The organism is Rugamonas fusca (genome assembly GCF_014042365.1).
GTDB classification, from domain to species: Bacteria; Pseudomonadota; Gammaproteobacteria; order Burkholderiales; family Burkholderiaceae_D; genus Rugamonas; species Rugamonas fusca.
In genome coordinates this window covers 169,152-223,112 of sequence record NZ_JACEZS010000008.1, presented here as the reverse complement: position 1 = coordinate 223,112, position 53,961 = coordinate 169,152, and the positions used below count along the sequence as shown (strand labels likewise).

The following is a 53,961-nucleotide window of genomic DNA, read 5'->3' as shown; positions in this document are numbered from 1 at the left end:
GGGCGGCATTTCAATGTCGAGCGGATGGCCAAAGCCACCGCTGACCCCGTGAGCCACACCCCCGTCATCGGCTAGATTACACCTCCAACGTCAGGGATGTCGCCCCCTTACAAATCCGATGATAGACCCCGTTCTTTCTTGCTTACTTGATGACCGATTCCAGTGCGTACAGCTCGGCCGGGGTTTCGCGGCGGCGCACCAGGTGGCACACGTCGCCGTCCACGATCACTTCGGCCGCGCGGCCGCGGGTGTTGTAGTTGGACGCCATCGTCAGGCCGTAGGCACCGGCCTGCATCATGGCCAGCAGGTCGCCCGGCTGCACGGCCAGCTTGCGGTCGCGCGCCAGCCAGTCGCCCGATTCGCAGATCGGGCCCACCACGTCATAGGTCTGGGCCGGCGCCTGGCCGGGGGCCACCGGCTGCATGTCCATCCACGCCTCGTACAGGGCCGGGCGCATCATGTCGTTCATGGCCGCATCCACCACGCAGAAATTCTTTTCCTCGCCGTGCTTGAGGAATTCCACGCGCGTGAGCAGCACGCCCGTGTTGCCCACGATGGAGCGGCCCGGCTCGAAGATGACCTTGATCGGCGCGCCGTGGTGGCGCGCGGCGCGCCACGCATCCACTTTCGCGAACACGCGGCCCAGGTAGTCGGCCACGGCCACCGGCGATGCTTCGCCGGCCTCGCCGTAGTTGATGCCGATGCCGCCGCCGATGTCGAGGTGGTGCAGCACGATGCCTTCCTTGCCCAGCGTGTCGATCAGCTCGATCAGGCGGTCCAGCGCTTCCAGCAGCGGCGCGTCGTCCAGCAGCTGCGAGCCGATGTGGCAATCGATGCCCGTCACTTCCAGGTGCGGCAACTGGGCCGCCGTGCGGTAGGTGGCCAGCGCGTCGTCGAAGGCCACGCCGAACTTGTTGGCCTTCAGGCCGGTGGCGATGTAGGGGTGGGTCTTGGGATCGACGTTGGGGTTCACGCGCAGCGAGATGCGGGCCCGCTTGCCCATGCTGCCGGCCACGTCGTTCAGGCGGTGCAGCTCGGGGATCGATTCGACGTTGAAGCACAGGATGTCGTGCTCGAGCGCCAAACGCATTTCGTCCACGGTCTTGCCCACGCCCGAGAAGATCACCTTGCGCGGGTCGCCGCCGGCCGCGATCACGCGCAGCAGTTCGCCACCGGACACGATGTCGAAACCGGCGCCCTGGCGCGCCAGCAAGTCCAGGATGGCCAGGTTGGAATTGGCTTTCATGGCGTAGCACACCAGCGCGTCGCGGCCACGGCAGGCGTCGGCATAGGCGGCGAAGTTGCCCAGCAGGGCGGCCTTGGAATAGATATAGGTCGGGGTGCCGAACTGTTCGGCGATGGCGCTCAGGGGAACGCCTTCGGCGTGCAGCACGCCGTTATGGTAAGCAAATTGCGACATGGATTAATGGTCGATAGCAGGGGTGGTGGGGGCCGGTGCGGCGGGGGCCTGGCCGTTGCTCGTGGCGGGCTTGGCGGGTGCCTTGGGCAGGTACAGCGGGCCGGGTTGGCCGCAGGCGCTCAGCAAGGCGGACAGGCACAGGATGGTGCCGAAAACACGGGGAATGCGCGCGACGGAGGACTTCACGATTAAAATCATGGTTTGACTAGAGAAGATGGGAGTGTAGCATGGGCGAATCGGAATTCCTGGCGCAGGCGGAAAGCGCGCTGAATGCGATCGAGGCGGCGCTGGACCGCTTGAACGATGAGGACATGCTCGATGTCGAGTGCAGCCGCAGCGGCAATGTGCTTGAAATCGAGTTCATCAACAACGGTTCCAAGATCATCGTCAACAGCCAGGCCGCCATGCAGGAACTGTGGGTGGCCGCCCGCGCCGGCGGTTTCCACTACCGGCAGCGCGACGGCCAGTGGCGCAACACGCGCGATGACTCGGAACTGTACGCATCGCTGTCGGAACTGGTGACCGCCCAGTCCGGCTCGCCCGTCGTGATCTCGCCGGACGCGGACTGATCTGGCCCCCGCGCCGGGGCGTCCGTCAGAACAGCTCGTTCTTGACGGTGTCCCTGGCTTTTTCCTCGGCCGGCGTGCCGTGGCCCGGACCGTCCAGGTTGTGCACGCCGGTGCCGGGCGGATTTTCCGCGTAATAGTACTCGTCGCCCACCAGCATCATGCCGTCCGGCACGGCCCGTTCCTCGATCGGGATGCTCTTCAAGGCCTTCTGCATGTAGCCGATCCAGATCGGCAGCGCCAGGCCGCCCCCCGTTTCCTTGTTACCCAGGTTCTTGGGCTGGTCGTAGCCGATCCAGGCGATGCCCACCAGCTTGGGCTGGTAGCCGGCGAACCAGGCGTCGATGGAATCGTTGGTGGTGCCGGTCTTGCCCGCGATGTCGGGGCGCTTGAGCACCAGCGCCTTGGTGGCCGTGCCGTAGCGCACCACGTCCTTGAGCATGGAATCCATCAGGAAGGCGTTGCGCTCATCGATCACGCGGTTCTTCTCGTCGCCAGCCAGGTCGGGCGCGGCCTGCGACAGCACCTTGCCGTCCGCGTCCGTCACCTTGGCGATCAGGTAAGGGCTGACCTTGTAGCCGCCGTTGGCGAACACGGCGTAGGCGCCGGCCATCTGCAGCGGCGTCACGTTGCCCGCGCCCAAGGCCAGCGTCAGGTAGGGCGGGTTCTTGTCGGCGTCGAAGCCGAAGCGGGTGCTGTATTCCTGGCCGTACTTGGCGCCGATCTTGTGCAGGATGCGGATCGAGATCATGTTCTTGGACTTGGTCAGGCCGCGGCGCATGGTCATCGGCCCCTCGTACTTGTTGTCGTAGTTCTTCGGTTCCCACGCCTGGCCGCCCGTCTGGCCCGCGTCGAACGAGATCGGCGCGTCGTTGATGATGGTGGCCGGCGACAGGCCACGCTCGAGCGACGCTGAATAAATGAACGGCTTGAACGAGGAACCGGGCTGGCGCCAGGCCTGGGTCACGTGGTTGAACTTGTTGCGGTTGTAATCGAAGCCGCCCACCATGGACTTGATGGCGCCGTCCTGGGTGCTGGCCGAGATGAAGGCCGATTCGATTTCCGGCATCTGCGTCACTTGCCAGTCCTTGCCTTCCTGCATCACGCGGATCACGGCGCCGCGGCGGATGCGCTTGTTGGGCGCGGCCTTGTCCGACAGCCACGAACGGCCCATTTCCAGGCCCGCGCCCGTGATCGAGATTTCCTCGCCCGAGGCGGTGACAGCCGTGATCTTCTGCGGCGACGCTTGCAGCACCATGGCGGCCACGATGTCGTCGCTGTCGGGGTGGTCGGCCAGTTCCGTCTCGATGGCGTCGTCGGCCTCCTCCTTGTTGTTGGGGATGTCGATGTAGGCTTCCGGACCACGGTAGGCGTGGCGCTTCTCGTAATCCATCACGCCGCGGCGCAGGGCCAGGTAGGCCGCGTCCTGGTCGGCCTTGGTGATGGTGGTAAATACGTTCAGGCCGCGCGTGTAGGTGTCTTCCTTGAACTGTTCATAGACCAGCTGGCGCGCCATCTCGGCCACGTACTCGGCGTGCACGCCGAACTCGCTGCTGTCGGTCTTGACCTTGAGCTGCTCGGCCTTGGCTTGCTCGAACTGCTGGTTCGTGATGTAACCGAGCTCGTGCATGCGCTGCAGGATGTACTGCTGGCGTGCCCGCGCCCGCTTGGGATTGACGACGGGGTTGTAGGCCGACGGCGCCTTGGGCAGGCCGGCCAGCATGGCCGCTTCGGCCACGGAGATATCCTTGAGGTTCTTGCCGAAATAAATCTGGGCCGCCGACGAGAAGCCGTACGCGCGCTGGCCCAGGTAGATCTGGTTCATGTACACCTCGAGGATCTGGTCCTTGCTGAGGTTCTGTTCGATCTTCCAGGCCAAGAGCGCCTCGTAGGCCTTGCGCTTGAGGGTCTGCTCGCTCGACAGGAAGAAGTTGCGCGCCACCTGCTGGGTGATGGTGGAGGCGCCCTGGCGCGCCCCGCCCGTCAGGTTGTGCACGGCCGCGCGCACGATGCCCATGTAGTCGATGCCGCCGTGCTCGTAGAAGCGGTCATCCTCGATGGCCAGCACGGCCTTCTTCATCACGTCGGGGATGTCCTTGAAGCGCACCAGGTTGCGGCGCTCCTCGCCGAATTCGCCGATCAGCACATTGTCGGCGGAAAAGATGCGCAGCGGCATCTTGGGCCGGTAGTCGGTCAGCGTGTCCAGTTCGGGCAGGTTGGGGTAGGCCAGCGCCAGGCCCAGCACCACCAGCAGCACGGCGCCCACCCCCAGGCCCACCATGGTGAGGCCGGCCATCAGCAGGAAACGTCGGGGTTGGCCGCCTTTGCCGGCGGGCGGGGTGGTGGCGGGGGGCGTCGTAGGGGTGGAAGTCATGCGTGCGATCGCTTTCGGTGTCAAGTGCGGGCCATTATAAGCGAGCGGCGGAGGCGGCGGCGCGATGCTGGCGCGGCACGGGAAATTTCCACGTGAACAACAAAACAACTTAGTTATTCAGGGTGCCACAGAGCGGCGCGCGAGTGTGGCGCAAGGGGCACACTCGTCCAATTGTGCGCAATAGAAATACCTTTACACATATATTGCCAGCATTTAATGTACCAACTTATGTTCGCAGTCTAAACGCTGGTTTTACAACGAGTTCCCTATGCAAACAGTTCCAGTGCACGTCAGGCAGCGCAGCGGCGGCGGCGGTGGCCGTCGCCATGCAGCCATCCATGACCGCGGGGGGCGGCGATGATCGATCTGCAAAATCTGCTGGGCCAGAGCAATCCACCGCTGGTCGGCATCGATATCAGCACGGCCAGCGTGCGCCTGGTGGAACTGGCGCCGGCCGGCAAGGATGGCATCCGGCTGGAACGCTACGCGGCCGAGCCGCTGCCGCGCGGCGCCGTGGTGGACGGCAATATCGAGAACATGGACCAGGTGGTCGACGCCGTGCGCCGCGTGTGGAAAAAGAGCGGCTCGCGCGCCAGGCATGTGGCGCTGGGCATGCCGCCGGCGTCCGTGATCACCAAGAAAATCATCCTGCCGGCCGGCCTGTCGGAAGACCAGCTCGAAGTGCAGGTGGAATCGGAGGCGAGCCAGTACATCCCGTTCGCGCTCGATGAAGTGAGCCTGGACTTCGACGTGATCGGCCCGGCCGCCGGCTCGCCCGAAGACATCGAAGTCATGCTGGCCGCCTCGCGCCGCGAGAAGGTGGAGGACCGGGTGGCCATCGCCGAGGCCTCCGGCCTGAAGGCGCTGGTGATGGACATCGAATCGTACGCGGCGCGCGCGGCGCTGGACCGGGTGATGGCCTTGCAGCCCGACGCCGGCGCCGGCCAGGTGGTGGCGCTGTTCCAGATCGGCGCCCAGGCCACCCACATCTCCGTGCTGCTCGACGGCGCCACCATCTACGAGCGCGAACAGGCCTTCGGTGGCAACACCCTGACCCAGGACATCGTGCGCGCCTACGGCATGGCGTGGGACGAGGCCGAGGCGCGCAAGAAGTCCGGCGACTTGCCCGACAACTACCGCGATGAACTGCTGACCCCGTTCCTGGAAAGCGCCGCGCTGGAAGTGACGCGCGCCATCCAGTTCTTCTTCACGTCCACGCCCTACACCAAGGTCGACCAGTTGTACCTGGCCGGCGGCTGCGCCCTGATCCCCGGCTTGCTGGACCTGGTGGCCAGCCGCACCAAGATTTCCAGCGCCGTCGTGTCGCCGTTCAAGGGCATGACGCTGGCGCCATCCGTGCGTGAATCGCAGCTGCGCACTGACGCGCCTGCCTACCTGGTCGCCTGCGGCCTGGCCTTGCGGAGGTTTGGCTGATGATACGGATTAACCTGCTGCCTCACCGCGAGGAAAAGCGCAAACAGAAAAAAGCGGCCTTCTTCGCCTTGCTGGGCCTGGGCGCCATCGCCGGCGCCGCCATCGTGCTGCTGGTGGGCGCCTACAACGCGCGCCGCATCTCGATCCAGAACGAACGCAACCAGGTGATCAAGGCGGCCATCGTCTCGCTCGACAAGAAGATCGCCGAGATCGCCACCCTCAAGCAGGAGATCGAGGCGCTCAAGGCGCGCCAGCAAGCCGTGGAGGACTTGCAGGGCGACCGCAACCAGCCGGTCTACCTGATGGACGAACTGGTCAAGCAGACCCCGGCCGGGGTCTACCTGAAGGCCTTCAAGCAAGATGGCCAGAAAGTGTCCGTCAACGGGTATGCGCAATCGCAGGAGCGGGTGTCCGAACTGCTGCGCAACCTGGCCGGCGCTTCGCCGTGGCTGGAGCGTCCCGACCTGATCGAAGTGCGCTCGACCGGCCTGGGCCAGGGCAAGACGGCCAAGAAGGTGGTCGAATTCAACCTCACCGTCAACATCAAGCGTCCGCGCGACAAGGACCAGCCTGAGGCGGGTGCCAAGCCGGGGGCCAAGCCGGGCGCCAGGCCGGGCTTGCATCCCGCTCTGAATCCGGCCGCCGCGGCCAGCGCACCGGCGACCGGCCTGCCGCCGGCCAAGCCTTGAACACAGGAACCGACATGGCCGATCTGAAATTAATGGGAGAGTCGCTGGCGGCGCAGTTTCGCGGCCTGAACGACCGGCATCCGGGCCAGTGGCCGCTGGCGCCGCGCCTCTTGTGCGCGCTGGGCGTGCTGGTGGGCGTGGTGGCGCTGGGCTATTTCGCCTACTGGGACAGCCAGTTCGAGGAACAGGACGCGGGCGCCCAGCAGGAACTCAAGCTGCGCGACGAATACCGTTTCAAGGCCGGGCAGGCCGTCAACCTGGACGCCTTGCGCGCGCAGAAAGTGCAGGTCGACCAGTATGTGGAGCGGCTGCAAAAGCAGCTGCCGAGCAAGGCGGAGATGGCGGCCCTGCTGTCGGACATCAACCAGGCCGGCCTCGGGCGCGGCCTGCAGTTCGAGCTGTTCAAGCCGGGCCAGGTGGTGGTCAAGGATTATTACGCCGAGCTGCCGATCGACATCAAGGTCACGGGTAACTACCACGACATCGGCGCCTTCTCGGGCGATATGGCCAACCTGCCGCGCATCGTCACGCTCAACAACATGGCCATCACGGCCGGCAAGGATGGCGGCCTGACGCTGGACGCCGTGGCCAAGACCTTCCGCTACCTCGATCCGGAGGAAGTGGCGGCCCAGCGCAAGGCCATGGCCGACAAGAAGAAGGCGGCGAAGAAATGATGACTCATCTCTCCAGATCACGCGCCGTGCTGGCGGCGCTGGGCGTCACCGTGGCGCTGGCCGGCTGCGGCAACAGCGACGAGCAGGAAGTGCGGCAGTGGATGAAGGAAGTCGATGCGCAGGCGCGCGTGGCCGTGCCGCCCTTGACGCCACCGAAGACTTTCATCCCCTTCGCCTACGCCTCCAACGACGCCATCGACCCGTTCAATCCCAACAAGCTGCTGGTGGAGCTGGCCAAGGCCGCCAACCGCGGCGGCGGCGTGCGGCCCGACATGGAGCGCCGCAAGGAGCTGCTCGAGAGCTTCCCGCTCGACACCGTGAAAATGGTGGGGACGCTGCAAAAGGGCGGCGTGATCTACGCCTTGCTGCAGATCGACCGCTCGGTGTACCAGGTCAAACCCGGCCAGCACGTGGGCCAGAACTTCGGCCTGATCACCAGCGTCACCGAGGGCGCCGTCAATATCAAGGAAATCGTACAGGATGCGACCGGCGACTGGGTCGAACGCATGTCGAAGTTGGAGCTGCAGGAAAGCAAGGAGACCACCAAATGAGCCCATTCCTCCCCACCTTGGCCGCCCGCGCGCGCCAGGCTGGCCTGATGCTGGCGCTGGCCTGCGGCGCAGTCTGGCCCGGTGCAGTGCAGGCCCAGCCGGCCGCCGCCGCCACGGCCGCCGCCGCCAACGCCATCGAGTCGGTCACCGCCAACCAGCAGGGCGCCAACGTGATCGTCAAGATCGCGCTGCGCAACGCGCCCGACAAGCTGCCGATCGGTTTTGCCATCACCAACCCGCCCCGCATCGCGCTCGACTTCGGCGCCACCGTCAACGCCACCGGCAAGACCACCCAGGAACTGAACCTCGGTGACTTGCACAGCGTGAACGTGGTGCAGGCCGGCGAGCGCTCGCGCCTGGTGTTCAACCTCAAGCGCAGCCTGAACTACGCCACCGCCATCGACGGCAACGCCATCATCCTCACCATCGACGGTTCCGGCGGCGTGGCCACGGCCGTGGACGCGAGCGGCCTGCCGGTGGCGCCCAAGGCGGCCGCGCCCGCCGGCCGGCAAATGCTGCGCGACCTCGATTTCCGCCGCGGCGCCAACGGCGAAGGCCGGGTCGTGGTCGACCTGCCCAACAGCCAGGTGGCCGTCGACGTGCGCCAGGTGGCGACCGGCGTGGTGGTCGACTTCCTCAAGACGGGCTTGCCCGAAACGCTGCGCCGCCGGCTCGACGTGGGCGACTTCGGCACCCCCGTGCACCTGATCACCACCGTGCCCCAGGGCGAGAACACGCGCATGACGATCGAGGCGCGCGGCCTGTGGGAGCAGACCGTGTACCAGAGCGAGACCCAGCTGGTGATCGACGTCAAGCCGATCAAGGAAGACCCCAACAAGCTGACCCAGGGCACCCAGGGCTACCGTGGCGAGAAGCTGTCGTTCAACTTCCAGAACGTGGAAGTGCGGGCCGCGCTGCAGGCCATCGCCGACATTTCGGGCCTGAACATCATCACCAGCGACAGCGTGTCGGGCAACCTGACCTTGCGCCTGAAGGAAGTGCCATGGGACCAGGCGCTCGACGTGGTGCTGCAGGCCAAGGGCCTGGACATGCGCAAGAATGGCAGCGTGCTGTGGATCGCGCCCAAGGATGAGCTGCTGACCAAGGAAAAGCTGGAACTGGAGCAGAAGGCCCAGATCGCCGACCTGGAGCCGCTCAAGTCCGAGATCTTCCAGCTCAACTACCAGAAGGCCGAAGCGTTCAAGACCGTGTTCGGCCTGGACGGCGGTGGCGCCGGCGACAAGAACCGCATGCTGTCCAAGCGCGGCAGCGCCATCATCGAACCGCGCACCAACCAGCTGTTCGTGACCGACATCGCCTCCAAGCTCGACGATATCCGCAAGCTGATCGCCAAGACCGACATCGCCACCAAGCAGGTGCTGATCGAGGCCCGCATCGTCGAGGCCAGCGACACCTTCACCCGCAACCTGGGCGCCAAGCTCGGCTTCGCCGACCTGCGCACGCTGCGCGGCGGCGATTCGGGCTACCAGATCGGCAACAGCAACACCCGCGTGGCCATCGGCGGCAACATCACGGGCGTGGGCCAGGTGACGGGCCAGACCCCGGACAAGGGCGATGGCTATACCAACAGCCAGATGATCAACCTGCCGGCCGCCAACATCAACGGCGTCTCGGCCGGCAACCTGGCCGTCAGCCTGTTCTCGTCGGCCGCCAACCGCTTCCTGAACCTGGAACTGTCGGCGCTGGAAGCCGATGGCACGGGCAAGATCATTTCCAGCCCGCGCGTGATCACGGCCGACAAGGCGGTGGCCCTGATCGAGCAGGGCATCGAGTTGCCCTACCAGGTGGCCACCAGCAGCGGCGCCACCTCGATCGTGTTCCGCAAGGCCAACCTGCGGCTGGAAGTGACGCCGCAGATCACGCCCGACGGCAACGTGGTGGTGGACGTGGACGTCAACAAGGACAGCGTGGGCCAGGAGACCCGGGCCGGCTTCGCCATCGACACCAAGCACGTCAAGACCCAGGTCATGGTGGAGAACGGCGGCACGGTGGTGCTGGGCGGTATCTACCAGCAAGTGGAGCGCAAGGAAGTGAGCAAGGTGCCGTTGCTGGGCGACGTGCCGGTGCTGGGCTACCTGTTCCGCACCACGGGGCGCACCAATGACAAGACGGAATTGTTGGTATTTATTACGCCGAAGATTGTCGCCGAGCGGCTCTCGACGCGATAATGGCAATGTTGCGCGGTAAACAAGGGTAATGCGATGATCACTACGGAAAAGAGCGTCATGAAAAAATTCACCGGATGGCTGGCGCTGCTCGCCTGCTCGACCTTACTGGCCGCCTGCGGCGGCGGCGGCGGCTCGCCCGGCACCAACAGCAATGGCGTGGCGCCGTCCAAGGCCGCCAGCGTGGTGCTGATCGCCAGTGCCAACACCATCGATTCATCCGGCATCGATGGCACGGAAGTGACGCTGACGGCCATCGTCAAGGATGCCAACGGCAATGCGCTGTCCGGCGAGACGGTCAATTTCTCCGCCGATTCTGGCACCGTCAGCAACACCGTGCGCCAGACCAATTCCAGCGGCGCCGTGGTCGAGAAGCTCAACACCAAGGGGAATCCCACGCCGCGCGTGATCACCATCACGGCCAGCGCCGGTAACGCCACCTCCGCCCCGATCAAGGTGACCGTCGTGTCCGCCACCCCGACCCTGGTGCTGACGGCCGATTCGGGCGTGCTGCAATCGGCTGGCGCCTCCGGTAACGAAGTGAACCTGACGGCCCTGGTCAAGGACGCCAACAATTCCGTCATGGCCGGCGTCAAGGTCGACCTGTCGGCCGACTCGGGCAGCCTGACGCTGACCAACCGCATCACGGATGCCAACGGCAAGGTCACGGAGAAACTGAGCACGGGCGGCGACCCGACCTCGCGCACCATCACCGTCACGGCCCGCACGCCGGGCGCGAAAGACGCCACGGCCGTCGTCAACGTGGTGGGCAACAAGCTGGTCATCAACAACAGCAGCACGGTCAAGGTGGGCGCCAGCACCGACGTCACCGTCAAGCTGGTCGATTCGGCGGGCAACGCACTGGCCGGCCGCGCCGTCACGTTCAGCTCGGGCGCCAACGCGCTGACCGTCAAGGGCGGCGGCGCGGCCGTCACCAACACGGCCGGCCAGCTGGTGCTGAGCTACTCGGCCATGAAGGCCGGTCCCGACACCATCGTCGTCAAGGCCATGGGCGAGACGGCCAGCTCCAGCATCAACGTCAGCTCGTCCAACTTCAACGTGGCGGCCGTGGACAGCTCGGGCAACGCCATTACCAGCGCCAATATCAACAGCTGCCAGATCGTGGCCATCCATTACGACGTGAATGGCGTGCCGCAGACCGGCTCGGTGGCGCTGAGCGCTTCGCGCGGCACCGTCTACAGCGACCCGGCCTGCGGCAGCGCCCTGAACGCGCCGCTGACCCTGGTCAACGGCAACGCCACCGGCTATGTGTCCGCGACCAGCCCCGGCGTGGCCACGCTGACGGCCAATGCGGGCGGCGTGACGGTGCAGAGCACGCTCGAGTTCCTGGCCCCGCTGACGGCCAGCGCCGTGATCAGCGTGCAGGCCGACCCGGCCGTGGTGGGAGCCAACCTGCCGGGCAGCACCGTGCAGCAGACCACGCTGCGCGCCATCGTGCGCGATGGCACCGCCGCCAACAACCTGGTCAAGAACGCCCAGGTGGCGTTCTCCATCGTGACCGACCCCAGCGGCGGCAGCCTGACCCAGCCGTCCGTGGTCACCACGGCCAGCGACGGTTCCGCCTCGGTCAGCTATATCGCCGGCACCGCCGACACCAAGCTCGACGGCGTGACCATCAAGGCCCAGCTGCAAGGCGCCTCCACGGCCAGCGCCCTGGTCAATCTGACGGTGGCCAAGAAGTCGCTGTTCATTGGCGCCGGCACTGGCGCCACGATCGGCACGCCGAACTCGGCCACCTACCAGCTGGACTACGCCGTGTTCGTGACCGACGCGGCCGGCAACGCCGTGCCCGGCGTGAACATCACCGGCTCCGTGCGTCCCCGCAACTATTACAAGGGCCAGCTGTACTTCCTGGGGATCCAGGGCCCTTGGGGCATCAGCACCGACGTTGACAAGATTCCCACCAGTTGCCTGAATGAGGACACCAACAGCGACGGTATCCTGGAGACGGGCGAGGACATCAACGGCAATGGCCGGCTTGATCCCGGCATCACCATCACCGTGACCTCCAGCGGCACCACGGACGCCAACGGCCAGGCCATCGTGTCGCTGATCTACCCGCGTGACCGTGCCAACTGGCTGGACGTGGACCTGACCATCCGCGGCCAGGTGTCGGGCACCGAGGCCAGCTATGTGGGCTACGTCAAGCTGCCGGGCCTGAGCACGGACTACAGTTCCGTCACCACCACGCCGCCGGGCCGCTACAGCCCGTATGGCACCGTGCGCACCGGCGACACCTACAACGGAGCGTTCGTGGCCAATGGCTGCACGATCCCCAACTAAGTCCGGAAGTCCATGCAAAATGTGTTTTTAGTGGGGCTGATGGGTGCGGGCAAGACAACGATAGGCCGCATCCTCGCCCGCAAGCTGGGCTTGAAGTTCATCGATTCCGACCACGAGATCGAAGCCCGTACGGGCGCCTCCATACCCTGGATCTTCGAGATCGAGGGCGAGCAGAGTTTCCGCCGCCGCGAGGCGGACGTGATCCGCGAGCTCACGGCCCAGCAAGGCATCGTGCTGGCCACGGGCGGCGGCGCCATCCTCAATCCCGACAGCCGCGCCTACCTGAAGGCGCGCGGCACCGTGATCTACCTGCGCGCCAGCGTCAACAGCATCCTGGCCCGCACCGCCCATGACAAGAACCGGCCCTTGCTGCAAACGGCCGATCCGCGCAAGAAGCTGGAAGAATTGATGGCCTTGCGCGACCCGCTGTACCAGCAAGTGGCCCACATGGTGATCGATACGGGCCGACCTAACGTACAATCGATGGTTCAGACCATTTTGACCGAGCTGGAGCGCCTGGCATGCCAGGCCGCGCCGGATTGCGTCACACAAGCCGAGCCATCGATGAGCGAACAAACCACCATCCTGTTAAACGTAGACCTGGGCGAGCGCAGCTACCCCATAGCGATCGGTCCCCAATTGCTGCACGACGGCGCGCTGCTGGCGCGCCACGTGGGCGGCCGCAAAGTGGCCATCGTCACCAACACCACCATCGCGCCGCTGTACCTGGCGCGGCTGGAGGAGCAATTGCGCGCGGCCGGCAAGGACGTCAGTTCCATCGTGCTGCCGGACGGCGAGGAGCACAAGTACTGGTCCAGCCTGATGCACATCTTCGACACGCTGCTGGCCAACAAGGCCGACCGCAAGACCACGCTGGTGGCCTTGGGCGGCGGCGTGATCGGCGACCTGACCGGCTACGCGGCGGCCAGCTACATGCGCGGCATCGACTTCATCCAGGTGCCCACCACCTTGCTGTCGCAGGTCGATTCGTCCGTGGGTGGCAAGACCGGCATCAACCACCCGCTGGGCAAGAACATGATCGGCGCGTTCTACCAGCCGCGCGCCGTGATCGCCGACACGGCCACGCTGGAAACGCTGCCCGACCGCGAACTGTCGGCCGGCCTGGCTGAAGTGATCAAGTACGGCGCCATCATCGACGCCCCGTTCTTCGACTGGATCGAAGCGAACATCGGCAAGCTGGTGGCGCGCGACAAGGCCGCGCTGGCCTACGCCATCGCCCGCTCGTGCGAAATCAAGGCCGACGTGGTGCGCCAGGATGAACGCGAGGGCGGCCTGCGCGCCATCCTCAATTTCGGCCACACGTTTGGCCACGCGATCGAGGCTGGCATGGGCTATGGCCAGTGGCTGCACGGCGAGGCCGTCGGCTGCGGCATGGTGATGGCGGCCGACCTGTCGCACCGCATGGGGCTGGTGGACGCGGCCACCGTGGCGCGCGTGCGCGCGCTGGTGACGGCGGCCGGCCTGCCCGTCAAGGCGCCCGACCTGGGCGTGGCGCGCTGGCTGGAGCTGATGGAAGTGGACAAGAAGAACGAAGGCGGCGCCATCAAGTTCATCCTGCTCAAGCCGCTGGGCGCGCCCAGCATCACCAACGCGCCGCAAGAGTTGCTGCTGGCCACGCTGGCGGCCTGCGTGCAGTGATGCATCCGGAAGCGCACCTGGCCCCATACGCCGCCCACAGCGAGGGCGGGGTGGGGCGGCGCTATCCGGAAACGGCGCACGCCTCGCGCAGCCAGTTCCAGCGCGACCGCGACCGCATCATCCACAGCTCGGCCTTCCGCCGGCTCGAATACAAGACCCAGGTCTTCCTCAACCACGAGGGCGACCTGTTCCGCACCCGCCTCACCCACAGCCTGGAGGTGGCCCAGATCGGCCGTTCGCTGGCGCGCAACCTGCGCCTGAACGAGGATCTGGTGGAAGCGATCTCGCTGGCCCATGACCTGGGCCACACGCCGTTCGGCCACGTGGGCCAGGACGTGCTCAACGAATGCATGAAGGACCACGGCGGCTTCGAGCACAACCTGCAAAGTTTGCGCGTGGTCGATGAGCTCGAGGAGCATTACGGCGCCTTCGACGGCCTGAACCTGATGTTCGAGACGCGCGAGGGCATCCTCAAGCACTGCTCGCTGGCCAATGCCCGCTTGCTGGGGCCGGTGGCCGAACGCTTCATCAAGCGCAGCCAGCCTTCGCTGGAAGCGCAGCTGACCAATCTGGCCGATGAAATCGCCTACAACAGCCACGACATCGACGATGGCCTGCGTTCGGGCCTGATCACCATCGCGCAGCTTGAACAAGTTGAGTTCTTCGCCCGCCTGTGGCGCGATGTGCAGGCCACGTATCCGGGCCTGTCCGGCCGGCGCGCCATCTACGAAACCTTGCGCCGCCTGATCACGGCGCTGGCCGACGATTTGATCGCCACCTCCGGCCAGTTGCTGGCCGACGCGGCGCCGGCCGATATCGAAGCCGTGCGCGCCAGCGCGCCGCTGATCCGCTTTTCCGATGGCATGCGCAAGGATGCCACCGAGCTCAAGCGCTTCCTGCGCGCCAATCTGTACCAGCATTACCAGGTCAACCGCATGCGCGTGAAGGCCAGCCGCATTGTGCGCGAGCTGTTCCAGGCCTTCATGGCCGAACCGGTGCTGCTGCCGCCCGATTACCAGGACAAGTCGGGCGAAGCCGACAAGCGGGCCCGCAAGATCGCCGACTACATCGCCGGCATGACGGACCGCTACGCCATCCGCGAACACCGCCGTTTGTTCTCGCTCGAGGAATTGTAGGTTCGCCTGACGCCGCGCAAACGCCTCCGGTGCGCCGCTTGATCTTTGTCGCGTTGTGGATAAAGATGAAAGTCTCAGGCGGAGGAGTGGCCATGGACGAGCAGACCAGCGAGCGTATCAATGCGGTGGAGGAGCGGATCGGTACGGTGGAAACCGAGGTGGCCGTGATCCAGTCCACTTACGTTAAACGGGATGAGTTCGCCACCTTGCGCGTCGAAATGGCGGAAAATTTCCGTGGGGTGGAGCGCCAATTCGGCGAGGTGCAGCGGCAGTTTGGTGAAGTGCGTGCCGAAATCGCCCAACAGGGCGCCACCATATTGAAGTGGATGGTGGCTACCCACTTAGCCTTTTTCGTCGCTATCGTCACCACCGTCCATTACATCCGCTAGAACATGCGCCGCTGCGCCGCAGCCTCATCTCCCAGCAACTCCACCAGCAGTTTCTTGACCGGCGCCGGCAGCGCCGCCCCGGCCAGCGTGGCGCCGTCGTGCCACTGGTGGCCGTCGCCGGCGGCCAGCGCGTGCCGGCGCGCCAGCGTCACGCGATACGGCGCGATGTGCAGCTTGTAGTGCGTGAACACATGCGTGATGGTCGACAGCCGTTCGTGCGACTCCATGTCGCCGAACGGCGCCACGGCCCGCATCAAGGCCGCGTCGGCGGCCGGCGCAACGTTGTCGTCCTCGGCCGGCGTGTGGCCATCGAGTTCCGGCAGCGACAGCAAACCGCCCCAGATGCCGCTGGCGGGCCGCTGCTGCAACAGCACCTGCCCCTGGTCGACGATGGCCAGCATGGTCGCGTGCTTTTCCGGACTGGCCTTCTTCGGTTTGCGCACCGGCAGTTCGGCCGTGCGGCCCGTGGCGTGGGCCACGCAGCGCGCCTGCAGCGGGCAGCGTTCGCACGACGGGCTGCTGCGCGTGCACAGCGTGGCGCCCATGTCCATCAACCCTTGCGTGTACGCTTCGATGCCCTGTTCCGGCAGCAGCGCCTCGGCGCGCCGCCACATGGCTTCCTCCACTTTCTTCTCGCCCGGATAGGCGGCGATACCGAACGCGCGGGCGAACACGCGCTTGACGTTGCCGTCCATGATGGCGGCCCGTGCGCCGCTGGAAAACGCGGCGATGGCGGCCGCCGTCGAACGGCCGATGCCGGGCAGTTCGGCCAGCAGGCGCGGGTCGGATGGGAACACGCCATCGTATTCGGCCACCACGCGCTGCGCGCACTTGTGCAGGTTGCGGGCGCGCGTGTAGTAACCGAGGCCGCTCCACTGCGCCATCACATCCTCGACGGGCGCGGCGGCCAGCTCGCGCAGGGTAGGGAAGCGTTCCAGGAAGCGCGCGTAGTAACCGAGTACGGCGCTTACCTGGGTCTGCTGCAGCATGATCTCGGACAGCCAGATCAGATAAGCGTCGCGCGTGTTCTGCCACGGCAGCGCGTGGCGCCCGTGCTGGCGCTGCCAGGCGATGATGGCGTCGGAGAAGGAGGGATCGGAAAGTGCTTCCAGGTCCGCCGCGCCGGCCGGCGCGCGCGGGTGTGTCATACGTGTCATGCTGTTCCTCAGGCGGCCGCGTCGAGCGCGACGAATTCCGCGTTGATCGCGATGCTGATGTTGCCCGCCAATTCGTTGAGACGCGCCTTGCGTTCTTCCAGCTCGCGCTGGCCCGCTTCGAACGCGTCGATTTTCTGTTCCAGGCTGTCGGTCGCATCGTGGATGCGCTGGATCGACGCGAGCCTGTGCTTGAGCTGATCCTTGTGCTGCCGGATCTGCGCCTCCAGCGGCGCCATGATGACCTTGAGCCAAGCGTCCGCATCGGCGTTGGCGGCCTTGAAGCAGGCCCGCACGCGCGAGGCGATGGTGTCGAAGAATTTCTCCATCAGCACCACGCGGCTGGTGGTGATCAGGGTGGCCGTGCCGAACTGGCGCGCGTAGATCGCTTCGATGGCGGCGATTTCCTCGCGATAGCGCTGCAGCGAGAACGGCATCGGCATGGACAGCGTGAGCCCGTGCTCGTTGGAGAAGCGGCGGTACATCACGCCCATCATGTCGGCGATTTCCACGGTCTTGGCGTCGGCCGCGTCCAGGCTGGCGCGGATGCGCTCGAAGTACTGGCGCACGGCTTCGCGCACGCCGGTGAAGAAGCGGCTGCGCTGCATCTGCTGGCGCACCTGCTCGATATCGTCGCGCACCAGGTCCATGCCCATGCAGGTGTAGAGCTCCGTGGACAGGCGCGTGAACACGGCGCGCGTGGCCTGCAGCTTGAACAGGCTGGCGTCGAATTCCTTCTTCTCCACGTCGATGCGGCGCATCATGTGCGAGATCACGCTCTGGTTCTTGCCGCGCAGGCTTTTGAGTTCGTGCAGCTGTTCGACGATGTCGCGGATGCGGGTGGTGATCATCGACAGCTGGGCCGCGCTCAGCGATTGCAACTCCGCGCTCAATTGCTTGCGCACGATGTCCTTCTTGACCGGAATCAGCTCGTTGAACAGGGCCTGTTCCAGCGCCGGCAAACGGCTCTTGCCCAGCAGCGCCTGGTCGCCGTTGATCTTGGCCACCAGCGCCTTCTGGGCCGAGACGGGGAACACCTGGCGCGCTTCCAGGCCCAGCATGTGGGCCGCGTGGGTCTGCTGGCGCTCGATCTCGGCGTTCACCTCGGCGTCGCTGCGCAGCTCGTCCCACATGCTGTCGATCTTGTTGAGCACCACCAGCCGGCCCGCGCCGGCGCCGATGTGCTGGCGCCACACTTCGATATCGCTCTTGGTCACGCCCGTGTCGGCGGCCAGGATGAACAGCACGGCGTGCGCGTTGGGGATCAGGTTTAGCGTCAGTTCCGGCTCGGTGCCGATAGCGTTCAGGCCGGGCGTGTCGAGGATCACCAGGCCCTGCTTGAGCAGCGGGTGGGGGAAGTTGATGATGGCGTGGCGCCACAGCGAAATCTCGACCAGGCCCTCGTTGTCGAGCGTGACGGCCATGTCCGGATCTTCATCGTCGTACAGGCCATAGCGCTTGGCCTCGGCCACGGGCACGTGGCGCGTCAGGCTCACCTGCTTGAAGGCCTCGTACATGTCCTGGCCGGCCTCCAGGTTCAGCGGGATGACGGTCCAGGCGCCGGGCTGGTCGCGGTAGTCGCTGGTGGAGAGGTTCTCGGCCCGGGTCTCGATCGGCAGCAAGCGGATCGACGGCGGGAAGGCCGGGTCGTACATCAGCTCCGTGGGGCACATGGTGGTGCGGCCGGCGGCCGAGGGCAGGATGCGCTGGCCGTAGTCGGCGAAGAAGATGGCGTTGATCAGTTCCGATTTACCGCGCGAAAATTCGGCCACGAAGGCCACTGACAGCTTGTCGTCGGCCAGCCGCGCCAGCGTGCGCGCGATGCGCTGCTCGGCGGCCTGGTCGGCCAGTTCGGCGCTGTTGACCCAGGCCTGGTAATGCTTCAGGGCCGTCACCACGCCTTCGCGCCACGCGCTGTATTGTTGGAAATCGCGCACCATGATGCTCCCTTTGCCCGGCTGGTCCGTTGTTGTTTTCACTATTTCTGGCATACGACGCAATAGAAGGTGGAACGTTGGCCCTGCTTGATCTGGCGTACCGGCGTGCCGCACACCCGGCATGGCACGCCAGCACGATCATAGACGAAATACGACTGCTGGAAATAACCGGACTGGCCGTTCACGCTAATAAAGTCGCGCAGCGTGCTGCCGCCCTGGACGATGGCCTCGGCCAGCACGGCGCGCACGGCCCCGGCCAGCTTCTCGTAGCGGGCCAGGCTGATGCGGCGGGCCGGCGTTTTCGGGTTGATGCCGGCCCGGAACAGGCTCTCGGACGCGTAGATGTTGCCCACGCCGACCACGATGTCGCCCGCCAGCAGCACCTGCTTGACGGCCGCGCCGCGCCCGCGCGTGTGGGCGTACAGCAGCTGGCCGGAAAAGCCATCCTCCAGCGGTTCCACGCCCAGGCCGCGCAGCAGCACGTGCTGGGCCAGTTCGCCGTCCCCGGCGCCATGCCACAGCACGGCGCCGAAGCGGCGCGGGTCCGTCAGGCGCAGCACCTGGCGCCCATCCGGCCCCTCGACGACGAGGTCGAAATGGTCATGCTTGCCCGGCGCTATGCCTTCGGGGAGCACCCGCAAGTGGCCCGACATGCCCAGGTGGATGATCAAGGTGCCGTGGTCGAAATGCAGCAGCAGATACTTGCCGCGCCGGCCGGTGGCGCGCACGGCGTGGCCGGGCAGCGTGGCGGGCAGCTGGGGCGGGAACGGCCAGCGCAAACCGTCGCGGCGCTGCACCACGGCCCGCACGGTGCGGCCTTCCAGGTGGGGGGCGACGCCGCGGCGGGTGACTTCGACTTCTGGCAATTCTGGCATCGGGGAACAGGTCTCGCTGGTAAAAGGGGCGCAACAGGGAAGTTGGTCCTGCCTGGGTGGAATATTTCGTTACACTGGGAGCAGACGCGGGCGCCGCGTTGAGCGTAAAATCTGTCACTAGCGCCACCCCAGTGCCTTCCGTCCGACCTGCCAGGATTTCCCTTTGAAAAACGCTTTCGCCATTGTAACCCTGTCCGTCCTCATGTCGGCGTGCGCCGTCGCGCCGCGCGGTTCGCGCGAGGCGGCCGCGCCGCCGTCGCCGGCAACGGCGGAAGACGGTGCGGCCACGCCGGCGTCCGCAGCCACGCCGGCGTCGGCGCCGGCCGAGGATGCGCTGCCCGGCGTCGAGCTGACCAGCGACATGCTGTACAAGCTGACCAAGGCGGAACTGGAATTCAAGCGCGGCCAGTGGCAGGGCCCGTACATGACGATGATGACGCTGGCCCAGCAAACGCGCGACCCGCGCCTGGCCAAGCGCGCGGCGGAAATGGCGCTCACGGCCAAGCAGGGCCCGGAAGCGCTGGCAGCGATCCGCCTGTGGCGTGGCCTGGCGCCCAATTCGGAAGAGGCGGTGCAGTATTTCCTCGGCTTCGCCGTCGTCAACGACGACCTGTCGGAAGCGGAGCAGATCTTCGCCGACCGGCTGAAGGCGGCGCCGCCGGCAGGGCGCGGCCTGGCCATGTTCCAGATGCAGCAATTCCTGCTGCGCGCCAAGGACAAGGCGGCCGCCTACGCACTGACGGAGCGCGTGCTGGCGCCCTATGGCGACATGCTGGAAGCCCATCTGATCCTGGCCCAGAGCGCCTTCGCCAACAACGACCACGAGCGCGCCCGCGCCGAGGCGGACGCCGCATTGCGGCTGCGCCCGGACTCCGAGCTGGCCGTGCTGACCCAGGCCCAGGTGGCGCCCGATGTGGAAGGCGCCGTCAAGGTGCTGACTGATTTCCTGGCGCGCCACGCGGGCGCGCGCGAAGTGCGCGCAGCCTACGCCCGCATCCTGGTCGACAACAAGCAGTACGACGAGGCCCGCAAGCAGTTCCTGCTGCTGCTCAAGGACCAGCCCGACAACCTGGCCACGCTGTATGCACTGGGCGTGACGGCCATGCAAAGCCAGGACCTGGCCAGCGCCGAGGATTACTTCAAGCGCTTCGTCGCCGTGCTGGGCGACCATCCGTCCGATGAGCGCGACCCGTCCAAGGTGTTGATGATCCTGTCCCAGCTGGCCGAGGAACGGGGCGACTTCGACGCGGCCGCCCAGTGGCTGGAGAAGGTGGAAGCGAACGACAGCCGCGTGTACCTGACGGCACGCCTGAAACGGGCCCAGCTCACGGCCCGCAAGGGCGAGGTGGACGAGGCGCGCAAGCAGCTCGACGCGCTGCAAACGTCGGACCCCGTGGAGCAGGCCCAGATCATCCAGACCGACGCCCAGATCCTGCGCGACGCCGGTGACACCCGCACCGCGTTCACGGTGCTGCAGAACGGCCTCAAGCGCTTCCCCGATAACGCCGACCTGCTGTACGACTTTGCGCTGGCGGCGGAAAAACTGGGCGAACTCGACGTGATGGAAAAGAGCTTGCGCCAGGTGATAGAGACGGTGCCCGACAACCATCACGCCCTGAACGCGCTCGGCTATTCGCTGGCCGAGCGCAATGTACGCCTGACAGAAGCGTTCGCGCTGATCGACAAGGCGCTCAAGATGGCGCCCGGCGACCCCTTCATCATGGACAGCATGGGCTGGGTGCAGTTCCGCCTGGGCCACCTGACCGAGGCCGAGGACATGCTGCGCCGCGCCTACGCCCTGCGCAGCGATCCCGAGATCGCCGTCCACCTCGGCGAAGTGCTGTGGGTCAAGGGCGACCAGGCGGGCGCGCGCAAGATGTGGTCCGAAGCGAAAGCCAAGGACCCCAAGAACGATGCGCTCAAGAGCACGCTGGCGCGCCTGAACCAGAGCCTGTAAGGACCGATGATCAAATTTCACTCCCCGCTGGCCGCGCTGGCCGCCTCGTTCGTTTCCTTCGCTGTGCTGGCTGGCTGCGCCACGCCATCCGCGCCCCTGTCCACGGCCGTCGTCGCGCCTTACCAGGCCGCCATCGAACTCAATGGCCATCTGTCGGTCAACTACCTCAAGGATGGCCGGCGCCAGGCGGCGTCGGTCGGATTCAACTGGCTGCAGACGGCCAACCGCACCGACGTCACCTTGGCCTCGCCGCTCGGTTCGACCATCGCCATCATCACCGTCGCGCCCGGCTACGCCAGCCTGACGGAAGCGGGCAAGCCGCCCCGTGTGGCCGACGACATCGACAGCCTGAGCGCGCAGACGCTGGGCTGGACCTTGCCCGTGTCGGGCCTGCGCGACTGGCTGCAAGGCCATGCCATGGCGGCCGACGGCGGCCCGTTCGCGGCCAGTCCCGCGCACAGCAGCGTGACCACGCGCGATGGCTGGCAGCTTGATTACGTGTCGTGGCAGGACGACGGCGCCGCCGTGCCCCGGCCACGCCGCATCGACGTGGCGCGCGCCGCCGTGGGGGGGCTGGAAGACATGCAGATCCGCATCGTCATCGATGCCCCGGCAGCACCCTGAATTTCACCATTTGATTGCGATATGCCTAGTTTGAACCATTGCCCGGCCCCGGCCAAACTGAATCTGTTCCTGCACGTGAATGGCCGCCGCGCCGATGGCTACCATTTGCTGCAAACCGTGTTCCAGCTGATCGACCGCGGCGACACGCTGCACTACACGCTGCGCGACGACCATGAAATCCATCGCGTGACGGAGGTGGCCGGCGTGCCTGAGCAGCAGGACCTGATCATCCGCGCCGCCCACCTGCTGCAAGCGGAAGTGCTGCGCCGCACGGGCGCCTTGCCGCCCGGCGTCGACATCGCCATCGACAAGATCCTGCCCATGGGCGGCGGCCTCGGTGGCGGCTCATCCGATGCGGCCACCACGCTGATGGCGCTCAATCATTTGTGGCGCGCCGGCCTGACGCGCGAGGAGCTGATGGCGCTGGGCCTGCCGCTGGGCGCCGACATCCCATTCTTCATCTTCGGCCAGACCGCGTTCGCTGAAGGCGTGGGCGAGGCCATGCAGCCGGTGCGCGCGCCTGATTGCTGGTACGTGGTGATCGAGCCGGGCGTGGCAGTGCCGACCGCGAAAATTTTTTGCTCGGAACATTTGACAAGGAATACTCCGCCCGTCATAATATCGGACTTTTCCAGCTACCTCGAAAAACAAACGAGTTTGAAAGGGTACGGAAAGAACGATTTACAGCAAGTGGCAACGCAGTTATTCCCGCCGGTAGCCGAGGCGATCGAATGGCTCGCTGCTTACGGTGACGCCAGGATGACTGGCTCCGGAGCTTGTGTGTTTTGTGCGGTTGGCAGTGAAGTCGAAGCGGACGCGGTGCTCAGAAATGTGCCTGCCAAGTGGGTTGCCTGGAAAGCCAAAGCACTGGACAAGCATCCCATCGCCAGCTTGTTGTGAGTAGGAAAAAAGATTTGGCTTAGCGTGAAGTTTCCGGTAGAATGCCGGGCATGTAACGACAAGCAGTCAGTTGCGTAGGGGAATCGCCAAGCTGGTTAAGGCACCGGATTTTGATTCCGGCATACCAAGGTTCGAATCCTTGTTCCCCTGCCATTCATTTTCTCTGCGATTCTGTCGAGGCGAAGTTGGCCTCCAGCCAGAGGGAAGGCAGATGATGCCGCCCACGCGGGTCATTCATAGTACAGCGCCACGCGGGCTTACCGCTGGCGACTTTTCAGAAATTTTCACACTCTATCTCTGGGACTCCCAATGGCTTACGAAAACCTGATGGTTTTTACCGGCAACGCTAATCCTGCGTTGGCAGAAGGAGTCGCAAAAAACCTCGGCATTCCACTCGGCAAGGCAAACGTCTCGAAGTTCTCGGACGGCGAAGTGATGGTTGAAATCAACGAGAACGTCCGTGGTAAGGACGTGTTCGTGCTGCAATCGACCTGCGCTCCGACCAACGACAACCTGATGGAACTGATCCTGATGGTTGACGCTCTGAAACGCGCATCGGCAGGCCGCATCACGGCCGCCATTCCTTACTTCGGTTATGCCCGCCAGGACCGCCGCCCACGTTCGGCGCGCGTGGCCATCTCGGCCAAGGTGGTGGCCAACATGCTGGAAGAAGCGGGCGTCGAACGCGTCCTGATCATGGACCTGCACGCGGACCAGATCCAGGGCTTCTTCGACATCCCGGTCGACAATATCTACGCTTCGCCGATCCTGCTGGGCGACCTGCAGAAGAAAAATTACCAGGACCTGCTGGTGGTGTCGCCCGACGTGGGCGGCGTGGTCCGTGCCCGTGCGCTGGCCAAGCGCCTGGGCTGCGACCTGGCCATCATCGACAAGCGCCGTCCCAAGGCCAACGTGTCCGAAGTGATGAACATCATCGGTGAAGTGGAAGGCCGCAACTGCGTGATCATGGACGACATGGTCGATACGGCCGGCACCCTGGTCAAGGCCGCTGAAGTGCTGAAAGAGCGCGGCGCCCAGAAAGTGATCGCCTATTGCACCCACGCCGTGCTGTCCGGTCCCGCCATCGACCGCATCACCAGCTCGTCGCTCGATGAACTGGTGGTGACGGACACGATTCCGCTGTCGGACGCGGCCAAGGCTTGCGGCAAGATCCGCCAGCTGACCTGCGCACCGCTGCTGGCCGAGACGTTCAAACGCATCATCAAGGGCGATTCCGTGATCTCCCTGTTTATCGACTAAGATAGACAACAGTATCAGCAACACCGGCGGCGCCTGGCTTTGTTAGCCGAGCGCCGTTGTGTTTTTCCGGATTCATGAGCGTTGCTTGCTCATTCTTGAAGTGCCCTGGTCGCGGGGCGCTTCCTAACACGGGGCGCGAGCCCTGTATTTTTTGGAGTATCACATGAAAGTTGTCGCATTCAAACGCGAATTGCAAGGTTCCGGAGCGAGCCGCCGCCTGCGTAATTCCGGCCAGACCCCTGGCATCGTCTACGGTGGCACCGAAGCCCCAGTGACCATCGCCCTGGACCACAACGCCCTGTACCACGCGCTGAAAAAAGAAGCGTTCCACTCGTCGATCCTGGATCTGGAAATCGACGGCCAAGTCCAGCAAGTGCTGCTGCGCGACTTCCAAGTCCACGCATACAAGCAACTGGTACTGCACGCTGACTTCCAGCGCGTTGACCCGAACGCCAAAGTGCACATGAAAGTTGCCCTGCACTTCGTGAACGCCGACGTGTCGCCAGCCGTCAAGCTGCACGGCGCCAACATCAGCCACGTGCTGAACGAAATCGAAGTGTCGTGCCTGCCAAAAGACCTGCCAGAGTTCATCACCGTTGACCTGGCAAACGTGGACGTGGGCCACTCGGTGCACATCGCCGACCTGACCCTGCCAGCCGGCGTGACCGCCGTGACCCACGGTTCGAACCTGACCGTTGCTACCGCTTCCGTGCCAGCCGGCCACGTTGCTGCTGAAGCAGCCGCCGCGCCTGCCGCTGAAGAAAAGCCAGCCGCCAAAGGCAAGAAGTAATCTTCACGCCGCAGCGATGCGGAAGTGAATGAAAAACCCGCCGGCGCGAGCCTGGCGGGTTTTTTTACGGCGCGCCGTTTTGCGCGCAATGAGAATTCTTAACGATAGAAACGCCATGCCCATCCGCCTGATCGTCGGCCTCGGCAACCCCGGCCCCGAATACGAACAAACCCGCCACAACGCCGGCTTCTGGCTGGTCGACAACCTGGCCAACAGCCTGCCCGGCGCGCGCCTGCAGCGCGAGACGCGCTTTAACGCGCTGGTGGCCAAGACCGCCATCGCCGGCCATGAAGTATGGCTGCTGGAACCGCAAACCTATATGAACCGTTCCGGCCAGTCGGTCGGCGCGCTGGCGCGCTTCTACAAGATCGCGCCGGAGGAAGTGCTGGTGGTGCACGATGAGCTGGACCTGATGCCAGGCGTGGCGCGGCTCAAGCGGGGCGGCTCGGCCGGCGGCCACAACGGCCTGAAGGACATCACGGCCGCGCTGGGCACGCAGGATTACTGGCGGCTGCGGCTGGGTATCGGCCATCCCCGTTCCCTGAGCTTGCAGCAGCAGGTGGCCGACTTCGTGCTGCACCGCCCGCGCCGCGAAGACCAGGAACTGATCGAGCAAGCCATCGATAAAAGCTTGCTGGTGATGCCGCAGATTTGCGAAGGTAAATTCGAGGCGGCTACCATGAAATTGCATACGGCCTGATAGTACGGGCAGTCCGGGCCGCGGCCCGGACTTGTGCGCCCCCGGGGCGCGGCCCGGACCTTCACTGGCGGATCTTCACTTCACCTTTTGCGCGCCTACTTCGTCGCCGCAATCCAGCGGTCCACCCGCGCCTCCAGGATAGGCAGCGGCAGCGTGCCGTCGCCGATCACCACGGCGTGGAAGGCCGGATAGCTGAACTTGTCGCCCAGCGCCTGCTGCGCCCGCTCGCGCAGTTCCAGGATTTTCAGCGCGCCGATCTTGTAGCTCAGCGCCTGGGCCGGCGTGGCCATGTAGCGTTCGATCTGGTTGCGCGCGCGCGCTTCGCTGAAGCCCAGCGTGTCCATCGTGTACTGGATCGCCTGCTCGCGCGTCCAGCCCTTGGCGTGCATGCCCGTATCCACCACCAGCCGCACGGCGCGCAGCATTTCCGCGTTCAGGTGGCCGTAGTAGAACTCCGGCTGCGCGTACAGGCCGAACTGGCGCCCCAGCGTTTCGCTGTACAGCGCCCAGCCTTCCGTGAACGCCGCACTGTTGGGGTTCTCCGTGTTGAACTTGCGGAAGTCCGGCAGCGGCAATTCCTTCAGCAGCGCCGCGTGCAGGTGGTGGCCGGGCAAGCCCTCGTGCAGGAACAGGCTGACCATGCCGAACGTGCTGTACTTGTGCGCATCGTTCACCACGGGCCAGAACACGCCGGGATGGGAGCCATCGGCCGCCACCGGCGTGTAGTGGTCCGACGCCGTGGCGCGGGTCAGCTCCGGCTCCAGTTGCAGATCCAGCTTGGCCTTGGGCAGCAGGCTGAAATAGGCAGGCAGCTTTTCCAGCACCGTGTCGTTGATCTTGCGATAGGCGTCCAGCACCTGCGCGTCGCTGGTGTATGGCTTGTATTTCGCCTGCGCGCTGACCCACTGCGGCAGGTCTTTGGCGGGGCCGTCGTAGCCCAGCTTGGGACCGAGTTCCACCAGTTGCTGCTGGATGCGCGCCACTTCCTTCAGGCCCAGCGCGTGGATCGCGTCCGGCGTCAGCGGCAGGTTGGTGGCGTCCTTGATGCGGGCCTGGTACCAGGCCGCGCCGTTCGGCAGGGCGCTCCAGCCGGTGCTGGTGCGGCTGGCGGGCAGGTATTCTTTTTCCAGGAAGGTGCTCAGGCGTTCGAGCGCCGGCTCCAGTTTTGTCGCGATCAACTGGCGGTAGGCCGTCGTCAGGCGCTGCTTGTCGGCGGCGGAAAAATCGGCCGGCAGGTTCTTGATCGGGGTGTAGAAGATGTTCGTTTCCGGCGTGGCGCTGCGCAGTTGCTGGAACTGGGGCAGCATGGCCAGCGTGATCGCTTTCGGCTGCACGACGCCGGTGCGCATGCCCTCGCGCATGTTGGCGATGGCCTGGTCTATCCACCCGGGCAGCTGGGTCAGGCGGCTCAGGTAGGCGTCGTATTGCCTGGGCGTGGACAGCGGCTGCGAACCGGTGCCGCCCGCGTAGTTGGCCAGCGTGCTGGGCACGTTATCCATCTGGTCCAGCGGCAGCAGGTGTTCGGGGAAGGGCGCCAGGTCCAGCGCGCATTGCAGTTCGTAGGCCAGCAGGTCGTAGTTCAGTTGATCCTGGTCGGCCAGCGCGGTGCGCGGGATGGCGCGCAGTTGCTGCTGCATGCGGCGGTACAGCGCGAACTGCCGGGCGCGCGCCTTGGGCACGATGTTCATGCCGATCTGGTCGTCGTAGCGGCTGTCGCCGTTGGCGGTGGCGTACAGCAGCGGATCGAAGCGGGCGCGGGCCTGGTAGAACGCGTCGGCCAGCTGGTTCAGCTTCTGTTGCGCGGGCGACTGGGCCATGGCCGTGGCGGGCGCGGCGGCCAGTGCGGGAGCGCTGCACAGTGCGCAGCCGATCAGGCTGGCGAGCAGGGCGGTGGTAGCCAGCCTGGCGCGGGTAGGGGAAAGCGGCATCGAGGGTCTCCTGTTTTTGGGTGGCGACAGGATACCCCAGATCGCGCCTTTACAGCTTCGCCAGCACGGCCCGCACGTTGTCGGGAATGGTGACGGGCTTGTTGGTGGCGCGGTCCACGTACACGTGCACGAAGTGGCCGGCGGCGGCCGGCACCGGCTCGTCGTTGCGGTAGATGCCGATTTCATAACGCACGCTGGAGTTGCCCAGTTTGCTCACGCGCAGTCCCACGTGCAGCAGGTCGGGGAAGGAGAGCTGGCTGAAGTAGGCGCAGGCGCTGTCGACCACGTAACCGACCAGCTGGTCGTTGTGGATGTCGAGCACGCCCTCCTCGATCAGGAACTGGTTCACGGCCGTGTCGAAATAGCTGTAGTACACGACATTGTTGACGTGGCCATATTGGTCGTTGTCTATCCACCGCGTGGGGATAGTCATGAAGTGGCGGAATTGCTCCCGTCCGGCATTGCGCAAGATCATGCGATTTCCTGTTTGGTGAATAAAACTTTCATTTTAGCGCCCATTGTCGGGTATTTTTTTGAATAGCGGTGGCGAGAGAGTTACAATTGTTCCTTGAACGCTGCAAAACAGCACAATTTCCAGCAAACGCCGCCTCGCCGGCCGTTTTTCAGTGCCGCTCGCCGGCATGATTGATTAATTAAAGGTTTTTCATGAGTCTCCAATGCGGCATCGTCGGCCTGCCCAACGTCGGCAAGTCCACCCTGTTCAACGCCCTGACCAAGGCCGGTATCCCGGCCGAAAACTATCCGTTCTGCACCATCGAACCCAACGTGGGCGTGGTGGAAGTGCCTGATCCGCGCATGGCCGCGCTGGCCGAGATCGTCAAGCCCGAGCGCATGGTCAACGCCATCGTCGAATTCGTAGACATCGCCGGCCTGGTGGCGGGCGCCTCCAAGGGCGAGGGCCTGGGCAACCAGTTCCTGTCCCACATCCGCGAGACCGATGCCATCGTTAACGTCGTGCGTTGCTTCGAGGATGACAACGTGATCCACGTGGCCGGCAAGATCAGCCCGCTCGACGACATCGAAGTGATCCAGACCGAGCTGGCCCTGGCCGACATGGGCACGGTGGAAAAAGCCATCCACCGCGAAAACAAGAAAGCCCGCTCCGGCGACAAGGACGCGGCCAAGCTGGTGGCCCTGTGCGAACGGCTGATGCCGCACCTGAACGAAGGCAAGCCGGTGCGCACCATGGGCCTGGACGCCGACGAGATGGCGCTGATCAAGCCGCTGTGCCTGATTACGGCCAAGCCGGCCATGTACGTGGCCAACGTGTCCGATACCGGCTTCACCAACAACCCGCTGCTGGACCAGCTGACCAAGTTCGCCGCTGCGCAGAACGCGCCCATCGTGGCCATCTGCGCCGCCATCGAGTCGGAAATCGCCGACCTGGACGACGCTGACAAGACCGCCTTCCTGGCCGACATGGGCATGGAAGAGCCGGGCCTGGACCGCCTGATCCGCGCCGCCTACAAGCTGCTGGGCCTGCAGACCTACTTCACGGCCGGCGTGAAGGAAGTGCGCGCCTGGACCATCCACACGGGCGACACGGCGCCACAGGCGGCCGGCGTGATCCACACCGACTTCGAGCGCGGCTTCATCCGCGCCCAGACCATCTCCTACGACGACTTCATCGCCTACAAGGGCGAGGCCGGCGCCAAGGAAGCGGGCAAGATGCGCGCCGAAGGCAAGGAATACGTGGTCAAGGATGGCGATGTGCTGAACTTCCTGTTCAACGTCTAAACGTGTCAGCATCCGTTCGCATCCCGGCGGATGCGAACGAATGATCAAGCCCCGGTTCCTGCCAAGGTGCCGGGGCTTTTTCTTTGCGCGCCTGATCCGCGGCCGATAGCGGATTGAAAGGTTGGGCCGATATAGTCGTCACTGACCCTGGGGCCATGCCCAAGGTGAACAGAAGATTTTAATTTCCAGAGACGACAGTAAGCCCATGAATACTTCCCACGCCCGCCATGCCGACGGCGGTACACCCGCCCAACTCCCCCCATCGCGCACCCCGCTCGAGGACAGCGCCGGCAAGCCGCATGGCAAGACGCCATGGCATATTTACGCGTGGCGGGTGATGGATACGCGGGTCGGCCTGATTCCATTGCCGATCTATTTGCTGCTGCTGGCGCTGCTCGGCGGCTTTATCGCGCTGGGCAAGCTGCCGACCGACATCTCGGTGTCGATCGCCGTGCTGGCCGTCGGCGGCTTCACCTGCGCCGAGTTCGGCAAACGGATGCCGCTGTTGCGCAACATCGGCGCGGCCGCCATCTTCGCCACCTTCGTGCCTTCGTTGCTGGTCTACCTGCACGCGATACCGCCCGTGCTGCTGAAGAACGTGGTGGAATTTACCAAGGTGAGCAATTTCCTGTACCTGTTCATCGCCTCGATCATCGTCGGCAGCATTTTCAGCATGGACCGCACGGTGCTGGTGCAGGGTTTCCTGAAGATTTTCGCGCCGCTGGCGGCCGGCACCGTGGTGGCCGCGCTGGTGGGCACGCTGGTCGGCGCCATGCTCGGCCTGGGCTGGCAGCACACGCTGTTCTTCATCGTCGTCCCCATCATGGCCGGCGGCGTGGGCGAGGGCGCCATCCCGCTGTCGATCGGTTACGCGGCCATCCTCGGCCAGGCGCAAGGCGATATGTTCGCGCAGGTGCTGCCGCCGGTGATGCTGGGCAGCCTGTGCGCCATCCTCATGGCGGGCACGCTCAATTTCGTTGGCAAGCGCTACCCGCAGCTGACCGGCGAAGGGCGCTTGCAACCGGGCGTCGAGAACGAGGCGCGCGTCGTCGAGCTGCCCGCCGGTACGGTCGATGTGGCCCAGGTGGCCGCCGCCGGCGTGACCGCGATCTCCCTGTACATGGTGGGCCTGATGTCGGCCAAGCTGTTCGACTTCCCGGCGCCGGTGGTGATGCTGTTTGTCGCCGTCCTGTTCAAGCTGGGGCGGCTGGTGTCCCCGCAGTTGCAGCAGGGTTCGCTGGTGGTCTACAAATTCTTTTCCACCGCGGTGACCTATCCGCTGCTGTTCGCCATTGGCGCCGCCATGACGCCGTGGGAAAAGTTGATCGCCGCCTTCACGCTGGCCAACCTGGCCACCATCGTGGCGACGGTCGCGGCCCTGATGGCGACGGGCTTTCTGGTGGCCCGCCGCATGAACATGTATCCGATCGAGGCGGCCATCGTCAACGCCTGCCATAGCGGACAAGGCGGAACGGGCGACGTGGCCATCCTCACGGCCGCCAATCGCATGCAACTGATGCCGTTCGCGCAGATCGCCACCCGCATCGGCGGCGCCATCGTCGTGACCCTGGCGCTGTTCGCGCTGGCGCGGCTGGCGGGATAAATCAGTCGCGCATGGCCGGATTTCCGTTGGGGCGCAAAAGAAATTAAGCCGCGCATCGACGCGGTTTGCTATTCTTGTCGCGTTTCTTTGTCGTGCCGAAAAACCTGGACGGATTACCTGATGAAGCTATCGCAAGCGGACACTATCGCCCGCGCCTGCATGGACGCCGCCGAGCTGATCTCGCAGGCCGATGGCCTGCTGATCACGGCCGGCGCCGGCATCTCCATCGATTCCGGCATGCCCGACTTTCGTGGCGACCGTGGCTTCTGGCACGCCTATCCCGGCCTGGGCACGCTCGGCATGCGATTCCACGAGATCGCCAATCCGCGCGCGTTCCGCGACCGGCCGGAAGTGGCGTGGGGCTTCTACGGCCACCGGCTGGCGCTGTACCGCGCCACCGCGCCCCATGCCGGCTTTGGGATGTTGAAGGAACTGGCCAGCGCGATGCCCAAGGGCGCGTTCGTCTTCAACAGCAACGTCGATGGCCATTTCCAGAAGGCGGGTTTCGATCCGGAGCGCGTGGCCGAATGCCACGGTTCTATCCACCACATGCAATGCCTGGCCGGCTGTGGCCAGCCGCGCTGGCCGGCCGGCGATTTTGTGCCCGTCGTCGACAACGCCACCTGCACGCTGCGATCAGCCTTGCCGCGCTGCCCCGCGTGCCACGGCGTGGCCCGTCCCAACATCCTGATGTTCAACGACGATGGCTGGATCGCGGACCATGCGGACCGCACCATCAGCCGCCTCGAGACCTGGCTGGCGCGCCTGCAGCGTCCCGTGGTGCTGGAGATCGGCGCCGGCACCGCCATTCCTACCGTGCGCAGGTTCGGTGAGTCCATCGGTTGCCCGCTGATCCGCGTGAACACGGGCGAGTCACAAGTGGGCCTACGCCGCGACATCGCCATTCCGCTGGGCGCGCTCGATGGCCTGAGCCGGATACACGCCGCGTTCAAGAAACTGGCGGCGTAGGCCAATTACGCGTCCTTTTCCGTGGCCGGCAGCGCCGGCTTGACGGTATTGCGCGACAGCGTGCCATCTTCCGTGCGTTCATCCTCGCGGAACGTGCCGCTCCAGCTGTCGCCGTTCTTCCAGGTCAGCGTGCCTTTGCCGTGGCGCAGGTTGGAGCGCCACTGGCCTTCGTAGCGGTCGCCGTTGGCCCACTCCATGCGGCCCGTGCCGGTACGGTAGCCGGCCGCCAGGTCGCCCACGTACACGTCACCGTTGGCCCACGTCACCTTGCCGTTGCCGGTGTAGGTGGCCTGGTTGGCATCGAGCACGAACGCGCCTTCGATCACGGCGTCGCCCGCCTGCACGCGGATAGTGGGTGCGGTGGCGGCGGCGGCCACGGCGGCGGCCGCCGTGCCGGGCAGGGGCGCGTCCGACACATACGTCTCCAGCACGTTCGGATCGACCGTGTTGGTGACGGCGTAGGTGATGGGGCCATTCGGATCCTCGCCGTTCAAGGCCAGTTGCACGCGTTCGGCATTGCCGCTCTTGTCCGCGTAGCCCATCATCCATTTCAGGCGTTCCTCGTCGAACACGAAGGCGTTCTGCGCCATCGATTGCGAGGCCAGCTTGTAGTGCAGCGTGTAGGCGGCGATCGGGTCGCGCCCCAGCTTGGCCATGCGGGCTATGGCCCACTGGTCGGCCATGTAGAAGCCGGTGCCGGCCACCCAGGACACGCCGCTCAGGCTGTCCCTGAACACGCTGGCGGCCTTGAGCGAATCGATCGCCACTGATTGCGCCTGGCTGCGCGCGACGGTCAACAGCGCGTTCTGCGCCTTGGCCCGCAGCGAGGCGGCCGCCTCGTCCGCCGCCACCTTGGCCGCCGCCTCCAGCGCGGCCTGGCCGGCGGCGCGGCTGGCCTGGGCGCTGGCCGCCGCCGCCGCGGCCGCGTTGGCCGAGCTGGCCACCGCGCTCACGCCACTGACGACGCTGGCGATGGTGATGCCGGTTTTGACGATCTTCATGCCGTAGTGGTACACCTTCATGCGCGCGCCCGCCTCCTCGGACAAGCCCTGGGTCCACAGCACCATCCACAGCGCTTCGTCCGGTGTCAGGTCTTGCGCGAACAGGTCCAGCGGGTGGGTGCTTTGCAGCCAGTGGTAGCCTTGCGCTTCCGTCGCCTCCGGCGCGGCGATGTTGACGTGGCCACGGCAGACTTCGACCGGCGTGACGGTAACCTTGCGGCCGCCGGCCAGCTTGAGCTTGAACGGACGGCCGTCGTCGCGCAGGCTGTTGAGTTCCTCCAGCATCTTGGCCGTATCGGCCTTCGAGTAACCGTCCACTTCCTCGATATGGTCGCCCAGCGCCAGACCCGATTCGCGTGTGGCCGCGATCACGGTCAGGCGCTCGTCTACCCGCAAGCCGCGCACCCAGGCGATCTTCTTTTGCTTGGGCAGGTCGTAGGACGACGCCGTCACGAATGGCAGTTCATATTGCGTGCTGCAATCCTTGTCCTTCAGTTCGGCCGTCTTGATGATGCCGGGGCGCAGCGCCTGCTGGCCTTTGCCGTAGGTGCGGATGCGGGCCAGCAGTTTTTCGTCGACCGGGCTGCCGTCATCGACCGTGTAGGTGGTGCCGCAGCCGGCCAGCAGCAGGGCCAGTGGCAGCATGGGCGCCAGCGCGCGGTAGCGTTGGGGACGGATGGTGGCGCCACGGGGCGGCCGGGTTGGTGGGGTGCCGGATTTACGCATGCCATTCTTCTCTGGATAAGGTCAGCGGGTGGTTCGCAAAAGCACATCGTAAGCCATGGCGGGCGTTGCCAAAATGGCTTATTAGTACGTAAAGTTAATTTCCAGGTGGGAATTTATCCGGACTGTGGTTTAAATGCAATTGTCTACTTCCGGTTGCTCCTTGCATGTGGCTTGTTCGCACAAGTGCGTGGTAAGTGATGCCAGGCGGCGGCACGGCTGGTCATTTCACCAACGCCGCCAGGCCAGTTCGGTATAATCGCCCCATTGTCTTAGGCGTCCCGCCTTGGCGCTGCCGCGCCGGCCTCACTCTCCTCACTAGAAAAACACATTCCACATGGCATCTCCCAACGATAACGTCAGCATGGCGCTGTTCTGCGATTTTGAAAACGTGGCGCTCGGCGTGCGCGACGCCAATTACGACAAGTTCGATATCAAGCCGGTGCTGGAGCGCCTGCTGCTCAAGGGCAGCATCGTCGTCAAGAAGGCTTACTGCGACTGGGACCGCTACAAGGGCTTCAAGGCGCCCATGCACGAGGCCAACTTCGAGCTGATCGAAATTCCCCACGTGCGCCAGTCCGGCAAGAACTCGGCCGACATCCGCATGGTGGTCGACGCGCTCGACCTGTGCTACACCAAGTCGCACGTGGACACCTTCGTCATCATCTCGGGCGATTCCGATTTTTCGCCGCTCGTCTCCAAGCTGCGCGAGAACGCCAAGAAGGTGATCGGCGTGGGCGTCAAGCAGTCCACCTCGGACCTGCTGGTGGCGAACTGCGATGAATTCATCTTCTACGACGACCTGGTGCGCGAAAGCCGCCGCGCCGCCAAGCGCGATTCGCGCGATGCGCAGCCGGCCGTCAAGCGCACGCCCGAGGAGGAAAAGCGCCGCCGCGAGGACATGGAGAAGCGCCGCAACCAGGCCATGGAAATCGTGGTCGGCACCTTCGACGCGCTGGTGTCCGAGCGCGGCGACAGCGGCAAGATCTGGGCTTCCGTGCTGAAGGAGGCGATCAAGCGCCGCAAGCCCGATTTCAGCGAGTCGTACTACGGCTTCCGCACCTTCGGCAACCTGCTGGAGGAAGCGCGCGCCCGCGGCCTGCTGGAATTCGGCCGCGATGAAAAGTCGGGCGCTTACGTGTACCGCAGCAGCGGTGCCGCCAACGGCCACGTGCTGGCCGATGGTGCTGGCGTAGCGGAAGCGGCCGCACCGGCGGAAACGGTGGAAGCCCCGCGTCAGGAAGGCCGTCACGAAGGCCGCCAGGATGGCCGTCGTAGCCGCGGTCGTGGCCGTGGCCAGTCCGGCCGCCATGCGGAGCGCGGCGAGCGTGCCGAGGAAAGCGCCACGGAACTGGCGATGGACGCCGAACCGGAAGTGCTGGACGCGGAACCGTTCGAGTTGGTGGACGTGGTGGAGGTGGTGGAACTGGTCGAAGTGCTGGCCCCGGCCGAAGAGGGCGAAGTCATCGACCAGGCCGACATCATCGAGGCGGAACTGGTCGAGCCGCGCCAGGAAGGCCGTCATGGCCGTGGCAAGCGCGGTGGCCGCAAGCAGGCGGAACACAAGGGTGGCAAGGCAGCGGCCAGCGCGGCGGTGGATGCCGTGGCGGCCCAGTCGTCCGCGCCGGCCGAGGACGTGGCACCGGCGCACCCGGTCGACCAGGCGCCGGTCAGTCAAACGGCCCAAGCGACCCAGGCGGTGGAACCGGAGGCCGATGCCAAGCCGGCCAAGCCAGCCAAAGCCGCCAAGCCGCCAGCCAAGGGGGCCCGTGCCACCAAGGTCGCGGCCAAGAAGAAGTCCCCGGCCCAGGACAAGGCCAAGCCAGCCGCCACCGAAGCGGCGGACGCGGTGGAGGCTGCCGCCCCGGCAATCGCGCCGGTGCCCGAATCCGCACCGGCAGCGGATGCGCCTTCGGCCGCCGCGCAGGAGGCGGAAGCACCGGCCAAGCCAGCCCGCAAGCCCCAGCCGCGCGGCCGTCGTCCGCGCAAGGACGCCAAGTCCGAAGCATAAGCGCCCGCGCTGCGCGGCCCGGCGCAGCAAGGCGGTGCAGGTGTCACGTCAAGGTGCCAGGCCCCACGGTCTGACACCTTGCGCGCTTTCTGCCATACTTCACTTTTGGACAACCTTGCCGCGGCGCTCACTGCGCCGCCACGTGCCGTATGCCGACGCTGACCGCCATCACCCTCTATCCCATCAAATCCTGCGCCGGCCTGTCACTGCAGGAAGCCACGCTGACCGAAGCGGGTCTGATGACCCAGCACATCTACGACCGCGAATGGATGGTGGTTGATGCAGCAGGGCGCTTCATGACCCAGCGCGAGCATCCGCGCATGGCCCTGATCGTGCCGCGCCTGAAGGGCGAAACGCTGGAGTTGCGCGCGCCCGGCATGCTGCGGCTGGAGATTCCACTGGGCTTGCCCCATCCCGAGCAGGCCGTCGCGCGCACCGTGCAGGTGTGGGACGACAGCGTGCTGGCCTACGATTGTGACGCGCTCACGGCCACCTGGTTCAGCAACGCCATCGGCGTGCCGTGCCGGCTGGTGCGCTTCCACGCGGACGCGCTGCGCAAGGTCAGCGAGAAGTGGACCCAGGGCGTGGCTGCCACCACCCTGTTCTCGGACGGTTACCCGGTGCTGGTGGCCGGCGCCGCCTCGCTGGACGACCTCAACGCGCGCCTGGTGGCGGCCGGCCGCGACCCCGTGCCCATGAACCGCTTCCGCCCCAATCTCGTCATCGCCGGCCTCGAAGCGTTCGAGGAAGACTACGCGGCCGCCTACCGTTTGGGCGAGGCGGAACTGCGGCCCGTCAAGCCGTGCTCGCGCTGCCCGATCCCGTCCGTGGACCAGGATACGGCCCAGATCGGCCCCGATCCCGTGGACCTGTTGCGCAGCTACCGCGCCAAGCCGGAGCTCGATGGCGCGATTTGCTTCGGCATGAATGCCATCGTCATGGCCGGCGCCGGCCAGCGCATACGGCTGGGCCAGGAAGTCGATGTTGAATTGGCGTTTTTGTAATTGAATTTACTTTTTGGCATTTCCAACCTCTGTTTCTTGGCGTAATGTTGTAATCTGCCGGATGGTCAATTCCGTCACGATCCGGCCTGGTTACTGGTCATAGTCGCTATCGAGTAAGGGTTGGTTTTTATGACGCACACTGTCACCGGCGCGATGCCGTCCCACGCTGATCCCGCCACGCGGGCCAGCGAGCTGGCGGCGGAGAACCAGGCGCTGCGCGCGCGCATGGCCTACCTGCTGGAGCAGGCCGAGCGCAACCACTCGATCATGTGCCGCCACCAGGCGTTCGACCTCGACATCGTGGGGGCCGGCACCTTCCCGGAACTGGTGGGCACCATCTTCCGCAACCTGCCCGTGATCTCGGAACTGGAAAGCGTGACGCTGACCCTGATCGACGAGGATGCCGACATCCGCACCGTGATGGGCAAGCTGGGCGTGGTGTTCGCTGATTTTCCGCATCTGATTTTCGTCGAGCAGGTCGATGAACTGGGCTTCGACCTGGGCCGGCGTAACGCCAGCACGCCGGCGCCCAAGCCGCTGCTGGGCATGTACGATCCCGCGCGCCACGCGCTGCCGTTCCCCAACGCGCCGGCCGGGCTGCAAAGCGTGGCCCTGGTGCCGCTGATGCGCAACAAGCGCATCATCGGTTGCCTCAATCTGGGCAGCGTGGACCCGACCCGCTTCACGCCCAGCCTGGGCACGGACTTCATCGAGCACATGGCATCCATTATCGCCATCTGCCTGGAAAACGTGATCAGTAATGAGATGCTCAAGTACATCGGCCTGACCGATTCGCTCACGGGCGTCTACAACCGGCGCTACCTGGACCGGCGGCTGCTCGAGGAGATCGCGCGCGCGCGGCGCCAGCGCTACCCGATCTCGCTGATGTTCATCGATATCGACCACTTCAAGCGCGTCAACGACACCGTGGGCCACCAGGGCGGCGACGATGTGCTGCGCGAAGTGGCGGGCCGCATCAAGGACGAGTTGCGCTTGTCGGACGCGCTGGCCCGTTTTGGCGGCGAGGAATTCGTTGTGTTATTGATCGATGCGGACCTCGATAGCGCCGCCTTCGTGGCCGAGCGCATTCGCGCCAGCGTGGCCGGCACGCTGATCGGCCTGACGCAGGAAGTGCGCCTGTCCGTCACCGTGTCGATCGGCGTGGCCTGTCTTGATCCCGACCAGGCCGTGGGCGAACCGGAACTGGTGGCGCGCGACCTGCTCGCGCGCGCCGACGGCGCCTTGTACCAGGCCAAGGAGGGCGGGCGCAATCGCGTGATCCGCCACTTGCCCGCCTGAGAAAAGCGGGGTCAGGTCCGGCAACCTGCCAAATCGGTGGCGCGATGCCGGACCTGACCCCGCTTTCTTTGACCCCGCTTTTCGCTTAACGCAGCAGCCGGCTTTCGGCCCGGCTCACGGCATCGGCCGCGCCGCGCACCACCACCACATCGTCGGGCGCCAGCATGGTCTGGGCGTCCACTTCCAGCCGGCCCATGCCGCGCCGGATGCTGGCCACTTCCGCGCCCGTGTCCTCCAGCTTCAGCTCGCCGAGCGACTTGCCGATGGCGGCCGCGCCTTCGCTCAGCGTGACCGAATGCAGGCGCACCAGGTCCGCCTCCTCGCTGCTGTCGCTGGCGCCGTGGAAGTAGCCGCGCAGCGAGGCGTAGCGTTCCTCGCGCGCCGTCTGCACCCGGTGCACCACGCGCCGCAGCGGCACGCCCAGCATCACCAGCGCGTGCGAGGCCAGCATCAAGCTGCCTTCCATCAGTTCCGGCACCACTTCCGTCGCGCCGGCCGCCTTCAGCCGGTCCAGGTCCGTGTCGTCGTGCGCGCGCACGATCACGGGCAAGGTGGGCGCCAGCTCGTGCACCAGGTGCAGCACCTTGAGCGCCGATGGCGTGCTGGCATAGGTGATGACGACAGCGCTGGCGCGGTAGATGCCGGCCGCCACCAGGCTTTCGCGCCGGGCCGCGTCGCCGTAGGACACGTTGGCGCCGGCCGTTTGCGCCTCCTGCACCCGCTCCGGGTCCAGGTCCAGCGCGTGGTAGGCGATCTTTTCCTCGCCCAGCAAGGTGGCCAGGCTCTGGCCGCTGCGGCCGAAGCCGGCCAGGATCACGTGCTTCTGGGTCGACATGGTGCGGCTGGCGATCTTGGTCAGCGCCAGCGACTGCATCATCCATTCATTGCTCGACACCTTCATCACGATCTGGTCGGACTTGGCGATGATGAACGGCGCGGCCAGCATCGACAGCACCATCGAGGCCAGCACCACCTGCACCACGTCCGGCGCCAGCACATGGCTGCCGCCGGCCAGGTTGAGCAGCACGAAGCCGAATTCGCCGGCCTGGGCCAGCGCCAGGCCGGTGCGCAGGGCCACGCCGTCGGTGGCGCCGTACAGCTTGGCCAGGCCGGCGATCAGCGCGAACTTGAGCAGCACGGGTCCCACCAGCAACAGCAGCACCAGCCACCAGTTCTCCAGCACCAGGCGCACGTTGAGCAGCATGCCGATGGTGATGAAGAACAGTCCCAGCAGCACGTCGCGGAACGGCTTGATGTCTTCTTCCACCTGGTGCTTGTATTCCGTTTCCGAGATCAGCATGCCGGCCACGAACGCGCCCAATGCCAGCGACAGGCCGGCCCGCTCCGTGATCCAGGCCGCGCCCAGCGTCACCAAGAGCAGGTTGAGCATGAACAGTTCCTGCGAGCGGCGCTTGACGACGATGGTGAACCAGCCGCGCATCAGCTTCTGGCCCAGGAACAGCAGCAGCACCAGCACGCCCACGGCCTTGACGCCGGCCCAGCCCAGCGTTTCGAGCAGGCGGTCGGGCTGCTCCGTCAGCGACGGGATCAGGATCAGCAGCGGCACCACGGCCAGATCCTGGAACAGCAGGATGCCGATGATCTTGCGGCCATGGGCGCTTTCCAGCTCCAGCCGCTCGGTCAGCATCTTGGAGACGATGGCGGTGGACGACATGGCCATGGTCGCGCCCAGCGCCAGCGCGCCCTGCCAGCCCAGGTGCAAGCTGGCCGGCAGCACGTGGCCGATGGCCCAGCCAAAGCCCATGGCCAGCGCGATGGTGAACCCCACCTGCGCCATGCCCAGCCCGAACACGATGCTGCGCATGGCCATCAGCTTGGCGGTGGAAAATTCCAGCCCGATCGAGAACATCAGGAACACGACACCGAATTCGGCCAGCGTCTGGCTGGCTTCATTCTGCTCGGCCAGTCCCAGCGCGTGGGGGCCGATCAATATGCCCACGGCCAGGTAGCCCAGCATGGGGGGCATGTGCATCATCCGGAAGGCGACCACGCCGAGCACGGCCGCGCCCAGCAACAGGAGTGTCAGTTCCAGGGAAGAAAACATTTATATCCGACTCAAGGGTAGGGGATTCCGTTGTTTGTCAGCCTTTGTTACCACTGGCAAGTTTTTTGCTTACCCAATTCGGCTATACTTTCGGCATGAGTGTAACCCATGAAAAAACAATGCTGAAAGCTTTTGATCGAATTGACCCGGCCACCGCCAGCCGGGCGCTGGAACTGGCCCGCGAGACGTTGCAGATCGAAGGCGACGCCATCGCCGCCCTGCACGCGCGCCTGGCCACGGACGACAGCGTGGGCCGCGCCGTGGCGCTGCTGCTCAACTGCAAGGGCCGCGTCGTCGTGTCCGGCATCGGCAAATCCGGCCACATCGCGCGCAAGATCGCCGCCACGCTGGCCTCGACCGGCACCCCGGCCCTGTTCGTGCACCCGGCCGAGGCGGCCCACGGCGACCTGGGCATGGTGACGGCCGACGATGCTTTCATCGCCATTTCCTACTCGGGCGAAAGCGCGGAACTGATGGCCATCCTGCCCGTCGTCAAGCGCATGGGCAGCGCCCTGATCTCGATGACGGGCAAGCCCGGCTCCAGCCTGGCGCAGCTGGCCGACGTGCACCTGGACGTGTCCGTGGCCAAGGAAGCGTGCCCGCTGAACCTGGCGCCCACGGCCTCCACCACCGTCACGCTGGCGCTGGGCGACGCGCTGGCCGTGGCCCTGCTGGACCTGCGCGGTTTCAAGGAAGAGGATTTTGCCCGCTCCCATCCGGGCGGCGCCCTGGGCCGCCGTTTGCTGACCCACGTGCGCGACGTGATGCGCAGCGGCGCCGACGTGCCGCGCGTGACGGCCGACGTCAAGCTGACCGACGCACTGCTGGAGATCACCCAGAAGGGCATGGGCATGACGGCCATCGTGGACGCGGACGGCCGCCCGATCGGCGTGTTCACGGACGGCGACTTGCGCCGCATGATAGAGAAGGTGCAGGACTTCACCCAGGTCGTGATCCGCGACGTCATGCACGCCAACCCGCGCTCCATCACGGCCGAGAAGCTGGCCGTGGACGCCGTGGCCGTGATGGAGCAGTTCCGCATCAACCAGATGCTGGTGGTGGACGAGGCGGGCAAGCTGGTGGGCGCCCTGCACATCCACGACCTGACCCGCGCCAAGGTGATCTGATGAAGGACGCCTACAAGCTGGAAAACGTGGCCCGCGCCGCCAAGGTCAAGCTGATGATCTTCGACGTGGACGGCGTGCTCACGGACGGCAGCCTGCACTACGGCGCCGACGGCGAGGCGCTCAAGACCTTCAACGTGCACGATGGCCTGGGCATCAAGCTGCTGCAGGAATCGGGCGTGCAGACGGCCATCATCAGCGCGCGCGTGTCGCCGCAGGTGGTCAAGCGGGCGGCCGACCTGGGCATCGCCTTCCTGCACCAGGGCGGGCACGACAAGCTCACGCCGTTCAACGCCCTGCTGGAAAAGACGGGATTGACGGCCGAGCAGGTGGGCTTCATCGGCGACGACGTGGTCGACCTGCCCATCCTGAGCCGGGTCGGCTTCGCCGTGGCCGTGCCCAATGGCCGCGCCGACGTGGTGAGCCGCGCGCACCATGTGACGGAAGCGTCGGGCGGCCGCGGCGCCGTGCGCGAAGTGTGCGAATTCCTGCTGCGCGCGCAGGGCAACTACGACAAGATCATGGCGCAGTTCCTGGTCTGAGGCCACACCATGCATAAGAAGACCGCACACCGCTGGCGCCTGTCCCTGATCATGTTGTTCGGGGTGGCGTTCGCGCTCGGCACGTTCTGGCTGGTACAGGTGGTCAACCAGGCCGGCCGCCAGGCCGAGGAGGACAGCCACCGCAACGAGCCTGATTACATCATCGAGCGCTTCAGCTTCGTGCGCCTGAACCAGGCCGGCCAGCCCAGCTACATCATCGCCGGCGACAAGCTGACCCACCACCCGGCCGATGATTCGTCCGACGTGGAACACCCGACGGTGCACAGCCTGTCGGGCGACCAGCCGCCCATGAACGTGCGCGCCCGGCAGGCGCGCGTGGACCAGGACAACAGCCGCGTCAAGCTCACGGGGGACGTGCGCATCGACCGTCCGGCCACGGCCACCAGCGAGGCCATGCAAATGAACACGTCCGCGCTGACCTTGTACCCGGACGACGAGAAAATGGAAACGGACCAGCCGGTCACGCTGCAACTGGGCGCGTCCAGCGCCAGCGGCACCGGCATGAAGGCCGACAACGCCACGCGCCAGATCCAGCTGGGCGGGCGCGGCCAGATCCACCTGCCGCCGCGGGCGGCGCATTGAATAGAACGGACTCGCAATGAACAAATTAATCCTGTCGGCCGCCCTGCTGTGGGCGGCGGCCGGCCTGGCCCACGCCGAGAAAGCGGACTCCAGCAAGCCGACCGAAATCAAGTTCGACCAGCTCGAAGTGGACGACGTCAAGCAGACCAAGACCGCCATCGGCAACGTGATCCTCACGCGCGGCACGCTGCAGATGAAGTCGCCCAAGGCCGTCATGAAGGAAGACCCGGAAGGCTACCAGTACGTGACCATGACCAGCACCCCCGGCACGCCCGCCACGTTCCGCCAGAAGCGTGACGGCGAAGGCGACCAGTGGGTGGAAGGCCAGGCCGACCGCATCGAATACGACGGCAAGACGGAACTGGTCAAGCTGTTCTCCAACGCCCAGATCCGGCGCCTGGAGGCGGGCAAGCCTAGCGACGAGGTGCGCGGCGAGTTCATCTCCTACGACAGCCGCAAGGAATTCTTCTCGGTCAAGAACACGGCCACCGGCGAGAGCAAGCCGGGCGCGGGCCGCGGCACCATGGTGATCCAGCCGTCCAACAAGAACGCCGCGCCAGCCGCGTCCGTGCCGGCGGCGGGGAAATGACGATGGAGACACAACGCTGCGGCAGCACCCTGATCGTGCGCGGTCTGCAAAAGAGCTACGGCAAGCGCCAGGTGGTGCACGACGTGTCGCTGCAGGTCGAGTGCGGCGAAGTGGTGGGCCTGTTGGGCCCTAACGGCGCCGGCAAGACCACCTCGTTCTACATGATCGTCGGCCTGGTGCCGTCGGACGCCGGCACGATCGACATTTCCGGCGTCGACATCTCGTCGCTGCCCATCCACCGGCGGGCCGTGATGGGCCTGTCCTACCTGCCGCAGGAAGCATCCGTGTTCCGCAAGCTGACGGTGGAAGAAAATATCCGCGCCGTGCTGGAGATCCAGCAAGTGAACGGCAAGCCTTTATCCAAGGCGCAAATTGATGAACGGCTCAATACCCTGCTGGCCGACCTGCAAATCGAGAAACTGCGCGACAATCCGGCGCTGTCCCTGTCCGGGGGCGAGCGGCGCCGGGTCGAGATCGCGCGCGCACTGGCCACCAACCCCCGCTTCGTGCTGCTCGATGAACCTTTCGCCGGGGTCGACCCGATCGCCGTGATTGAGATCCAGCGCATTGTGCGCTTTCTCAAGGAACGTGGCATTGGTGTGCTGATCACCGATCACAATGTGCGCGAGACGCTGGGCATCTGCGACCGCGCGTATATCATCAACCAGGGCACGGTTTTGGCGTCAGGCCGGCCAGACGACATCATCGCCAACGAATCGGTGCGTCGCGTGTATCTGGGTGAACACTTCCGTATGTAAGGTTGTAAGTAAAGCCATGAAACAGTCATTGCAACTGCGCACCTCGCAACACCTGGCGCTCACGCCACAACTGCAGCAGTCGATCCGGCTGCTGCAATTGTCCACCCTGGAGTTGCATCAGGAACTGGAACAGCTGCTGACCGACAATCCCTTGCTGGAACGGCTGGACGATCCGCTCGACCACTCGGTGCGGTTGCTGGCCGACGGCGCCATCAGCCAGTCCAGCGCGCCGGCCGAGGCGGCGCCCGAAGGGCCGCCCGGCCAGCAGCAGGACGCCGCCGCGCCGGCCGAGGCCGAACCGTACGAGGGCGGCGAAGGCGACGGCGCGCCCGAGGGCGAGATGGACTGGGGCGACGCCGGCCGCGGCAAGACCCCCGACGACGAGGACGCGCGCCCCCAGCTCGAGGCGCACCACTGCACGCTGCGCGAGCACCTGATGGAGCAGATGCGGGTGACGGTGCTGGAAATGCGCGACCGCGCGCTGGTGGAAATCATCATCGACGCGCTCGACGAGAACGGCTACCTGGAAGAGCCGCTGGAGGAGATCTTTGCGCGCCTGCCCGAGGAGCTGGAAATCGCGCCGGAGGAATTGCACACGGCCTTGACCTTGTTGCAAAGCTTCGACCCCGTGGGCGTGGGCGCGCGCAACGCCTCCGAATGCCTGGCGCTGCAGATCAAGCGCATGCCGCACGTGCCGCTGGTGACGCGGCGCATGGCGCTGACCATCGTTGAACAGCACCTGGCGTGGTTCGCCCAGCGCGACTTCAACAAGCTGAAGAAGGCGCTGCAGTGCGACGACGAAGACTTGCGCGAAGCCCAGGCCGTGATCCGCCAGTGCAATCCCCATCCGGGCGCCGCGTTCGCCTCGGACGTGTCGGACTACGTGGTGCCGGACGTGATCGTGAAGAAGGCCCGCAACGGCTGGCAGGTCAGCCTGAACAATGACGTGATGCCGCGCCTGCGCGTGAACGCCATGTACGCCAACCTGCTCAAGCAGGGCAAGGGCGAGGGCGCCATGGGCGCGCAGCTGCAGGAAGCGAAGTGGCTGATCAAGAACATGCGCCAGCGCTTCGACACCATCCTGCGCGTGGCGGAGGCCATCGTCGAGCGGCAAAAGAATTTCTTTTCCCATGGCGCCGTCGCCATGAGGCCCCTTGTGTTGCGCGAAATAGCTGATACACTGGGACTACACGAGAGCACTATTTCTCGGGTAACAACTCAAAAATATATGCTGACCCCGCATGGCATGTTTGAGTTGAAATATTTCTTCGGTAGCCATGTCGCCACGGAAGCGGGGGGAGAAGCCTCCTCGACGGCGATACGGGCACTGATCGTGCAATTGACAGGAGCTGAAGACCCTAAAAATCCTTTATCCGACAGTAAGATTGCGGACATGCTGGGAGAACAAGGCATGGTGATTGCGCGACGAACTGTTGCCAAATATCGCGAAGCGTTGAAAATCCCGCCAGTCAGTCTCCGCAAGTCTTTGTAGTTATCTGGTTCCTGCGCGCCCGGCCCCAATGGGCGCGGCACTAACCGTAAGCGACATCATCTTTAGGAGTGTGTATGAATCTCACCATCAGTGGACATCATCTCGAAGTGACCCCAGCGATCCGCGACTACGTGCAGAACAAGCTGGAGCGCATCAAGCGTCACTTCGATCAAGTGATTGATATTGCTGTCATCCTGACTGTAGATAACCTCACCGAGAAAGAGAAGCGCCAGAAGGCCGAGATCAATTTGCGCATGTCCGGCAAGACCGTCTATGTGGAGAGCCTGTCGCAAGACCTGTACGCCGCCATCGACACCCTGATCGACAAGCTCGATCGCCAGGTCATGAAATACAAATCCAAGGTTCAGGAACACGGCCACGATGCCATCAAGCATCTGCCGGACACCTTCGAACCCGCCGCCACCGCCTAAGACGGTTCCCGGCACATCAAACAAAGGGCGCATATGGCGCCCTTTTTTGCGGCCAGAATTTCCGGCCGATACGGATAAATGGTTTAAACGGTATAAATCGTATAAACCATATAAATGAGTCCTATTGCGCCGGCGCGCTGCGCGCCATGCAATCGGCGAACAGCGCCATGTCGATGTTGCCGCCGCTGACGATCACCCCCACCTTCTTGCCGCGGATGTCGATCACGTTGTTCATGGCCGCTGCCGCCGCCAGCGCGCCCGCGCCTTCCACCACGATTTTCATGCGCTCGGCGAAGAAGCGGATCTGGGAGCGCAGCTGGTCGTCGGTCACGGTGACGATGTCTTGCACGTGGGCCTGCAGGATGGGCAGCACCAGCTTGCCGATGTGCTGGGTCTGGGCGCCGTCGGCGATGGTGTCGGGCACGTCGATGTGGACGATCTGGCCGCTGCGCAGCGAGCGCTGGGCGTCGTTGCCGGCCTCCGGCTCCACCCCGATCACGACGCAGCGCGGCGACAGCGCCGCCGCCGACAGCGCGCTGCCCGACAGCAGGCCGCCGCCGCCCGTGCTCACGAACAGGTAATCGAGTTCGCCCACGCTGTCGAACAACTCCTTGGCGGCCGTGCCCTGGCCGGCGATCACGTGCGGATGGTCGTAGGCGGGGATCACGGCCAGGCCCCGTTCCTGGCCCAGGCGGGCCGCGATTTCTTCGCGGTTTTCCTTGCGGCGGTCGTACAGAATGATCTCGGCGCCGTATTCGCGGGTGGCGGCCAGCTTCATGGCCGGCGCGTCGGTCGGCATGACGATGGTCGCATGCACGCCCAGCATGCGCGCGGCCAGCGCCATGCCCTGCGCGTGGTTGCCGGACGAGAAGGCGACCACGCCACGCTGTTTCTGTTCGTCGCTCAGGCAGCTGATGGCGTTGTAGGCGCCGCGGAACTTGAAGGCGCCCACGCGCTGGAAATTCTCGCACTTGAAGAACAGTTGCGCGCCGCTGCGTTCGTCGGCCTGGCGCGAAGTCAGCACCGGGGTAGGGTGGGCCACGCCGGCCAGCCGTTGCGCGGCCGCCGCGATGTCGGCGAACTGCACGGCCAGGGTCGATTGCGTCATGGGGAAGTCCTTGGTCTTGTGGGTTTGGCAAGCTGGCAGTGTGCCAGCATTCGCTCGCCCTGTCCAAACGCCCACTTGAAATCTTATGCGCACATAATATATATTTAGGTATAATGTTCGCTGTAACCAATCGCAAGGAGGTAGTGCATGGACGATGCGACCATCGATATCGACCATTTGCGGGCCAAGGCCGGCCAGGCTAGCGGCTTGCTCAAGGCGCTGGCCAACCCGGACCGGCTGCTGCTGCTGTGCCAGATGACGCAGGACGAATACAGCGTCGGCATGCTGGAGGAGTTGACGGGCATCCGCCAGCCCACGCTGTCGCAGCAGCTGACGGTGCTGCGCCAGGAGGAACTGGTGAGCACGCGGCGCGAAGGCAAGCAGATTTTTTACCGGATCGCCAGCCCGGCAGCGCTGGCGGTGCTGCAGGTGCTGTACCAGCAGTTTTGTAACGACGACGGCCAAGGAGCCACATGATGACTATCGCCTGGAACCTCTTTACCCCGTGGGGTGCGCTGATCGGTGGCGCGCTGATCGGCTTGTCGGCAGCCTTGCTGCTGCTGTTTAACGGCCGCATCGCCGGCATCGCCGGCATCGCGGGCGGACTGCTGCGCCCGCGCGCGGGCGACATCGGCTGGCGCCTGGCCTTCGTGGGCGGGCTGGTGGCCGCGCCGCTGGTCTACGGCCTGGTGGCGGGCCTGCCCGCCGTGCAGATCGACGCCGGCAGCGGCACGCTGATCGCAGCCGGGCTGCTGGTGGGCTTCGGCACCCGCTATGGATCGGGCTGCACCAGCGGCCATGGCGTGTGCGGCCTGTCGCGCCTGTCGCCGCGCTCGATGGTGGCCACCGGCGCCTTCATGGCGGCCGGTTTCATCACCGTCTATTTTGCACGCCACGTGTTCGGTTAAGGAGAACGGTATGACCATCGCAATCGCATTGTTGTCCGGCCTGATCTTTGGCATCGGCCTGATCATTTCCGGTATGACCAACCCGGCCAAGGTGCTGGGCTTTCTCGACCTGGGCGGCAACTGGGACCCCTCGCTGGGCCTCGTGATGGCCGGCGCCATCGGCGTGGGCATGCTGGCCTTCCGCTACGCCGGCACCCATCCGAAGACGCTGCTGGGCGTGGCCATGAGCCTGCCCGGCACCAAGTTGATCGACCGCCGCCTCGTGCTGGGCGCGCTGATCTTCGGCGCCGGCTGGGGCCTGGCCGGCTTCTGCCCCGGCCCCGCGCTGGCCTCGCTCACCACGGGCGGCGCCAAGGCGCTGCTGTTCGTGGGCGCCATGGTGGCGGGCATGGGCGTGTTTGAGTTGCTCGAGCGGCGCTAAAGCTCGCGGCGCGTCACCGCGCCTCACCGCGCGCGGCCTGGCCTTCGGCCGGGCCGCCGCGCAAATGGCGACAGACAGCGTTTAAGCTGTTTGTGCCGTCTCAATATCGCTGATTGATGGGAGCGCATGCTGTGCGGACGTGAACGCACAGCCCGCTTCCCATGAGCAGCTTCCAGTTTGACCGTAGCGCGTACTACGCCAGCCTGCGGCGGCACAACGACCGGCTGGACGACGCCATCCTCGCGCGCCGCCGCGCCGACTATCACCATCAAGCTAGCGACGAGCTGTGGCGCACGCTCGGGCAGTTCGGCCTGGGTACGCGCGCGCATCGCGTGTACGACGCCGTCAGCCAATCCGAAGCGATCGCGCTGAGCGAATTACGGGCCAAGCTCGGCGGCATCGCGCTGGCCGATATCTGGCCCGTCTTGCGCGGCATTTGCCACGATGTGGCCTTGTACGCTGGTGGTGGTGCGCTGGTCGGAGGCATGATAGGCGGTGGCGCGGGCGCGCTCGCGTTCGGCATCGGGGCCGTGCCGGGCGCCACGGTGGGCGCCACATTGGGCGCGCAGGGCGGCAACATGCTGCTTGGCTTCTTGGGCCTGAAGTCGGTGCTCGCCTTCATGCTCGACAGTTTGCCGCGCGTCGCCCGCGCCTACGAGGAGGGCTTCCGGCTGTCTTGGGGCAGGATGCCCGATCTGTCTTCGTATTCCGCCGACAGCCCCGGCTACTGCGTTGACGACCAATGGGCCAGCACCTACCAGGCATCGCACGCGTTCGCGCGCGGCCATGAGATTCTGATCATCGCGCTGCTGGCGGGCATCGTCGCCTATCTGGGCAGAGGCAAGGGCCAGTTGCCGGCGCTGCTGGCGGAAGTGCGGCAAAGCGCCCGCCTGGGGCCGAAAGTGGCCGGCTGGCTGGAGCAGAACGCGGACAGGCTGAGCAGGCATCCACCGCTGCAGGAGCGGGCCAAGGGAGCTGGCAACGGCGCGCTGCCGTCGGCATCGGCAGGGCAGGCGCCGCAGTCTCGGCCCCGCTCAACTGTGAAATTACCGCGCCCGGCCGAGCCGTCGGGCCAGCTGTTACGCGATGCCGCGCAAGTGGTTGGCAAGTCCGAAGGTGGTCCAGGTTTATGGCAGTTGTCGCCTAAACGCACGGGCGGTGAGGTATATCAAGAACAAATCACGGGCGTGCAGCGTGGAATTGAATATGATGTGCCCTGCGCCGGAGTACCGTCGGGTAAAGTCAGCTTTGACGGCTACGATGCCGAGCGCAAGGTTTTGCTTGATGCAAAGGACTGGAGAGGGTATCCACTCAAAGATACGGTATTTTGGCAGGAAGACTTGCTCAAACAGGCGCGAAATCAAATCAATGCATCAGGAGGCATTCCGATTGAGTGGCATGTCAGCACCAAGGAAGGACAGGTCGCCATCGGTAGGGTATTCGCCGATGAGCGTATTGAGGAAATTGAGCTCGTGTTGACACCAAATCGATAGAACGGAACTTGGATGAATTACTTCTATTTGGGAATTTACTGGTTTGAAAGATCGTTGACATTGCGCCAGTACGCAGATGCTTCAAAAGCATTTCTTTTGGAACTGGCGCGCATTCATCCAGTCTTTCAATCGTTGAGTTGGGTCGGGGACCGTCCAAACTCAGCGATAGAAGTTTCGCCGGGATTAGGCAATTTGGAAGAGCTGATCTCTCGCCACGCTGGCAGCAAGGGAAACATGTATGAGCTGGCGAACCCGGATGGAACACCATCGTGGCTATCAACCAGCATTTTTGGATATTCGATGCGATATAACACCGGCAGGCCTGCATCTGCGGGAGGGGTTGGCGTTAGCATTCATGCCGGCAGTTACAAATGTCGCACACCGAATTCCGTCACAGTTTCTTTTCCCGCCATTGTTGACGAGCGAGGTTTTCATCGCGAGTTATACGACTATGCGTTCTTGAAGAACCTGTTTTGTAAAGCTGTCGCCTTGTGGGCGCCGATGGAGGGCTTGATTACTCAACACTCGTTCTCTGATGCAATTACCGATGAGAGACTGCCTTACGTCGGGTGGTTGACTTACTTGCGCGATCCGCGCGCCGCTGCACTTCGTCACAGTACTGATCTTCGTGATTTGATTTTTGATCAACCCCCCGACGGCGGCACCCTGATTTCGCTCGATACCACCATCATTTCGCCGGACAACTCCGCTCAGGTGGAGAAAGCGCGCCGCTTGCGCAGCCTGCTGATCGCTGAAAAACTGGTCTAGCGTCGTCAGGCATCAACGCTGTCGCGCCACGCGCGCCAGGCCGGAAGCCGTTTAGAATACAAGTCCGATCATTCTCCGCATTCCAGCCATGAGCGAATTTGTCCAGACCAGCGTCAGCAACCGTACCGGCTTCATCACCCTCGACCGCCCCAAGGCGCTTAACTCCCTGTCGCTGGCCATGGTGCGCGACCTGGCGGCGGCGCTGCTGGCCTGGCGCGACGATGCGGACGTGGATGCGGTGGTCATCCGCAGCACCAGCGAGAAAGCCTTTTGCGCCGGCGGCGACATCCGCTTCTTCTACGACGTGGGCCGTGGCAGCCCGCAGGGCGGCAGCGCGCTGCTGGAGGACTTCTTCACCGAGGAATACGCGCTCAACCACCTGATCCACTACTACCCCAAACCCTACATCGCGCTGATGGATGGCGTGGTGATGGGCGGTGGCATGGGCGTGGCCCAGGGCGGCCCCGATTGCCGCGTGCGCATCGTCACCGAGCGCACCAAGATGGCCATGCCGGAAGTGAACATCGGCCTGTTCCCGGACGTGGGCGGCAGCTACTTCCTGTCGCGCGCGCCTGGCCAGCTGGGTAACTACCTGGGCCTGACCGGCCTCACCATCGGCGCGGCCGACGCGCTGTATGTGAACCTGGCCGACCACTTCGTGCCGGCGGCGCAGATGGCCGCGCTGGCGGCCCTGATCGAGGCCACGCCCGGCGCCCGGCTGCGTGACGCCATCGCGGCGTTTGCAGCCCCGTTCCGCGCCGAGGCCGGCGAGGCCGTGCTGCAAACCCGGCGCGCGCTGATCGATCGCCATTTCGGCGCACCCACCGTGGCCGCCATCATGGCTTCGCTGGCGCAGGATGCCGATCCGTTCGCGCAGAAGGCGCTGGCGGCCATGCAGACACGTTCGCCGTTGATGATGTGCGTCACCCACGAGCTGCTCAAGCGCGGCGCGGCGCTGGACGTGGCCGACTGCCTGCGCATGGAGCGCACGCTGGTGCGCCACAACTTCGAGGATGGCGAAGTGCTCGAAGGCGTGCGCGCGCTGGTGATCGACAAGGACAACGCGCCCCAATGGAAACCGGCCGCGCTGACCGACGTGACGCCGCAGATGGTGGCGCGCTTCTTCACGCCCGTGTGGCCGGACTACGCCCACCCGCTGCGTCATTTGGGCTGACGCCAACGCCGGCGCTGGCGCCCGCGCGCGCCGTGCGCGCCGCGTGGCGCTGGCGGTACTGGCTGGGGCTCAGTGCCAGCCGCCGCAGGAACACGCGGCGCAGGTTCTGTTCATCGCCATGGCCGGTGGCGGCGGCGATCCGCTTCAGCGGCTGGTCGGTTTCCTCCAGCAGCCGGCAGGCCGCTTCGATGCGCATCGAAGCCACCGTGGTGGCCGGGGTACGTCCCAGTTTTTGCGCGTAGCTGCGGGCGAAGGTGCGCGGCGCCATGCCGGCCCGCTCGGCCAGCCGTTCCACCCGCAGGTCGGCGCCCAGGTTGTCGGCCATCCACGCATGCAGTTCCCCGAAAAGATCGCCTTCCTGCGCCTGCGCCGTCAGCGGTGTGCTGAACTGCGACTGGCCGCCGGCCCGCTTCATGAACACCACCAGCTGGCGCGCCGTTTCCATCGCCACCTTGTGGCCGTAGTCTTCCTCGATCAGGGCCAGTGTCAGGTCGATGCCAGCCGTGACGCCGGCCGAAGTCCACAGCGAACCGTCCTGGATGTAGATGCGGTCCGCGTCGATGTGCACGGCCGGATGCAGCGCGGCCAGGCGCTCCACCCATTCCCAGTGCGTGGTCACACGCCTGCCGTCCAGTTGACCGGCGGCGGCCAGCAGGAAGGCGCCGGTGCACACGGAGCACAGGCGCCGCACCGTGGGCGCGCGCTCGCGCACCCAGGCGATCAGCGGTGGCGGCGAAAAGTATTCCTGTCCCTGGCAGCCGCCCGGCGCGATGATGGTGTCGATCGCCACGCCGTCCAGCGCCGACAGGGGCGTCGTCATCACCTGCAGGCCGGAGCTGGTGGTCACCAGGCCGCCCTCGGCCGATGCGACCGTGATCTCATACAGTGGCGGGCCGTTGCCGGAACAGCGGCGGCTGGCCGTGGCCAGCGCCTGCACGGGGCCGGTCAGGTCGAGCAGATTCATGTGCTCATGTGCGAGGATGACGACGCGGCAGGTGGCTTGGGCTGGCATGGATGGCGTGCTGCTGTCCGTGATGGGCGATGGCGCCATCATCCCAGAGTTGGCGCCGTCGTTCAATCACGATAGCCAGGATACTCCAGCAGCAGCGCCACGCCGTATGCATTGGCGCGGCCGTACCGGCTGGCGATGCCGTCCAGCGCCTGGTCCACGGCCTGGCCCGGCAGCGTGGTGGCGGACAGGTCCAGCACCTGATCGAGCGCCGCCGTTTCGCCTTCGCTGCGGTCGGGGATCACCCGCAGGCCGTACCTGGTGCGCAGCGGCGCGACGCTGTCCGCCACCAGCCAGGCATGGCTGCGGCCCGTGCTCGAATAGGCGTCCACGGTCAGCGCCAGCACCACCTCGTCCACGCCGGCGGCGGCGCGGATGCCCAGCGCGTCGTCGTTGTGGAACCAGCCATTGGTGTAGACGGTGGTGGCCAGCGCCGTCAGGTTGTGGCCAAGGTGGGGCTGGAAGGCGTCGCTGTCGTGGCGGGCGCTCCAGTCGGCGACGGCCAGTTCGCCCGCCAGCGCGGCGGCACGTGCGCGGCCCGCGATCGCTTCCACCAGCGCGATCGAGGTGGGGATGGCGGCGCTCACGCCGGCGCTTGACACCCAGTTGCGGTCGGCCACGTAGCGTGCGTTCCTGACCCAGCGTATCGCGGGCTGCTGCTCCATGCGTTCCTGTTCCGAAGCCCAGTGCGCGGTGGCCAGGCGGCCGTCCATGACGCCGCTCCTGGCCACGATCTGCGCGCCGTTGCAGATGCTGACGATGGTGGCGCCCTTGGTGGCTTGCCGCGCGATCCAGTTGCGCAGTTCCGGCGAGTTGCGCGTGGCCGGCACGATCACGTAATCGGCGCCGTCGGGAAAGCGCGCGTCGAAGCGGGCGATGGTGGCTTCCGGCTCGATGCGAAAGCCGGGTTTGCCCATGTCGGTGGTGGTGTTGATCGGGCCTTCCGCCGTGGACAGGGCCATCACGTCAGCCACGCCGGAACGCGTCAGTATCCCGTAGGGTACGACGTAGTCGCTCAGTTCCGTGCTGGCGTTGTCGCCGACCACCGCGATCAGCGGCTTCGCATGGCCGGGGCGGGCATGGTAGGGCGCGATGGCGCCGTCGCGCGTGCTGGCTAGCGTGGTGTTGGCGTCGATGGCGGCGGGGCCGCTGGCGCAGCCGGATAGCAGGAAGACGCTGCCGCACAGGGCGGCGCAGGCGAGGACGTGTGGGATGGGGCGCATGACGATACTCCGGCTCAGGGTGGGGCGAGATGAGCGCCAGTATCGGGCAGGCGGGTGCTGCAAAAAAGACAAAAACCAGTCAAATCCTGCCAGCCGGTGGCAGGAAGTTACGACGGTTTGTTATGACTGCTCGCGGTGGCGCAGCACGACGCGCTCAGTGGGGTGGAAGTAGGCGGCCAGGCGTTCGGCCATGTAGACGGAGCGGTGCTGGCCGCCCGTGCAACCGAGGGCCACGGTCAGGTAGCTGCGGTTGTCCGTCTTGAACGAGGGCAGCCACTTTTCGATGAAGTCGCGGATATCCTTGAGCAGTTCGGCCGCGCTGGGCTGGGCGTCGAGGAAGGCGATCACGGGCGCGTCGCGGCCCGTCAGCGGGCGCAG

At 65.4% G+C, this 53,961-nt stretch carries 49 protein-coding genes and 1 tRNA gene (1 of these 50 cut by a window edge); 36 read left to right on the top strand and 14 right to left on the bottom strand.

Features of this window, described 5'->3' with window-relative positions; translation table 11 throughout:
- Positions 1-142: 142 nt before the first annotated feature.
- Positions 143-1,420 (bottom strand): diaminopimelate decarboxylase, encoded by a 1,278-nt coding sequence (gene lysA / locus H3H36_RS11750; RefSeq protein ID WP_182217648.1) that lies wholly within the window; start codon positions 1,418-1,420, stop codon positions 143-145.
- 3 nt (positions 1,421-1,423) lie between these two features.
- Positions 1,424-1,606 carry an LPS translocon maturation chaperone LptM gene (gene lptM, locus H3H36_RS11745; RefSeq protein WP_220459717.1) on the bottom strand — a complete coding sequence of 61 codons (183 nt, stop codon included), beginning with the start codon at positions 1,604-1,606 and terminating at the stop codon, positions 1,424-1,426.
- Between the two features lie 41 nt (positions 1,607-1,647).
- On the opposite strand from lptM, the gene cyaY reads away from it, so the two are divergent.
- Positions 1,648-1,989, top strand: a complete 342-nt coding sequence (cyaY, locus tag H3H36_RS11740; protein ID WP_182217643.1) for an iron donor protein CyaY — start codon at positions 1,648-1,650, stop codon at positions 1,987-1,989.
- A gap of 25 nt (positions 1,990-2,014) precedes the next feature.
- Here cyaY and H3H36_RS11735 read toward each other — a convergent pair whose 3' ends face one another.
- Positions 2,015-4,282: a penicillin-binding protein 1A gene (locus H3H36_RS11735; RefSeq protein WP_375539589.1), complete on the bottom strand. Its 2,268-nt coding sequence runs from the start codon at positions 4,280-4,282 to the stop codon at positions 2,015-2,017.
- 435 nt (positions 4,283-4,717) lie between these two features.
- On the opposite strand from H3H36_RS11735, the gene H3H36_RS11730 reads away from it, so the two are divergent.
- From H3H36_RS11730 to H3H36_RS11690, 9 genes are all read left to right on the top strand, one after another.
- Positions 4,718-5,794: a pilus assembly protein PilM gene (locus H3H36_RS11730; RefSeq protein ID WP_182217639.1), complete on the top strand. Its 1,077-nt coding sequence runs from the start codon at positions 4,718-4,720 to the stop codon at positions 5,792-5,794.
- Entirely contained in the window at positions 5,794-6,483 is a 690-nt protein-coding gene (locus H3H36_RS11725; protein ID WP_182217636.1) for a PilN domain-containing protein, read from the top strand. Before H3H36_RS11730 ends, H3H36_RS11725 begins: the two co-directional genes overlap by 1 nt.
- Before the next feature lie 14 nt (positions 6,484-6,497).
- Entirely contained in the window at positions 6,498-7,157 is a 660-nt protein-coding gene (locus tag H3H36_RS11720) for a type IV pilus inner membrane component PilO (protein WP_182217634.1), read from the top strand.
- A complete protein-coding gene (locus H3H36_RS11715; protein WP_182217632.1) occupies positions 7,154-7,708 on the top strand; it encodes a pilus assembly protein PilP in 555 nt (184 codons plus the stop codon). The genes H3H36_RS11720 and H3H36_RS11715 overlap by 4 nt, the downstream gene beginning before the upstream one ends.
- On the top strand, positions 7,705-9,897 hold the full coding sequence (locus tag H3H36_RS11710; protein ID WP_375539588.1) for a type IV pilus secretin PilQ: 2,193 nt from the start codon (positions 7,705-7,707) through the stop codon (positions 9,895-9,897). Before H3H36_RS11715 ends, H3H36_RS11710 begins: the two co-directional genes overlap by 4 nt.
- 57 nt (positions 9,898-9,954) lie before the next feature.
- Positions 9,955-12,198: a beta strand repeat-containing protein gene (locus H3H36_RS11705; protein ID WP_182217629.1), complete on the top strand. Its 2,244-nt coding sequence runs from the start codon at positions 9,955-9,957 to the stop codon at positions 12,196-12,198.
- A 12-nt stretch (positions 12,199-12,210) separates the two neighbouring features.
- Positions 12,211-13,857, top strand: coding sequence for a bifunctional shikimate kinase/3-dehydroquinate synthase AroKB (gene aroKB, locus H3H36_RS11700; protein WP_182217627.1), 1,647 nt, complete (start codon positions 12,211-12,213; stop codon positions 13,855-13,857).
- The gene (locus H3H36_RS11695) at positions 13,857-14,993 is read left to right on the top strand and encodes a deoxyguanosinetriphosphate triphosphohydrolase (protein WP_182217625.1); all 1,137 of its coding nucleotides are present in this window, start codon (positions 13,857-13,859) and stop codon (positions 14,991-14,993) included. The genes aroKB and H3H36_RS11695 overlap by 1 nt, the downstream gene beginning before the upstream one ends.
- 92 nt (positions 14,994-15,085) lie before the next feature.
- On the top strand, positions 15,086-15,382 hold the full coding sequence (locus H3H36_RS11690; protein WP_182217622.1) for a hypothetical protein: 297 nt from the start codon (positions 15,086-15,088) through the stop codon (positions 15,380-15,382).
- On the opposite strand, the gene mutY is transcribed toward H3H36_RS11690, so the two are convergent.
- The 3 genes from mutY to mutM are packed head-to-tail and all read right to left on the bottom strand — an operon-like array spanning position 15,379 to position 19,348.
- Complete coding sequence (mutY, locus tag H3H36_RS11685) at positions 15,379-16,539, bottom strand: A/G-specific adenine glycosylase (protein ID WP_182217620.1); 1,161 nt, start codon at positions 16,537-16,539, stop codon at positions 15,379-15,381. The two genes, H3H36_RS11690 and mutY, sit on opposite strands and share 4 nt — an antisense overlap.
- Before the next feature lie 8 nt (positions 16,540-16,547).
- The gene (locus H3H36_RS11680) at positions 16,548-18,476 is read right to left on the bottom strand and encodes a dynamin family protein (protein ID WP_182217617.1); all 1,929 of its coding nucleotides are present in this window, start codon (positions 18,474-18,476) and stop codon (positions 16,548-16,550) included.
- A gap of 38 nt (positions 18,477-18,514) precedes the next feature.
- The gene (gene mutM, locus H3H36_RS11675) at positions 18,515-19,348 is read right to left on the bottom strand and encodes a bifunctional DNA-formamidopyrimidine glycosylase/DNA-(apurinic or apyrimidinic site) lyase (RefSeq protein WP_182217615.1); all 834 of its coding nucleotides are present in this window, start codon (positions 19,346-19,348) and stop codon (positions 18,515-18,517) included.
- 202 nt (positions 19,349-19,550) lie between these two features.
- On the opposite strand from mutM, the gene H3H36_RS11670 reads away from it, so the two are divergent.
- The 7 genes from H3H36_RS11670 to pth all read left to right on the top strand — a co-directional run bounded on the left by H3H36_RS11670 (position 19,551) and on the right by pth (position 25,579).
- Positions 19,551-21,305 (top strand): tetratricopeptide repeat protein, encoded by a 1,755-nt coding sequence (locus tag H3H36_RS11670; protein ID WP_182217682.1) that lies wholly within the window; start codon positions 19,551-19,553, stop codon positions 21,303-21,305.
- Between the two features lie 6 nt (positions 21,306-21,311).
- A complete protein-coding gene (locus tag H3H36_RS11665) occupies positions 21,312-21,929 on the top strand; it encodes an outer membrane lipoprotein LolB (RefSeq protein ID WP_182217613.1) in 618 nt (205 codons plus the stop codon).
- 21 nt (positions 21,930-21,950) lie between these two features.
- A complete protein-coding gene (gene ispE / locus H3H36_RS11660; RefSeq protein ID WP_182217610.1) occupies positions 21,951-22,829 on the top strand; it encodes a 4-(cytidine 5'-diphospho)-2-C-methyl-D-erythritol kinase in 879 nt (292 codons plus the stop codon).
- A gap of 76 nt (positions 22,830-22,905) precedes the next feature.
- A tRNA-Gln gene (locus tag H3H36_RS11655) sits at positions 22,906-22,982 on the top strand.
- Positions 22,983-23,138: 156 nt separating this feature from the next.
- Positions 23,139-24,089, top strand: a complete 951-nt coding sequence (locus tag H3H36_RS11650; RefSeq protein ID WP_182161935.1) for a ribose-phosphate pyrophosphokinase — start codon at positions 23,139-23,141, stop codon at positions 24,087-24,089.
- A 163-nt stretch (positions 24,090-24,252) separates the two neighbouring features.
- The gene (locus H3H36_RS11645; protein WP_182217608.1) at positions 24,253-24,879 is read left to right on the top strand and encodes a 50S ribosomal protein L25/general stress protein Ctc; all 627 of its coding nucleotides are present in this window, start codon (positions 24,253-24,255) and stop codon (positions 24,877-24,879) included.
- Positions 24,880-24,994: 115 nt separating this feature from the next.
- Positions 24,995-25,579, top strand: a complete 585-nt coding sequence (gene pth, locus H3H36_RS11640) for an aminoacyl-tRNA hydrolase (RefSeq protein WP_182217605.1) — start codon at positions 24,995-24,997, stop codon at positions 25,577-25,579.
- 95 nt (positions 25,580-25,674) lie between these two features.
- Here the strand turns inward: pth and H3H36_RS11635 are convergent, their stop codons facing one another.
- Both H3H36_RS11635 and H3H36_RS11630 read right to left on the bottom strand, forming a co-directional pair.
- Positions 25,675-27,507: a DUF885 domain-containing protein gene (locus H3H36_RS11635; RefSeq protein WP_182217603.1), complete on the bottom strand. Its 1,833-nt coding sequence runs from the start codon at positions 27,505-27,507 to the stop codon at positions 25,675-25,677.
- 49 nt (positions 27,508-27,556) lie between these two features.
- The gene (locus H3H36_RS11630; protein ID WP_182217600.1) at positions 27,557-27,982 is read right to left on the bottom strand and encodes an acyl-CoA thioesterase; all 426 of its coding nucleotides are present in this window, start codon (positions 27,980-27,982) and stop codon (positions 27,557-27,559) included.
- A 191-nt stretch (positions 27,983-28,173) separates the two neighbouring features.
- Between H3H36_RS11630 and ychF the strand changes: the two genes are divergently transcribed.
- From ychF to H3H36_RS11615, 3 genes are all read left to right on the top strand, one after another.
- Positions 28,174-29,265 (top strand): redox-regulated ATPase YchF, encoded by a 1,092-nt coding sequence (gene ychF, locus H3H36_RS11625; protein WP_182217598.1) that lies wholly within the window; start codon positions 28,174-28,176, stop codon positions 29,263-29,265.
- Between the two features lie 205 nt (positions 29,266-29,470).
- A complete protein-coding gene (locus tag H3H36_RS11620) occupies positions 29,471-30,868 on the top strand; it encodes a 2-hydroxycarboxylate transporter family protein (RefSeq protein ID WP_229219863.1) in 1,398 nt (465 codons plus the stop codon).
- A gap of 120 nt (positions 30,869-30,988) precedes the next feature.
- Entirely contained in the window at positions 30,989-31,837 is an 849-nt protein-coding gene (locus H3H36_RS11615; RefSeq protein ID WP_182217596.1) for an SIR2 family NAD-dependent protein deacylase, read from the top strand.
- Between the two features lie 5 nt (positions 31,838-31,842).
- Here H3H36_RS11615 and H3H36_RS11610 read toward each other — a convergent pair whose 3' ends face one another.
- Positions 31,843-33,564 carry an MORN repeat-containing protein gene (locus H3H36_RS11610; protein WP_182217594.1) on the bottom strand — a complete coding sequence of 574 codons (1,722 nt, stop codon included), beginning with the start codon at positions 33,562-33,564 and terminating at the stop codon, positions 31,843-31,845.
- Positions 33,565-33,898: 334 nt separating this feature from the next.
- Here H3H36_RS11610 and H3H36_RS11605 point away from each other — a divergent pair, with 334 nt between their 5' ends.
- From H3H36_RS11605 to H3H36_RS11595, 3 genes are all read left to right on the top strand, one after another.
- Positions 33,899-35,572 carry an NYN domain-containing protein gene (locus H3H36_RS11605; protein ID WP_182217591.1) on the top strand — a complete coding sequence of 558 codons (1,674 nt, stop codon included), beginning with the start codon at positions 33,899-33,901 and terminating at the stop codon, positions 35,570-35,572.
- Between the two features lie 149 nt (positions 35,573-35,721).
- The gene (locus H3H36_RS11600; RefSeq protein WP_182217588.1) at positions 35,722-36,576 is read left to right on the top strand and encodes an MOSC domain-containing protein; all 855 of its coding nucleotides are present in this window, start codon (positions 35,722-35,724) and stop codon (positions 36,574-36,576) included.
- A gap of 129 nt (positions 36,577-36,705) precedes the next feature.
- Positions 36,706-37,875 (top strand): GGDEF domain-containing protein, encoded by a 1,170-nt coding sequence (locus H3H36_RS11595; protein ID WP_182217585.1) that lies wholly within the window; start codon positions 36,706-36,708, stop codon positions 37,873-37,875.
- 85 nt (positions 37,876-37,960) lie between these two features.
- On the opposite strand, the gene H3H36_RS11590 is transcribed toward H3H36_RS11595, so the two are convergent.
- Positions 37,961-39,940, bottom strand: coding sequence for a monovalent cation:proton antiporter family protein (locus H3H36_RS11590; protein ID WP_182217582.1), 1,980 nt, complete (start codon positions 39,938-39,940; stop codon positions 37,961-37,963).
- Between the two features lie 119 nt (positions 39,941-40,059).
- Here H3H36_RS11590 and H3H36_RS11585 point away from each other — a divergent pair, with 119 nt between their 5' ends.
- The 7 genes from H3H36_RS11585 to hpf all read left to right on the top strand — a co-directional run bounded on the left by H3H36_RS11585 (position 40,060) and on the right by hpf (position 45,479).
- Positions 40,060-41,067 carry a KpsF/GutQ family sugar-phosphate isomerase gene (locus H3H36_RS11585; protein ID WP_182217579.1) on the top strand — a complete coding sequence of 336 codons (1,008 nt, stop codon included), beginning with the start codon at positions 40,060-40,062 and terminating at the stop codon, positions 41,065-41,067.
- Positions 41,067-41,606: a KdsC family phosphatase gene (locus tag H3H36_RS11580; protein ID WP_182217576.1), complete on the top strand. Its 540-nt coding sequence runs from the start codon at positions 41,067-41,069 to the stop codon at positions 41,604-41,606. The genes H3H36_RS11585 and H3H36_RS11580 overlap by 1 nt, the downstream gene beginning before the upstream one ends.
- Positions 41,607-41,615: 9 nt before the next feature.
- Complete coding sequence (lptC, locus tag H3H36_RS11575; RefSeq protein ID WP_182217574.1) at positions 41,616-42,209, top strand: LPS export ABC transporter periplasmic protein LptC; 594 nt, start codon at positions 41,616-41,618, stop codon at positions 42,207-42,209.
- Between the two features lie 16 nt (positions 42,210-42,225).
- On the top strand, positions 42,226-42,798 hold the full coding sequence (lptA, locus tag H3H36_RS11570) for a lipopolysaccharide transport periplasmic protein LptA (RefSeq protein WP_182217572.1): 573 nt from the start codon (positions 42,226-42,228) through the stop codon (positions 42,796-42,798).
- A 2-nt stretch (positions 42,799-42,800) separates the two neighbouring features.
- Positions 42,801-43,556 (top strand): LPS export ABC transporter ATP-binding protein, encoded by a 756-nt coding sequence (lptB, locus tag H3H36_RS11565; protein ID WP_182217570.1) that lies wholly within the window; start codon positions 42,801-42,803, stop codon positions 43,554-43,556.
- A gap of 16 nt (positions 43,557-43,572) precedes the next feature.
- Positions 43,573-45,048, top strand: a complete 1,476-nt coding sequence (locus H3H36_RS11560) for an RNA polymerase factor sigma-54 (protein WP_182217567.1) — start codon at positions 43,573-43,575, stop codon at positions 45,046-45,048.
- Between the two features lie 74 nt (positions 45,049-45,122).
- Positions 45,123-45,479 carry a ribosome hibernation-promoting factor, HPF/YfiA family gene (gene hpf / locus H3H36_RS11555; RefSeq protein ID WP_182217564.1) on the top strand — a complete coding sequence of 119 codons (357 nt, stop codon included), beginning with the start codon at positions 45,123-45,125 and terminating at the stop codon, positions 45,477-45,479.
- Between the two features lie 121 nt (positions 45,480-45,600).
- Here the strand turns inward: hpf and H3H36_RS11550 are convergent, their stop codons facing one another.
- Positions 45,601-46,587, bottom strand: a complete 987-nt coding sequence (locus H3H36_RS11550) for a threo-3-hydroxy-L-aspartate ammonia-lyase (protein WP_182217562.1) — start codon at positions 46,585-46,587, stop codon at positions 45,601-45,603.
- 147 nt (positions 46,588-46,734) lie between these two features.
- Here H3H36_RS11550 and H3H36_RS11545 point away from each other — a divergent pair, with 147 nt between their 5' ends.
- The 6 genes from H3H36_RS11545 (at position 46,735) to H3H36_RS11520 (ending at position 51,351) form a co-directional block, all read left to right on the top strand.
- Complete coding sequence (locus H3H36_RS11545; RefSeq protein ID WP_182217560.1) at positions 46,735-47,064, top strand: ArsR/SmtB family transcription factor; 330 nt, start codon at positions 46,735-46,737, stop codon at positions 47,062-47,064.
- Positions 47,064-47,495, top strand: coding sequence for a YeeE/YedE family protein (locus tag H3H36_RS11540; protein ID WP_182217676.1), 432 nt, complete (start codon positions 47,064-47,066; stop codon positions 47,493-47,495). The genes H3H36_RS11545 and H3H36_RS11540 overlap by 1 nt, the downstream gene beginning before the upstream one ends.
- A 10-nt stretch (positions 47,496-47,505) precedes the next feature.
- Positions 47,506-47,916, top strand: coding sequence for a DUF6691 family protein (locus H3H36_RS11535; protein ID WP_182217557.1), 411 nt, complete (start codon positions 47,506-47,508; stop codon positions 47,914-47,916).
- Positions 47,917-48,077: 161 nt separating this feature from the next.
- Complete coding sequence (locus tag H3H36_RS11530; RefSeq protein WP_182217555.1) at positions 48,078-49,409, top strand: DUF6861 domain-containing protein; 1,332 nt, start codon at positions 48,078-48,080, stop codon at positions 49,407-49,409.
- A gap of 12 nt (positions 49,410-49,421) precedes the next feature.
- On the top strand, positions 49,422-50,177 hold the full coding sequence (locus H3H36_RS11525) for an Imm52 family immunity protein (protein ID WP_182217552.1): 756 nt from the start codon (positions 49,422-49,424) through the stop codon (positions 50,175-50,177).
- 88 nt (positions 50,178-50,265) lie between these two features.
- Positions 50,266-51,351: an enoyl-CoA hydratase/isomerase family protein gene (locus H3H36_RS11520; RefSeq protein ID WP_182217549.1), complete on the top strand. Its 1,086-nt coding sequence runs from the start codon at positions 50,266-50,268 to the stop codon at positions 51,349-51,351.
- Here the strand turns inward: H3H36_RS11520 and H3H36_RS11515 are convergent.
- From H3H36_RS11515 to rapZ, 3 genes are all read right to left on the bottom strand, one after another.
- Positions 51,302-52,363, bottom strand: coding sequence for a GlxA family transcriptional regulator (locus H3H36_RS11515; protein ID WP_182217546.1), 1,062 nt, complete (start codon positions 52,361-52,363; stop codon positions 51,302-51,304). The two genes, H3H36_RS11520 and H3H36_RS11515, sit on opposite strands and share 50 nt — an antisense overlap.
- A 62-nt stretch (positions 52,364-52,425) precedes the next feature.
- On the bottom strand, positions 52,426-53,583 hold the full coding sequence (locus H3H36_RS11510; RefSeq protein WP_182217544.1) for a DJ-1/PfpI family protein: 1,158 nt from the start codon (positions 53,581-53,583) through the stop codon (positions 52,426-52,428).
- A gap of 120 nt (positions 53,584-53,703) precedes the next feature.
- Positions 53,704-53,961: the final stretch of an RNase adapter RapZ gene (gene rapZ / locus H3H36_RS11505; RefSeq protein ID WP_182217542.1), read on the bottom strand. 606 nt of this gene lie beyond the right edge of the window; 258 of the gene's 864 nt are visible here — the last part of the coding sequence; its start codon lies beyond the right edge, outside the window — the gene reads right to left on this strand; the stop codon is at positions 53,704-53,706.

Bases quoted from the DNA above. Each gene is read 5' to 3' on its own strand.
- lysA (WP_182217648.1), bottom strand. From the start codon at position 1,420: ATGTCGCAATTTGCTTACCATAACGGCGTGCTGCACGCCGAAGGCGTT.
- cyaY (WP_182217643.1), top strand. From the start codon at position 1,648: ATGGGCGAATCGGAATTCCTGGCGCAGGCGGAAAGCGCGCTGAATGCG.
- H3H36_RS11735 (WP_375539589.1), bottom strand. From the start codon at position 4,282: ATGGCCGGCCTCACCATGGTGGGCCTGGGGGTGGGCGCCGTGCTGCTG.
- H3H36_RS11730 (WP_182217639.1), top strand. From the start codon at position 4,718: ATGATCGATCTGCAAAATCTGCTGGGCCAGAGCAATCCACCGCTGGTC.
- H3H36_RS11725 (WP_182217636.1), top strand. From the start codon at position 5,794: ATGATACGGATTAACCTGCTGCCTCACCGCGAGGAAAAGCGCAAACAG.
- H3H36_RS11720 (WP_182217634.1), top strand. From the start codon at position 6,498: ATGGCCGATCTGAAATTAATGGGAGAGTCGCTGGCGGCGCAGTTTCGC.
- H3H36_RS11715 (WP_182217632.1), top strand. From the start codon at position 7,154: ATGATGACTCATCTCTCCAGATCACGCGCCGTGCTGGCGGCGCTGGGC.
- H3H36_RS11710 (WP_375539588.1), top strand. From the start codon at position 7,705: ATGAGCCCATTCCTCCCCACCTTGGCCGCCCGCGCGCGCCAGGCTGGC.
- H3H36_RS11705 (WP_182217629.1), top strand. From the start codon at position 9,955: ATGAAAAAATTCACCGGATGGCTGGCGCTGCTCGCCTGCTCGACCTTA.
- aroKB (WP_182217627.1), top strand. From the start codon at position 12,211: ATGCAAAATGTGTTTTTAGTGGGGCTGATGGGTGCGGGCAAGACAACG.
- H3H36_RS11695 (WP_182217625.1), top strand. From the start codon at position 13,857: ATGCATCCGGAAGCGCACCTGGCCCCATACGCCGCCCACAGCGAGGGC.
- H3H36_RS11690 (WP_182217622.1), top strand. From the start codon at position 15,086: ATGGACGAGCAGACCAGCGAGCGTATCAATGCGGTGGAGGAGCGGATC.
- mutY (WP_182217620.1), bottom strand. From the start codon at position 16,539: ATGACACGTATGACACACCCGCGCGCGCCGGCCGGCGCGGCGGACCTG.
- H3H36_RS11680 (WP_182217617.1), bottom strand. From the start codon at position 18,476: ATGGTGCGCGATTTCCAACAATACAGCGCGTGGCGCGAAGGCGTGGTG.
- mutM (WP_182217615.1), bottom strand. From the start codon at position 19,348: ATGCCAGAATTGCCAGAAGTCGAAGTCACCCGCCGCGGCGTCGCCCCC.
- H3H36_RS11670 (WP_182217682.1), top strand. From the start codon at position 19,551: ATGTCGGCGTGCGCCGTCGCGCCGCGCGGTTCGCGCGAGGCGGCCGCG.
- H3H36_RS11665 (WP_182217613.1), top strand. From the start codon at position 21,312: ATGATCAAATTTCACTCCCCGCTGGCCGCGCTGGCCGCCTCGTTCGTT.
- ispE (WP_182217610.1), top strand. From the start codon at position 21,951: ATGCCTAGTTTGAACCATTGCCCGGCCCCGGCCAAACTGAATCTGTTC.
- H3H36_RS11650 (WP_182161935.1), top strand. From the start codon at position 23,139: ATGGCTTACGAAAACCTGATGGTTTTTACCGGCAACGCTAATCCTGCG.
- H3H36_RS11645 (WP_182217608.1), top strand. From the start codon at position 24,253: ATGAAAGTTGTCGCATTCAAACGCGAATTGCAAGGTTCCGGAGCGAGC.
- pth (WP_182217605.1), top strand. From the start codon at position 24,995: ATGCCCATCCGCCTGATCGTCGGCCTCGGCAACCCCGGCCCCGAATAC.
- H3H36_RS11635 (WP_182217603.1), bottom strand. From the start codon at position 27,507: ATGCCGCTTTCCCCTACCCGCGCCAGGCTGGCTACCACCGCCCTGCTC.
- H3H36_RS11630 (WP_182217600.1), bottom strand. From the start codon at position 27,982: ATGATCTTGCGCAATGCCGGACGGGAGCAATTCCGCCACTTCATGACT.
- ychF (WP_182217598.1), top strand. From the start codon at position 28,174: ATGAGTCTCCAATGCGGCATCGTCGGCCTGCCCAACGTCGGCAAGTCC.
- H3H36_RS11620 (WP_229219863.1), top strand. From the start codon at position 29,471: ATGAATACTTCCCACGCCCGCCATGCCGACGGCGGTACACCCGCCCAA.
- H3H36_RS11615 (WP_182217596.1), top strand. From the start codon at position 30,989: ATGAAGCTATCGCAAGCGGACACTATCGCCCGCGCCTGCATGGACGCC.
- H3H36_RS11610 (WP_182217594.1), bottom strand. From the start codon at position 33,564: ATGCGTAAATCCGGCACCCCACCAACCCGGCCGCCCCGTGGCGCCACC.
- H3H36_RS11605 (WP_182217591.1), top strand. From the start codon at position 33,899: ATGGCATCTCCCAACGATAACGTCAGCATGGCGCTGTTCTGCGATTTT.
- H3H36_RS11600 (WP_182217588.1), top strand. From the start codon at position 35,722: ATGCCGACGCTGACCGCCATCACCCTCTATCCCATCAAATCCTGCGCC.
- H3H36_RS11595 (WP_182217585.1), top strand. From the start codon at position 36,706: ATGACGCACACTGTCACCGGCGCGATGCCGTCCCACGCTGATCCCGCC.
- H3H36_RS11590 (WP_182217582.1), bottom strand. From the start codon at position 39,940: ATGTTTTCTTCCCTGGAACTGACACTCCTGTTGCTGGGCGCGGCCGTG.
- H3H36_RS11585 (WP_182217579.1), top strand. From the start codon at position 40,060: ATGCTGAAAGCTTTTGATCGAATTGACCCGGCCACCGCCAGCCGGGCG.
- H3H36_RS11580 (WP_182217576.1), top strand. From the start codon at position 41,067: ATGAAGGACGCCTACAAGCTGGAAAACGTGGCCCGCGCCGCCAAGGTC.
- lptC (WP_182217574.1), top strand. From the start codon at position 41,616: ATGCATAAGAAGACCGCACACCGCTGGCGCCTGTCCCTGATCATGTTG.
- lptA (WP_182217572.1), top strand. From the start codon at position 42,226: ATGAACAAATTAATCCTGTCGGCCGCCCTGCTGTGGGCGGCGGCCGGC.
- lptB (WP_182217570.1), top strand. From the start codon at position 42,801: ATGGAGACACAACGCTGCGGCAGCACCCTGATCGTGCGCGGTCTGCAA.
- H3H36_RS11560 (WP_182217567.1), top strand. From the start codon at position 43,573: ATGAAACAGTCATTGCAACTGCGCACCTCGCAACACCTGGCGCTCACG.
- hpf (WP_182217564.1), top strand. From the start codon at position 45,123: ATGAATCTCACCATCAGTGGACATCATCTCGAAGTGACCCCAGCGATC.
- H3H36_RS11550 (WP_182217562.1), bottom strand. From the start codon at position 46,587: ATGACGCAATCGACCCTGGCCGTGCAGTTCGCCGACATCGCGGCGGCC.
- H3H36_RS11545 (WP_182217560.1), top strand. From the start codon at position 46,735: ATGGACGATGCGACCATCGATATCGACCATTTGCGGGCCAAGGCCGGC.
- H3H36_RS11540 (WP_182217676.1), top strand. From the start codon at position 47,064: ATGACTATCGCCTGGAACCTCTTTACCCCGTGGGGTGCGCTGATCGGT.
- H3H36_RS11535 (WP_182217557.1), top strand. From the start codon at position 47,506: ATGACCATCGCAATCGCATTGTTGTCCGGCCTGATCTTTGGCATCGGC.
- H3H36_RS11530 (WP_182217555.1), top strand. From the start codon at position 48,078: ATGAGCAGCTTCCAGTTTGACCGTAGCGCGTACTACGCCAGCCTGCGG.
- H3H36_RS11525 (WP_182217552.1), top strand. From the start codon at position 49,422: ATGAATTACTTCTATTTGGGAATTTACTGGTTTGAAAGATCGTTGACA.
- H3H36_RS11520 (WP_182217549.1), top strand. From the start codon at position 50,266: ATGAGCGAATTTGTCCAGACCAGCGTCAGCAACCGTACCGGCTTCATC.
- H3H36_RS11515 (WP_182217546.1), bottom strand. From the start codon at position 52,363: ATGCCAGCCCAAGCCACCTGCCGCGTCGTCATCCTCGCACATGAGCAC.
- H3H36_RS11510 (WP_182217544.1), bottom strand. From the start codon at position 53,583: ATGCGCCCCATCCCACACGTCCTCGCCTGCGCCGCCCTGTGCGGCAGC.